General features: G+C 60.9%; 48 protein-coding genes and 2 pseudogenes (2 of these 50 only partly in view). 24 read left to right on the top strand and 26 right to left on the bottom strand.

The annotated features are described in order from the left end of the window. The 16 genes from nqrF to JZY08_RS20855 all read right to left on the bottom strand — a co-directional run. Window positions 1-8, bottom strand: the beginning of a protein-coding gene (gene nqrF / locus JZY08_RS20930) for an NADH:ubiquinone reductase (Na(+)-transporting) subunit F (RefSeq protein WP_112585291.1). Its footprint begins 1,213 nt before the window's first position; only the first 8 of its 1,221 coding nucleotides appear in the window; its start codon is at window positions 6-8; the stop codon falls past the left edge of the window. Next, the gene (gene nqrE, locus JZY08_RS20925) at window positions 5-607 is read right to left on the bottom strand and encodes an NADH:ubiquinone reductase (Na(+)-transporting) subunit E (protein WP_112585289.1); all 603 of its coding nucleotides are present in this window, start codon (window positions 605-607) and stop codon (window positions 5-7) included. The genes nqrF and nqrE overlap by 4 nt, the downstream gene beginning before the upstream one ends. After that, the gene (locus JZY08_RS20920; protein ID WP_112585287.1) at window positions 604-1,263 is read right to left on the bottom strand and encodes an NADH:ubiquinone reductase (Na(+)-transporting) subunit D; all 660 of its coding nucleotides are present in this window, start codon (window positions 1,261-1,263) and stop codon (window positions 604-606) included. Before JZY08_RS20920 ends, nqrE begins: the two co-directional genes overlap by 4 nt. Then, entirely contained in the window at window positions 1,260-2,078 is an 819-nt protein-coding gene (gene nqrC, locus JZY08_RS20915) for an NADH:ubiquinone reductase (Na(+)-transporting) subunit C (protein WP_112585285.1), read from the bottom strand. Before nqrC ends, JZY08_RS20920 begins: the two co-directional genes overlap by 4 nt. Then, window positions 2,071-2,877, bottom strand: coding sequence for an RnfABCDGE type electron transport complex subunit D (locus JZY08_RS20910; protein ID WP_112585283.1), 807 nt, complete (start codon window positions 2,875-2,877; stop codon window positions 2,071-2,073). The genes nqrC and JZY08_RS20910 overlap by 8 nt, the downstream gene beginning before the upstream one ends. After that, window positions 2,874-3,407 (bottom strand): hypothetical protein, encoded by a 534-nt coding sequence (locus tag JZY08_RS20905; RefSeq protein WP_112585281.1) that lies wholly within the window; start codon window positions 3,405-3,407, stop codon window positions 2,874-2,876. The genes JZY08_RS20910 and JZY08_RS20905 overlap by 4 nt, the downstream gene beginning before the upstream one ends. Window positions 3,408-3,410: 3 nt before the next feature. After that, entirely contained in the window at window positions 3,411-3,782 is a 372-nt protein-coding gene (locus JZY08_RS20900) for a hypothetical protein (RefSeq protein WP_216331582.1), read from the bottom strand. After that, on the bottom strand, window positions 3,767-4,114 hold the full coding sequence (locus JZY08_RS20895) for a hypothetical protein (RefSeq protein WP_253204171.1): 348 nt from the start codon (window positions 4,112-4,114) through the stop codon (window positions 3,767-3,769). Before JZY08_RS20895 ends, JZY08_RS20900 begins: the two co-directional genes overlap by 16 nt. Window positions 4,115-4,355: 241 nt before the next feature. Then, a complete protein-coding gene (locus JZY08_RS20890) occupies window positions 4,356-4,877 on the bottom strand; it encodes a DUF1269 domain-containing protein (protein ID WP_077548383.1) in 522 nt (173 codons plus the stop codon). Window positions 4,878-4,950: 73 nt separating this feature from the next. Next, the gene (locus JZY08_RS20885; RefSeq protein ID WP_112585277.1) at window positions 4,951-5,799 is read right to left on the bottom strand and encodes a universal stress protein; all 849 of its coding nucleotides are present in this window, start codon (window positions 5,797-5,799) and stop codon (window positions 4,951-4,953) included. 312 nt (window positions 5,800-6,111) lie between these two features. Further along, window positions 6,112-6,714, bottom strand: coding sequence for an HdeD family acid-resistance protein (locus JZY08_RS20880; protein WP_077548381.1), 603 nt, complete (start codon window positions 6,712-6,714; stop codon window positions 6,112-6,114). A 37-nt stretch (window positions 6,715-6,751) separates the two neighbouring features. Beyond that, a complete protein-coding gene (locus tag JZY08_RS20875) occupies window positions 6,752-7,870 on the bottom strand; it encodes an alpha/beta hydrolase (RefSeq protein ID WP_077548380.1) in 1,119 nt (372 codons plus the stop codon). 145 nt (window positions 7,871-8,015) lie between these two features. Then, window positions 8,016-8,195 carry a hypothetical protein gene (locus JZY08_RS20870; RefSeq protein WP_216333521.1) on the bottom strand — a complete coding sequence of 60 codons (180 nt, stop codon included), beginning with the start codon at window positions 8,193-8,195 and terminating at the stop codon, window positions 8,016-8,018. 3 nt (window positions 8,196-8,198) lie between these two features. Continuing rightward, window positions 8,199-9,374 carry an acetate/propionate family kinase gene (locus tag JZY08_RS20865; protein ID WP_077548378.1) on the bottom strand — a complete coding sequence of 392 codons (1,176 nt, stop codon included), beginning with the start codon at window positions 9,372-9,374 and terminating at the stop codon, window positions 8,199-8,201. Next, a complete protein-coding gene (locus JZY08_RS20860) occupies window positions 9,371-10,786 on the bottom strand; it encodes a bifunctional enoyl-CoA hydratase/phosphate acetyltransferase (RefSeq protein ID WP_112585275.1) in 1,416 nt (471 codons plus the stop codon). The genes JZY08_RS20865 and JZY08_RS20860 overlap by 4 nt, the downstream gene beginning before the upstream one ends. Window positions 10,787-10,961: 175 nt before the next feature. Continuing rightward, a complete protein-coding gene (locus JZY08_RS20855; protein WP_077548376.1) occupies window positions 10,962-11,576 on the bottom strand; it encodes a TetR/AcrR family transcriptional regulator in 615 nt (204 codons plus the stop codon). 231 nt (window positions 11,577-11,807) lie between these two features. Here JZY08_RS20855 and gltS point away from each other — a divergent pair, with 231 nt between their 5' ends. The 12 genes and pseudogenes from gltS (at window position 11,808) to JZY08_RS20795 (ending at window position 26,636) form a co-directional block, all read left to right on the top strand. After that, window positions 11,808-13,004 (top strand): sodium/glutamate symporter, encoded by a 1,197-nt coding sequence (gltS, locus tag JZY08_RS20850; protein ID WP_077548375.1) that lies wholly within the window; start codon window positions 11,808-11,810, stop codon window positions 13,002-13,004. A 552-nt stretch (window positions 13,005-13,556) separates the two neighbouring features. Beyond that, window positions 13,557-14,624: an HlyD family efflux transporter periplasmic adaptor subunit gene (locus tag JZY08_RS20845; protein ID WP_077548374.1), complete on the top strand. Its 1,068-nt coding sequence runs from the start codon at window positions 13,557-13,559 to the stop codon at window positions 14,622-14,624. Further along, window positions 14,621-17,407, top strand: coding sequence for a ribosome-associated ATPase/putative transporter RbbA (gene rbbA, locus JZY08_RS20840; protein ID WP_077548373.1), 2,787 nt, complete (start codon window positions 14,621-14,623; stop codon window positions 17,405-17,407). Before JZY08_RS20845 ends, rbbA (JZY08_RS20840) begins: the two co-directional genes overlap by 4 nt. A 3-nt stretch (window positions 17,408-17,410) precedes the next feature. Further along, window positions 17,411-18,523, top strand: coding sequence for an ABC transporter permease (locus tag JZY08_RS20835; RefSeq protein WP_077548372.1), 1,113 nt, complete (start codon window positions 17,411-17,413; stop codon window positions 18,521-18,523). Window positions 18,524-18,594: 71 nt separating this feature from the next. Then, a pseudogene (gene adhP / locus JZY08_RS20830) lies at window positions 18,595-19,640 on the top strand (alcohol dehydrogenase AdhP). Between the two features lie 33 nt (window positions 19,641-19,673). Beyond that, entirely contained in the window at window positions 19,674-20,315 is a 642-nt protein-coding gene (locus JZY08_RS20825) for a CBS domain-containing protein (RefSeq protein ID WP_216331580.1), read from the top strand. A 369-nt stretch (window positions 20,316-20,684) separates the two neighbouring features. Beyond that, window positions 20,685-22,115 (top strand): YfcC family protein, encoded by a 1,431-nt coding sequence (locus JZY08_RS20820; protein ID WP_077548370.1) that lies wholly within the window; start codon window positions 20,685-20,687, stop codon window positions 22,113-22,115. Window positions 22,116-22,127: 12 nt separating this feature from the next. After that, a complete protein-coding gene (gene arcA, locus JZY08_RS20815; protein ID WP_077548369.1) occupies window positions 22,128-23,354 on the top strand; it encodes an arginine deiminase in 1,227 nt (408 codons plus the stop codon). 12 nt (window positions 23,355-23,366) lie between these two features. Continuing rightward, window positions 23,367-24,368, top strand: coding sequence for an ornithine carbamoyltransferase (argF, locus tag JZY08_RS20810; RefSeq protein ID WP_077548368.1), 1,002 nt, complete (start codon window positions 23,367-23,369; stop codon window positions 24,366-24,368). A 1-nt stretch (window position 24,369) separates the two neighbouring features. Beyond that, window positions 24,370-25,275: a carbamate kinase gene (gene arcC, locus JZY08_RS20805; protein ID WP_112585273.1), complete on the top strand. Its 906-nt coding sequence runs from the start codon at window positions 24,370-24,372 to the stop codon at window positions 25,273-25,275. A 122-nt stretch (window positions 25,276-25,397) separates the two neighbouring features. Then, window positions 25,398-25,757 (top strand): hypothetical protein, encoded by a 360-nt coding sequence (locus tag JZY08_RS20800; protein WP_077548366.1) that lies wholly within the window; start codon window positions 25,398-25,400, stop codon window positions 25,755-25,757. Window positions 25,758-25,877: 120 nt separating this feature from the next. Next, window positions 25,878-26,636: a universal stress protein gene (locus JZY08_RS20795; protein WP_336620611.1), complete on the top strand. Its 759-nt coding sequence runs from the start codon at window positions 25,878-25,880 to the stop codon at window positions 26,634-26,636. An 18-nt stretch (window positions 26,637-26,654) separates the two neighbouring features. Here the strand turns inward: JZY08_RS20795 and JZY08_RS20790 are convergent, their stop codons facing one another. The 4 genes from JZY08_RS20790 to istA (JZY08_RS20775) all read right to left on the bottom strand — a co-directional run bounded on the left by JZY08_RS20790 (window position 26,655) and on the right by istA (JZY08_RS20775) (window position 34,627). Then, window positions 26,655-29,498 (bottom strand): cation-translocating P-type ATPase, encoded by a 2,844-nt coding sequence (locus tag JZY08_RS20790; RefSeq protein WP_112585269.1) that lies wholly within the window; start codon window positions 29,496-29,498, stop codon window positions 26,655-26,657. 165 nt (window positions 29,499-29,663) lie between these two features. Continuing rightward, complete coding sequence (locus JZY08_RS20785; protein ID WP_112585267.1) at window positions 29,664-32,015, bottom strand: phosphoketolase; 2,352 nt, start codon at window positions 32,013-32,015, stop codon at window positions 29,664-29,666. A 287-nt stretch (window positions 32,016-32,302) separates the two neighbouring features. Continuing rightward, window positions 32,303-33,055 (bottom strand): IS21-like element helper ATPase IstB, encoded by a 753-nt coding sequence (gene istB, locus JZY08_RS20780; protein WP_027677343.1) that lies wholly within the window; start codon window positions 33,053-33,055, stop codon window positions 32,303-32,305. Window positions 33,056-33,073: 18 nt separating this feature from the next. After that, window positions 33,074-34,627, bottom strand: a complete 1,554-nt coding sequence (gene istA, locus JZY08_RS20775) for an IS21 family transposase (RefSeq protein ID WP_111794918.1) — start codon at window positions 34,625-34,627, stop codon at window positions 33,074-33,076. A 740-nt stretch (window positions 34,628-35,367) separates the two neighbouring features. Here istA (JZY08_RS20775) and istA (JZY08_RS20770) point away from each other — a divergent pair. The 3 genes and pseudogenes from istA (JZY08_RS20770) (at window position 35,368) to JZY08_RS20760 (ending at window position 38,499) form a co-directional block, all read left to right on the top strand. Further along, window positions 35,368-36,899 (top strand): annotated as a pseudogene (gene istA, locus JZY08_RS20770) (IS21 family transposase). After that, a complete protein-coding gene (istB, locus tag JZY08_RS20765) occupies window positions 36,889-37,689 on the top strand; it encodes an IS21-like element helper ATPase IstB (protein WP_025590956.1) in 801 nt (266 codons plus the stop codon). Before istA (JZY08_RS20770) ends, istB (JZY08_RS20765) begins: the two are co-directional and overlap by 11 nt. A gap of 189 nt (window positions 37,690-37,878) precedes the next feature. Then, entirely contained in the window at window positions 37,879-38,499 is a 621-nt protein-coding gene (locus tag JZY08_RS20760) for a sigma factor-like helix-turn-helix DNA-binding protein (protein ID WP_216331579.1), read from the top strand. A 238-nt stretch (window positions 38,500-38,737) separates the two neighbouring features. Here JZY08_RS20760 and JZY08_RS20755 read toward each other — a convergent pair whose 3' ends face one another. Further along, window positions 38,738-39,502: a Crp/Fnr family transcriptional regulator gene (locus tag JZY08_RS20755; RefSeq protein ID WP_112585946.1), complete on the bottom strand. Its 765-nt coding sequence runs from the start codon at window positions 39,500-39,502 to the stop codon at window positions 38,738-38,740. 1,571 nt (window positions 39,503-41,073) lie between these two features. On the opposite strand from JZY08_RS20755, the gene JZY08_RS20750 reads away from it, so the two are divergent. From JZY08_RS20750 to JZY08_RS20740, 3 genes are all read left to right on the top strand, one after another. After that, a complete protein-coding gene (locus tag JZY08_RS20750; RefSeq protein WP_112585259.1) occupies window positions 41,074-41,346 on the top strand; it encodes a DUF2933 domain-containing protein in 273 nt (90 codons plus the stop codon). Between the two features lie 21 nt (window positions 41,347-41,367). After that, window positions 41,368-42,024: an isoprenylcysteine carboxylmethyltransferase family protein gene (locus JZY08_RS20745; RefSeq protein WP_077546200.1), complete on the top strand. Its 657-nt coding sequence runs from the start codon at window positions 41,368-41,370 to the stop codon at window positions 42,022-42,024. Window positions 42,025-42,161: 137 nt separating this feature from the next. Next, window positions 42,162-43,436 carry a cyclopropane-fatty-acyl-phospholipid synthase family protein gene (locus JZY08_RS20740; protein ID WP_112585257.1) on the top strand — a complete coding sequence of 425 codons (1,275 nt, stop codon included), beginning with the start codon at window positions 42,162-42,164 and terminating at the stop codon, window positions 43,434-43,436. Window positions 43,437-43,511: 75 nt separating this feature from the next. Here JZY08_RS20740 and JZY08_RS20735 read toward each other — a convergent pair whose 3' ends face one another. The 3 genes from JZY08_RS20735 to JZY08_RS20725 all read right to left on the bottom strand — a co-directional run bounded on the left by JZY08_RS20735 (window position 43,512) and on the right by JZY08_RS20725 (window position 45,408). Continuing rightward, entirely contained in the window at window positions 43,512-44,189 is a 678-nt protein-coding gene (locus tag JZY08_RS20735; RefSeq protein WP_112585255.1) for an NrsF family protein, read from the bottom strand. A 202-nt stretch (window positions 44,190-44,391) separates the two neighbouring features. Next, entirely contained in the window at window positions 44,392-44,859 is a 468-nt protein-coding gene (locus tag JZY08_RS20730; protein WP_112585253.1) for a hypothetical protein, read from the bottom strand. An 81-nt stretch (window positions 44,860-44,940) separates the two neighbouring features. After that, on the bottom strand, window positions 44,941-45,408 hold the full coding sequence (locus tag JZY08_RS20725; protein WP_216331578.1) for a DUF305 domain-containing protein: 468 nt from the start codon (window positions 45,406-45,408) through the stop codon (window positions 44,941-44,943). A gap of 340 nt (window positions 45,409-45,748) precedes the next feature. Here JZY08_RS20725 and JZY08_RS20720 point away from each other — a divergent pair, with 340 nt between their 5' ends. From JZY08_RS20720 to JZY08_RS20695, 6 genes are all read left to right on the top strand, one after another. Then, complete coding sequence (locus tag JZY08_RS20720) at window positions 45,749-47,185, top strand: YfcC family protein (protein WP_112585251.1); 1,437 nt, start codon at window positions 45,749-45,751, stop codon at window positions 47,183-47,185. A gap of 12 nt (window positions 47,186-47,197) precedes the next feature. Next, a complete protein-coding gene (locus JZY08_RS20715; RefSeq protein ID WP_112585249.1) occupies window positions 47,198-48,424 on the top strand; it encodes an arginine deiminase in 1,227 nt (408 codons plus the stop codon). A 10-nt stretch (window positions 48,425-48,434) separates the two neighbouring features. Next, on the top strand, window positions 48,435-49,436 hold the full coding sequence (argF, locus tag JZY08_RS20710) for an ornithine carbamoyltransferase (RefSeq protein ID WP_077546194.1): 1,002 nt from the start codon (window positions 48,435-48,437) through the stop codon (window positions 49,434-49,436). Window positions 49,437-49,438: 2 nt separating this feature from the next. After that, window positions 49,439-50,350 carry a carbamate kinase gene (gene arcC, locus JZY08_RS20705; RefSeq protein ID WP_112585244.1) on the top strand — a complete coding sequence of 304 codons (912 nt, stop codon included), beginning with the start codon at window positions 49,439-49,441 and terminating at the stop codon, window positions 50,348-50,350. A 195-nt stretch (window positions 50,351-50,545) separates the two neighbouring features. Next, a complete protein-coding gene (locus JZY08_RS20700) occupies window positions 50,546-52,663 on the top strand; it encodes a heavy metal translocating P-type ATPase (RefSeq protein WP_216331577.1) in 2,118 nt (705 codons plus the stop codon). 276 nt (window positions 52,664-52,939) lie between these two features. Continuing rightward, the gene (locus JZY08_RS20695; RefSeq protein ID WP_112585240.1) at window positions 52,940-54,178 is read left to right on the top strand and encodes an MFS transporter; all 1,239 of its coding nucleotides are present in this window, start codon (window positions 52,940-52,942) and stop codon (window positions 54,176-54,178) included. 60 nt (window positions 54,179-54,238) lie between these two features. Here JZY08_RS20695 and JZY08_RS20690 read toward each other — a convergent pair whose 3' ends face one another. Beyond that, window positions 54,239-55,366, bottom strand: coding sequence for an ABC transporter permease (locus JZY08_RS20690; RefSeq protein WP_112585238.1), 1,128 nt, complete (start codon window positions 55,364-55,366; stop codon window positions 54,239-54,241). 2 nt (window positions 55,367-55,368) lie between these two features. Further along, window positions 55,369-57,671, bottom strand: the 3' portion of a protein-coding gene (gene rbbA / locus JZY08_RS20685) for a ribosome-associated ATPase/putative transporter RbbA (RefSeq protein WP_112585236.1). 466 nt of this gene lie beyond the right edge of the window; the window shows 2,303 of its 2,769 coding nt (coding positions 467-2,769); the start codon falls outside the window, past its right edge; the stop codon is at window positions 55,369-55,371.

Here is a 57,671-nt window from a genome sequence, read left to right as displayed (position 1 = left end):
TCCGTCATAGCACGCGCACTCCCACGAAAGCGGAGAACGCCATCGACAGAAGGCCCGTGACGATGAAGGCGATGCCGAGGCCCTGCAAGCCTTCGGGAACGTTGGCGTAGCGCAATCGCTCGCGGACCGCCGCCAGCGTGACGATCGCAAGCGCCCAGCCGATGCCTGTGCCGACGCCGTAAACCGTGCTTTCGGCAAGGTCATATTGCCGCTCGACCATGAACAGGCTGCCGCCGATGATGGCGCAGTTGATGGCGAGAAGCGGTAGGTAGATGCCAAGCGCGCTATAAAGAGCGGGCACGTAGCGATCGAGCAGCATTTCGATGATCTGCACCATCGCCGCGACGATGCCGATGAAGGTGATGAGCCGCATGAAGCCGAGATCGACATCCGGCAGGCCGGCCCAGCCGAGTGCACCTGCGCTGAGAACATGGGCATGCAGCAGATAGTTCAAGGGGACGCTGATCGACTGCACCACGATCAGCGCCACGCCCACGCCGAATGCCGTTTCCACGCGCTTGGAGACGGCGAGGAAGGTGCACATGCCGAGGAAGAAGGACAGCGCCAGATTCTCTTCGAAAATGGAGCGCTGGAACAGTTCGATCATGTCTCCGCCGCCCTTTCCTGCTCGCGCAGCTCGAACTCGGGCGCTTCCGTCTGGGCCGGTCGCAGGCTGCGAACGGCCCAGACGAGAAGCCCCAGAATGATGAAGGCGCTCGGTGCGAGCAGCATCAGGCGCAGCGGCTGATACCAGCCGCCGTCGGCGACCAGCGGCAGCACGCCGATGCCGAACAGGCTGCCCGAGCCGAACAGTTCGCGGATCGCCGCGACCGTCAGCAGGACGAGGCTGTAGCCCAGCCCGTTGCCGACGCCGTCCACCATGCTGGGTAACACTGGATTGTGCAGCGCATAGGCTTCGGTGCGGCCGAGCACGATACAGTTGGTCGCGATCAGCGACACGAACACCGTCAGCCGCTGGCTCATCTCATAGGCAAAGGCCTGCAGAAACTGGTCGGCGACGATGACCAGGGAGGCGATGATGGTGATCTGCAGGATGATGCGGACGGAGGACGGGATATGGCGGCGGATCGCGCTGATGATGCCGGCCGAAAGGCCGAGCACGACGGTCAGGGCGATCGACATGGTGAGAGCGGTCGACATCGATGTCGTGACCGCGAGCGCCGAGCAGATGCCGAGAATGTGCACGGTGACAGGGTTCTTGTCGACGAGAGGGTCGGTCAGGTTGCGGAAGGCGATCGTCACCGGATTTCTCCTTTCTTCAATTTGTCGAGGAAAGGTCCAAAGCCGTGCTCGCTCATCCAGAATTCGAGCATGTCGGAGATCGCATAGCCGGTGACGCTGGCCCCGGAGATGCCGTCGACCTCGTAGGGGCCGCTGGCATTTCCGCGCACCACGGAAATAGCGAAATCGCCATCGTCGAAGATGCGCTTGCCCGCCCATTGCGCCTGCCAGCCATCCTCGGCGATACGAGCGCCGAGGCCCGGCGTTTCTCCCTGTTCGTAGACAGTGAAGGCGGCGACCGTGTCGAGATCGGCTTCCAGCGCCAGATAGGCGCGGATGGTCGACTGATATCCCGCGCCGCGAACCGGAAGCACGACGAGCGCCAGATCGTCGCCGCGGCGCAGAAGGTAGACGAGCGCGTGATTCTCACGGCGGCCGAGACCCGCGAGGTCGTCCGCGCGTGGTACGGTCGTGCTTCTTTCAGTATCCGCCGCCGCGGCGCGCTGATCGAAGCTCGCCGGGTCGATATCGGCGGCGACCGTTCCGCTGGCGAGGTCGATGACGAGTGTTTCGACGCCGCTCGCGCCGGATTCCTTTAATATCTCGCCGATCCCGGGCAGGTTCTCCAGCATTGCGACCATGCGGCCCTGTTGCTGGGCGGCGATATTGGCCTGCTGGATCGGACGCAGGGTGACAGTCGCGACCGAGACGGTCACGCCGCAGCCGATGGCCACCAGCAGCGACATGCCGATCGTCTTGACGCGATCGGTGTTCGGCCGGTCCAGAAAGCCGCGCCAGAGACCTGATCGACGGCTGCCGGGAGGGGTATCAGCCATATCGCCTCGCCCTCCGTTTCACATGGACGGTCACGACCAGGAAGTCGATCAACGGCGCAAAGATGCTGCTCATCAGGATGGCGAAGATCGCGGCTCCGAAAGCCGAGCCGGCCTGCGAGAAAAGGCCGATGAGCAGGCCGGTCAAGATCCCCTGTGCCCAGCGGCCGGGATTGGTGGCGGCGGAGCAGACCGGATCTGCCGCCAGGAAAAGGATAGCGCAGCCGATGGCGCCCGAGAGCAGGAGAGACGCGACGTCCTGACCCTGCATCCAGCTGGACAAGACCATTGCACCGACAATGGCAAGCAGCAGACGCCATGACGCCTGCCCGCTGAGGAGCAGGAGAAGCGCTGCCGGCGCCAGGGCGGCGACAGGAATGTCGGGACCAGTCCGATAATCGAAATCGGTGAAGGAGAACATCAGGAAAGCCAGTGCCGCGACTGCCGGATGCACGAAATTGCGTCCGCGTCCGCCAAACACCTGTTCGGCGATCACCACGCCGAAGCTGATCCCCAGAGCCAGTTGCCAAAGCGGCGCGTCGACAGGAACGAGGAGCGCGATCAGGGTGGCGGTGATTATGCCGTCGAGCCCGATCCCGATGCCTCGCACGCGGGCGAAAACAAACTGCCAGCCGACCGTCACGACGAGAGCCAGCAATAGCCGTATGGCGAAGGCTGAACCGGCGAAGGAAAGTATGAGCGCAACCGGCGCAATCAGGCCCAGAAGCGCGGGCATAACCGCGCTGGCCAATGGGATATGTGCGAAGCGCCCGGCGCGCAAATCCTGCAGAAAAGCGGTCATATCGCCTTCTCCAGCTCATCGAGCGTCGCCCTCAGCAAGGCTCCGTAATCCGTGCCGGAACCGTCGACATGGCCGAGCAGGGCGAGGTCTTCCTCGACGATCTCCAGCGCCCCGAGTTTCGCGGCCGCTTCCACATCGCCGGTGCTGATAGCGCGCAGAAACGGCGCAGGCAGGATCCCGCAGGGTGCGGCCCGCTCATGGACGGCGTTGGGGATAAGCGGCGCAGGAAACCGCTCACCGGATGAGGTAAGGTAACGGGCGACGAAGGAGCGGCGGGCTGGATGTCCGTGCGGCATGGCAGTGGCCTGCACGTCATAGCGCCGCAGGAAGTGCTCGACCATGCCGCAGAGTGGGGAGCCTGACAACAACTGGACTGCGGGGCTCACGAGCGTGCCCTCGAACAGATCGCGCAGATTGGCTCCTGGAGGCACAAGAGCCAGACGCGGCGTGCGGGTTCCCGGGCCCGTCAGTGCGACGACGCGCTGCGTCCAGATCCGGCCCGTATCCAGAAGACAGCCGATCGCGATCACATCCTAATAGCCGATATGCCAGACCATCCGGGTGGCATCGACAGGGTGAATGTGATGGATATGCGTTCCTGCAAGTCCTGCCGGATGCCTGCCGGAGAAGGCGACCGATTTGGTGCCGTCCACCACAGGTAGCGACGCATCATTGCCATGACAGATGTAAACCGGGCCGTCGGTGAGGTGGCACAGCGCCGCGGCACCCAAACGGAACCATGTTTCGAAGCGTTTTATGACCGGCGCCGGATCGCCCGCCAGCGGCGCCGTGTCCATGGCGGTGAGGAAGATCGCGTCGGGGATTTTTGCGGGATCGGCGATCCGCCCGAACGGGCGAGTGCGAAAGGACTGCCAGCAACCGCTCGTCATCAGAAGCGACTGCATTGCTTCTCGATCCGGCTGCGCGGGCCGGTCGATCGGATGCCATCATCCCCATCAATATCGATGACGATCGAATCGAGGCTTCTGCGCCGGCCATGTGAGATTGCCCGGACCGTTCCGGAAAGGGGGGCAGTGTAGCTAAGGTCGGGGCGTCGACGGTCCGTAAAAAGCCGCTGCCCCGCTAGCACGCATTGCCCTTCCGCGACGTCGAAGATGGGGCGCAGGTCAGGATAGTCATCGCCAAGAAGCGCAGCCGAGCGAACCGCAACTTCTTCGTCGATCGTCTCTGCCGGTTTGCCTTCCCACCGAAGATCGATGCCGCCTTTTACCCTCACCTGCAATACTGACGCCCCTCCGATTATGTTCAACTCAACCCGGTTTCGCCCGAAACATTGACGGCCTCCGATAAGATTATGGAGGTCGACGGCAGTGCCATTGATTATGATCAATTTGCAAAGCGATCTGGGTAACTGTGATATGCGCTATAGGTCGTATCGCTGCAGGTACCTTTATCCTGCGATCAACCGAGCGGCGCGGGCTCGGTTGATCGTTCACGACAGGGCCGTTCAATATCCGTCAGGAGCCTGTAACCGTTTGCGAAAGTGCGGCTCGCAATTTCTCTTCCTGTTCCGGCGAAAGCGACGTCTTGAGTACACGACCGCGCAACCCCTCGAACTCCGCCAGCACCTTTTCCGGCTGCACCTTTCGGACAAGCACGAACAATGCCGAGGAGTTGTTCGGGATCGTTTCGCCAAGAGATTTGATGAACGTGTCGTCGATGCCATAGTCAGCGAGCGAGCCGGACAAGGCGCCAACACCAGCCCCCGTCAGGCCACCGATGGCGATGCCGGCAAGCGGATTGAGGAACAAAAGCCCCACCAGACCGCCCCACAACGTGCCCGACAGCAGGCCTGACGCCGCCCCAAGGGTTGTCAGATTAAGGCTCTGCTTGAGATGAACCTTGCCTTCGCCGTCACGAACGACGACGACGGCATCCTCCAGATCGACCAGATACTCTTTTCTCAGGGCGGCGAGTTTGAGAAGCACCTTGTCGGCTTCATCAACCGTATCGAAACCGACGACTATCAGATCGGACATGCTTTGTTCTCCTGTGTTGTCATCACTTTTTCCGTAGCTTCCCGGGCCACCTGCCCTGCCCAGCGATAAGTCTTTATCGCGAGAGAAAGATCGGGACTGTCGGGTTGGCCAGAATGGTACGAGTTGCGCTACCGAAAACGAATTCGGTGATCCGGGACTGCCCGTAGGCGCCCATGACCATCATATCGGCACCAAGCTCTTCTGCCCGGGATAGAATAAGATCACCGGCATTGTCGCCTTCCAGTCGGTCAAGCGTCACCCTGATCCCGTGGCGTGCGAGGTGGAGAGCGATATCGCTTCCGGGATCTTCCCCCAGAAGCCTTGCAACCTTGGGCTCGGGAACAACAACAACGTGAACGGCGCGAGCAGTTGTAAGGAATGCCATTGAATCCGCTATGGCGCGGGCCGCTTCCCGGCTGGCATTCCATCCGATCACGATGGTTTCGGGGATGGCGCTGTCACCTGGCCAGGTGGCAGGCAAAAGGATCGAGGGTCGACCGGAGGCAAAGATGATATCCTCCGAAACCGTAAGAGCTGTCTCCGCACGAGCCGGATCTCGCCCCGTTCCGACGATGGCCAGAGAGGCATGCCGGGCGTGCAACATGAGCGCTTCGCCCGTTTCATGAGAACATATCCGCAGTTCGCAGTTTACACCGCTGGCGGAGGCAATCTCCGAAAGGATCTTCCGAAGCTGCTCTTCGGCGTCGTGTCGGCGCTTCTCGAAAGCGGTTATCATGCTGTCGATCGCAGCCCCCCGGGCGAAGCCATGCGAGGGAGTTGCGATCAAATCTTCCGGCACAAAAGCAACAACGACGTGTGCATCCCATACACGTGCAAGTGAAACAGCATAATCGATATAGACCCGGCAGACAGAAGCTTCCGCTGTGTCGATATAAACGACAATATCTTTTGGCGTATTCATTCCATCTCCCCGTCGCCCGCCTGCTTGACCAACTTAACGATCGATTATCATTAGTCAACAGCTGATGATAAGACCGATGGAGATATGTCCCCTGGCTCAGTTCCAGCCTGCATTCAATTCCTGCGCGATCGCGACAGGTGACCGGATGAGGTCTCCTCGGGCTTGATGCCTTCTGGCGCCTCAATCTCGTTCGTCGGGTGAGGCTCTGCGACTGTGCTCGGAGCAGGCCACTCACAATTCGTCTGATGTTTCTGCACCCGGCGCTTCTTCCGCACCGCCACAGTGAACGACTTTACTTGTTTCATGACGACCTCAGGCTCTGTGTCGTTTATCGATGATCTCGCTTGAAGTCGGCGATCGCCGCAGTGCAAGCGCCAATGCACTCAGGCCGCAACCGGTGATCAGCAGATCGATCGCCAGCAGCGCGCCGATGATCCAGAGGCTGTTGACGGGCCAGCCCATCAGAATGACCATTGAAACGAGGACGGTGGTGGCGCCTGCCGCAACCAGCCAGCCCCAACCCGAAACAGGTCGAACCGCCAGACCTGCGGCAAATCTGACAATGCCTGCGACCAGCAGGCTGAGCGCCATGAGCAGCGTGAGGACGCTGGATGCCAATACCGGATTCCAGAATGTGACAAGGCCCGCCGACACATACAACGCGCCGATTGCGATCAACCCGAGCAAATGGCTCCGACGCTTCATCTGAACGGCGAAGACGATATGCGCCGCACCGGCCAGCAGCATCGTAACGCCCACAAAAAGCACCGAAACGACTGTCGCCAGCAGAAGATTGGACAGGGCGGCAAACGCAATCAAGAGAAGTGCTATGCCTGCGGCCAACAGCCACTGCCATCGCGACCGTAACAGTCGCAGATCGGTGGAATCGAGCATTCTGAAGTTCATGGTCGTCATGGGTTTTTCCTCCTGGAACTGCGGGTGTTCACGCGTGTCAGTTGCCGCCGACGATCTTGCCAGCCAGTATGAACGGGCTTGAAAGAACCGCACCGGCGGAATTGAACACGAAAGCTCCGGCTTGCCTGATGTTTTGCGGGTCGCCAGCGCCATTGCGAGCCGAGAGTTTCGGATAAAGCGCGGCGAGACCGACAAAACGATTGTGTCTGAAGCTATCGGAGGCCTCGACGTCCGATATATCGATCACCTGTACATTCGCCTTGCGCGTTGCCTCCTCGATTTTAGGATCCGTCACGTCGATCCTGCCCAGACGCTGACGTTCGGTAGATAGAAGTTCCGACACCTGCAGTGCCCTGTCGTCCCTGGACACAAGGATGGTCATGGGCGGGTTGAGTGGCCCTATCGCCGCCAATTGCGCTTCAAACACGTCAACGTCGATGTCTGGCGCCGCGAGCACCACCTGCAGTCGGCGGATGACCGCATCCTTGCCTGTAAGCCGAAGCTGGCGCACCGCTTCCGTCGTCAGCCATCCTCCCATGCTGTGGCCGACGAGCGTGATCGGTCCCTGCGTCTGCTTGGCTGCAAGCGTGGTGAGCAGATCCGCCAACTGGTCGCGCGAAAACGTCACCGCATCCTTATCCGCGACGTAGCCGCTCAGAGCCCCTTCGGACGGCCAGGCAAACAGAATCGGAGCGGCGCCAGTGCCGGCATCCGCTGCCATTTGTGCGACGCGATAGACGGCCTCGGTGAAATTGGTGTTGTAGCCATGCACAAACACGCCAACGCTTGGCGGTTTGTCATTGCGTTTGCGCGTGACTTCGGCCTCGAATGTCACCGCGTCGAGGAGCTGCTGGTCTACGGTGACGAAGTCCGTCTTCGGGTTCGGCTTCGATTTCGGCCACTCGACATTGCCGGCCTTGTGACCCGGCGGGATAGATATCCTGTAGCGGATGTAGCTGACCTCACGGCTGCGCCCGGTCGTGTAGACACCGGCCGCGTCGCGCTTTCGCGTGGTTGCGACATAGACGGTAGTCAGCTTCGCCCCCTGGACGGTTTCAGCCGTTTGGGCAAGCAGTTCCGGGCCCGGACGCCCGGCACAGGCTGAAAGCAGGCTTGTCAGGAGAAGAAATACAAGTCGAAGACTGAATTCACGCATTTACTGAAACCAAACAATGTCTAGTGCTGTGGAACCATCGCGCCTTTCGGAACAACAGCGTTCAGGCCTGCCGCCGCTAAAGGCGGCGTCAGTATTTTCGGGGCACCAGATTGTCCCATCCGGCCAGGCCGTGATGTGGAACCCGTTATCGGCGTAGACAACCGAACCGGGGAGCTGCGAGCCGCGCCGTCCGGATGAAGGAATGGCAGGACACATCCATGGCCAATGCAAAGCCCTCGGCCGCGCAGCCGGCAGCAATCGACGCTTCGTTGGCGATGCCGACCACAAGGCCACGTATTCCGGACAGACCGATAGTCGCAGTCATTAATCAGCCTCCCAGAACGCTTGAGGCTTCGGCAGCGATCACCTGTTCCTCGTCGGTTGGGATCACGAGCACGGCGAGGCGGCTTGCCGGGCTGCTGATGACTGTCCGGTTCTCAGCGTTCGCGGCCGGGTCGAGATCGATGCCGAGCCACATCAGGCGGGTGCAGATATCGGCCCTGATCGCCGGCTGGTGCTCGCCGATACCGGCCGTGAACACCAACGCGTCGAGCCCGCCGAGCGTCGAGGCAAGTCGCGAGACTTCACCTGCGACACTGAAGCAGAACAGTTCGATCGCTTCCTTCGCTTCCGGCTCTTCACTTTCCAGAAGCGCGCGGCTGTCAGCACTGATGCCGGAGACCCCCAGTAGACCCGACTGGTGATAGAGGAGGTCCTCGATGTCGCTGAGATCGCGACCGGATCTTGCCAGATGCAGCACCACTCCGGCGTCGAGCGCTCCGCAGCGTGTTGCCATCGGCACACCGTCGAGCGTCGAAAACCCCATGCTGGTGTCGCGGCTGGCACCGTTGCACATGGCGCAGAGGCTGGCACCGGACCCCAGATGGGCGACGACGACCTTGCCCGCCGCATGCTCCGGCCAGTTGCGGGCCAGTTCCCCCGCTATCGATCGATAGGAAAGCCCGTGAAAGCCATAACGTTTGATGCCTTCCTCGTGGAGCGCCCTTGGCAATGCGAAGCGTCGCGCGACCTCGGACATGGTGCGATGGAAGGCAGTGTCGAAAGAGGCGGTCTGCCTGAGCTCCGGTCGGAGGCGCGTGATCGCACGGATGAGGCGCAGCGCCTGGGGCTGATGCAGCGGTGCAAGCGGTACGAGCGCCTCCATCTGCGCCATCAGCCGATCATCGATCAGGACGGCACCATCGAACAGATCGCCGCCGTGCACGATACGGTGGCCGATCGCCATGACGCCGGACATGTCGTAATGCCACGAGAGGCGGCCGAAGGCCTCGCTCAAGACATCGTCCAATTCCTCCGCGGCTTCGGCTTCCAGTTCGATGTCGAAGCGATCCGGCCCCTCGGAAAGCTCGAAGCGCAACGGCGTCTTGCGAAAGTCGATCATACCCTTGCCGATGCGTGTGAGCGCACCTTCGGAACGGGTAAAGAGGCCGATCTTGACCGTGGACGAGCCGGCGTTGAAGGTGACAAGCAGTTGCTCGCTCATGGCGTTGCTCCGGTTTGCGGCGCCTGGTTGCGAGCGACGAGGAGCCTTGCGAGCGTTGCCGAGGCGATGCGCGCCGAAAGCGGATCCGAGCGGCTGGTCAGCACGATCGGCACGCGAGCGCCGAGCACGATCCCGGCCGCCGTCGCCCCCGCGAAATAGATCAGTTGCTTGGCAAGCATATTGCCCGCCTCCAGGTCCGGCACGAGCAGAACATCGGCCTCGCCCGCAACCGGCGAGACGATCCCTTTTGTCCTCGCCGCCTCGATATTGATCGCATTGTCGAATGCAAGTGGGCCATCGACGCGCCCGCCGGTGATCTGGCCACGCGCCGCCATTACCGTCAGCGCCGCGGCATCCAAGGTCGACGGCATCTTCGCATTGACGGTCTCGACGGCTGCGAGCACGGCAACGCGCGGCTCCTCGACGCCAAGCGCCCGGAGAAGATCGATGGCGTTCTGGCAGATATCGCGTTTCTGATCGAGCGTCGGCTGGATGTTGATCGCCGCATCGGTAACGATCAGCGGCTTGTCGTAAGCCGGGACATCGAGCGCGAAGACATGGCTGATGCGCCGTTCGGTTCTCAACCCGGAACCGGTCGCGATGACAGCGCCCAGAAGTTCATCGGTATGCAGGCTGCCCTTGACAAGAACCGCGACCTCACCAGCGACAGCAAGCTCCACCGCGCGTGCGGCCGCCGCGTGGCTATGGGCAACATCTTCGATTGCCATATCACCAAGATCGACCTTCGCAGCATCAGCAGCAGCACGGATCTTCGCGACCGGTCCGACCAGCAGCGGCTCGAACAGGCCCTGCTGGCGAACCTCGACTGCGGCCAGGATCGCGCCGGCAGAACAGGGGTGAACGACAGCGGCCCGCACCGGGGGCAGGCTGCGCGCTTCCGCGACGAAGGATTCGTACCGGCTCGCAGATGCCGAGGCCGTGGAGCCAGAGATGGAAGCAGCCTCGGTCCATTCGATGGATTGTTCGGGTGCAAGAACTGTCGCCGTCCCGGTCAAAACAAGCTCACCTTTTTGATTGAAGCAAGTCGTTTCCAGCGCGACCATGCGCGTTTCGGTGTTCTTCTGCCTCACCTTCACGCTTGCCGTGATCGTGTCGCCTGCGGCGACGGGTTTCACGAAGCGGAAGTCCTGCCCGAGATAGATCGTCCCGGGCCCCGGGAATCTTGTGCCGAGGACGAGCGAAACGAGCGCTCCGGTCCAGAGGCCGTTGGCGACGATCTCGTTGAAGAGCGTCGTCGCTTCTGGCGCCGCATCGCAAGAAGCCGGCCAACTCCCGCCAGCCATGGCAGTCAGCAGATCGATATCGTTACGCCCAGCAACACGGGTGAGGCTCGCGGTATCGCCGACCTTGAGATCGGCGAAGGTATGGTTTCTCAGCAAATTGTCCGCCATCGCGCCCTCACTTCTGGAACACATAGGTGCCGGGCGAAGCCGCGATGGGAGGGAGACCCTCCAGTCATCCGTGCCCTCAGCGCCTCGCGCGTCCGATCGATGGTGCGATAGACCTCTGTGCCCAAAGTTTTGTCAGAGATTTGCGTTGCCTCAACGTCCAACCTGCTCAAATCATTCATTGTCGCTCCCGACTGATCGGTAGGGTTGCTGTTGTCTGGCATTCCTTGTCATCGTTCATAAGAAACTCGACGACCTGGGATATCAGGATCGCGAGTTCGTGATCCTTGCCGCTCTTCTGGAGGGCTGACGTGCCGATAACGTCACGAAGGATGCTGACACCGGCCAGGAGAGCGGCGATCATTGACGCGCGCGGCTCGGACACGAGCTGACATTTGGACGCGAACGGCTTGACGAAGCCTTCGTCGATGAGCTCACGAAAGACCCGCGCAGCTTCGGGGCTGGAAAAGGATCGAGCGAGGATGTCGAATGGCCGGATCTCGTTGGCGCCCTTGTCGGCGAGGACGTCCTTTGCCAGTGTCATATGCAACTCGCTCGCCTCTCCGACCAGCCAGACCTCCGGGCGAAGCATCGCCCTGACGGCCTCCCGGAAAAGCTTCTCCTTCGACCCGAAGGATCGATGCACGTAAGCCATGTCGACGCCGACATCGGAGGCAATGTCACGAAGCCCTGTCTCTTCGTAGGAATGTGAGGAGAAGCGCAGGATCGCGGCCTTGAGGATGCGGTCACGCGTTGTGTCTTCCACGACCGGGCGGATAAGTCTGTTGGGCATAATCTCTCCAGATTGACGGTTGAAAGGTTTATCGGCATAAGTGTGGTTAGTCAACAGCGGATGACTTCCCTTTGGCTAACGCTGGAATGGTCTGTTCGTTCCATTCCTGCAAACTCGGAGTACTCACGCCGAATTACTTGGCGGGGATCCGATTCATAGCAATCCTGTTCGGCAGTAACGATCCAAGCGTCGCAACGCCGTCTATCACTTCGCGTCCAATGTCAGGTCAAGATGGAAATCGATGCTTTCTACACATTCACCATTGCTATCACGCTTTTGTTGGTGGGCAAGATCGTCACCGTGAAGACGCCGCTCCTGCGAAAATACTCCATTCCGGAACCCGTGGTTGGAGGACTTCTCTGCACGGTCGTCGTCGCTCTCTTCTATGCGGCGTTCGATAGACGGATCACTTTCGATCTCCAGATGCGTGACTTCCTTTTACTGCTATTCTTTGCCGGTGTCGGATTGAAGGCGGATGTCAAGACATTGCTTGCAGGCGGTCGCCCGCTAGCCATTCTGCTCTCGCTCGCAATCGCCTTCATCCTCATTCAAAATCTCACCGGCGTGGGCATGGCCACGGTCTTCGGCCTTGAAGCGAGGGCCGGACTGATGGTGGGATCAATTTCGCTGACGGGCGGGATCGGTACGACGCTCGCCTGGGCGCCAATTTTCATCGAAAGGCTTGGCATCCCGAATGCTATGGAACTTGGCGTCGCGGCCAACACCATCGGATTGATCGCAGCTTGCATGATCGGCGGCCCGGTCGCTGCTTACCTGATCAAGCGCCATAGCGTCGTCCCTACCCATTCCGCGGAACTCGACATAGGCGCTTCCAATGATGGCCGGCAATCCGGGCTGGATTATTTCTGTGTCCTTTGGGCGCTCCTCGCCCTGAACCTGGCTCTGATTCTCGGTCTCGGCATCAGTCACATTCTCGCTCTCACCGGTCTCAATCTTCCAGGCTTCGTAAGCTGCCTCATGGCCGGGATCGTCATCCGGAACCTCATGCCGATTGCTGTCAGTTCCAGGGTGCTCAGACTATGGCCCGGCGTGGATGACGGCCTTGCTCTGATATCAGACCTTGCGCTCGGCCTTTTTCTGACGATGGCATTGATGGGCCTTCAGCTCTGGCAGCTCAACGGCGTCTTCATATTCGTTGCCTGCGCCCTGGCCGTTCAAATCGCACTCGCGATCATCTTCACGATCGTCGTCGTATTCCGTCTTATGGGACGCGACTACGAGGCCGTGGTGATATCAGCCGGCTTCGGCGGGATAGCTCTCGGGTCGACGGCGACCGCGATCGCCAACATGACTGCGGTCACCCAGCAACATGGCGCGTCGCATCGCGCCTTTGTCGTTGTGCCTCTGGTATGCGGCTTCTTCATTGATATCGTCAATGCCTTAATCATCTCGGCTTTCGTCGGCTGATGAAACCGTTTCGTTTCGTCATGGCTGCAGCGACGACATGGTTCACGGTGTCGTCACCCGACGAGATACGAAGCCGGCAACCGGCACGCCGTGGTATTACAGCCTTGACCATTGACATGCCTGTCATCAGGTGATGATATGTTCTGAATTTCAAATCACGCGCTGATGATACTGGGGCAAATAGCAGTTCTTCACGCAAACACTCAGGTGGGCAATGAAGAACGCTCCAACAAAACCGCCTTTCGCGGCGGCTTTCCAAAGTATACGCCTCGCTTACACGAGAAAAATCAGGTTCAAGACCTGCTTTGACGACGGATGGCGGTCACGCTTCGCTTCTGCCGGATTTCCAGAATTTTCAAGTGACCGCATCAGATCGAACTTTCATCAGCAAGCCGGTTGGGCAGCCGTGACGTCTCGCGTCCGCCCAACGGCGGGTTTGCGCCACCAAGGCAGGCTCCTCACCATGACAATGACCCTCTGCACCCTGACATCAGATCGTTTCCGCGTCCAAGCCCAGCTCGCTTATGCAACCGCGAAAGGGGAAGTCCGCTCATGAAATCGCTGAAGAACTGGATCATTGGCGTCGTCGTCATTGCTGTCGTTGCCGGTGGTTATTACGCATTGCGCATTTACGACCCATCCGGTCTGCCGGCCGGGATTGCCGGCGGAAACGGCCGCATCGAAGCGACCGAAATCGACATTTCCACCAAGACCGCGGGACGCATCAAGGAGATCCTGGTCGATGAAGGCGCGTTCGTGACGGCCGGCCAGGTCCTCGCCGTCATGGATACGCAACAGCTTGAAGCGCAGCGAAAGCAGGCCGAAGCGTCACTGCAGCGCGCCGCCATCAGCGTCGATACCGCCCGAAGCCTTCTGTCCCAGCGTGAAGCGGAACGTGAGGCTGCCGCCGCGGTGATCGGCCAGCGGGAAGCCGAACAGGATGCCGCGGAACGCAAACTTGCGCGCACCGAGCAATTGATCCGCACCAACACGACATCGCAGCAGACGTTTGACGACGACCGCGCATCCGCACAGAGAGCCCGCGCCGCCGTCGCGGCCTCAAAGGCGTCCCTTTCCGCTTCAGAGGCAGCAATCGGCGCCGCCAAGGCCCAGATCGTCGATGCCGAGGCGTCCGTCGTGGCCGCCCAGGCTGCTATTGAAAGCATTGTTGCTGATATCAACGACAGCACGCTGAGATCACCCCGCGAAGGACGCGTGCAATACCGCGTAGCCCAGCCGGGTGAAGTGCTGTCGGCTGGAGGTCGGGTCCTCAACATCGTCGATCTGAGCGATGTCTATATGACCTTCTTCCTGCCCACAGAGCAGGCGGGCCGCATTCCGTTAGGATCGGATGTGCGTCTGGTTCTCGATGCCGCGCCCCAATATGTCATCCCAGCCAAAGCGAGCTTCGTGGCGGACGTCGCGCAGTTCACGCCAAAAACCGTCGAGACCGAGGAAGAGCGCCAGAAGCTGATGTTCCGCATCAGGGCGAAGATCGCGCCTGAACTGCTCCGCGAGCATATCCAATACGTCAAGACAGGGCTTCCCGGCATGGCCTATGTCCGCATCGCGCAGGATGCCGAATGGCCTGCTCATCTTAACGAGGCGCTGGTGAAATGAGCGGTTCGTTGCCAGGAGAGCAAAATGCGCGAGAGCCCGCTCCTGCGGTTGTGAAGATCGCGGATGTTAGTCTGTCCTATGGCAAGACGCGCGCGCTCGACGCGATCTCTCTCGATATTCCCGCCGGGATAATGGTCGGATTGATCGGTCCCGACGGTGTGGGAAAATCCAGCCTGCTCAGCCTGGTTGCCGGCGCTCATAAGATTCAGGACGGCCATATCGAAGTCCTGGGCGGCGACATCGCTGACAAGAAGCACCGAGACCGGATCTGCCCGCAGATCGCTTACATGCCGCAGGGGCTGGGCAAGAATCTCTACCCGACGTTATCGGTGTTCGAGAACATCGAGTTTTTTGCGCGCCTTTTCGGTCAGGACAAACGCGAGCGAGAAATGCGCATCGACGATTTGCTAAAGCGCACGGGCCTCGCCCCCTTTCCTGATCGACCGGCCGGCAAACTGTCCGGCGGCATGAAGCAGAAGGTCGGGCTTTGCTGCGCTCTGATCCATGACCCCGATCTGCTCATCCTCGACGAGCCGACCACCGGTGTCGACCCGTTGTCGCGCCGCCAGTTCTGGGAATTGATCGACGATATCCGCCGCGACCGCCCGTCGATGAGCGTGGTCGTCGCCACCGCCTATATGGAGGAAGCCCAGCGCTTCGACTGGCTGGTCGCGATGGATGACGCCAAGATACTCGCAACAGGCACACCTGATGAACTGCTCGCGCGCACCGGAGCCGCGAACCTCGACGCAGCCTTCGTCGCCCTGCTCCCGGAAGAACGTCGCCGCGGCCATCGCGAGGTCGTCATACCGCCACGATCCGATGAATCCCAGACGGACTTCGCTATCGAGGCCGAACATCTGACCATGCGGTTCGGCGACTTCACCGCAGTCGATAACGTTAGTTTCCAGATCCCGCGCGGAGAGATATTCGGCTTTCTCGGCTCGAATGGTTGCGGCAAGACCACGACGATGAAGATGCTGACCGGCCTGCTGGCGGCAACAGAGGGAACGGCGAAGCTGTTCGGCCAAGAGGTCGATCCGAAGGATATCGAGGTCAGGCGCAAGGTCGGCTATATGAGCCAGGCCTTCTCGCTCTACACCGAGCTTACGGTCCGCCAGAACCTCGACTTGCACGCCAGGCTGTTCAACCTGCCGGCTGAGAAAATTCCAGCGCGCATTGCGGAGATGGCGGAACGCTTCGATCTTACCGAAATCATGGATGCCTTGCCGGATGCGCTGCCACTCGGGATACGGCAGCGATTGTCGCTCGCGGTCGCCATGATCCATGCGCCTGACATTCTGATCCTTGACGAACCCACCTCGGGCGTCGATCCGGTGGCGCGCGACGGGTTCTGGCAGATCCTCTCCGACCTGTCGCGCAAAGATGGCGTGACCATCTTCGTTTCGACCCATTTCATGAACGAAGCCGAGCTTTGCGACCGTATCTCGCTCATGCATGCCGGCAAGGTGCTCGTCAGCGACACACCGCGCGGCATCATCGAGACACGTTCAGCCAAGACGCTGGAGGAAGCCTTCATTTCCTATCTGGAGGAGGCCATCGGCGAACAGGCTTCACCTGCGTCCGCCCCACTCACGCAGCGTGAAGAGGCGGATGAAGCCGCTGCGCCCCCGCCGGCCTCATCCGCCAGCTCCAGTTTCAATCTGCGCCGTATGCTGGCCTATACACGACGCGAGTCGCTCGAACTCCGCAGGGATCCGATCCGCGCGACGCTGGCTATCCTCGGCAGCGTCATTTTGATGTTCGTCATCGGTTTCGGCATCAACATGGATATCGAGAACCTGTCCTTTGCTGTGCTCGATCGGGACGACACGACGATCAGCCGCGATTACACGCTTCAGATCGCCGGATCGCGCTATTTCACGGAAAAGGCGCCGATTGTCGATTACAACGATCTGGACCGTCGCATGCGTAACGGCGAACTCAGCCTCGCATTGGAAATCCCTCCAGGCTTCGGGCGCGATGTCGCACGTGGCACCAATGTCGAGATTGGTGCCTGGATCGACGGCGCCATGCCTTCGAGAGCCGAGACCGTACGAGGCTACGTGCAGGGCATGCATCAGACATGGCTCACCCAAAAGGCGCGTGAACTCTATGGTGACGCAGCAACGATCGGCAATTTCCAGATCGCCCTTCGATACCGCTACAATCCGAGTGTCGAGAGCCTCAAGGCGATGGTGCCGGCGGTCATACCGCTGTTGCTGATGATGATCCCGGCTATGCTCGCGGTTCTGAGCGTGGTGCGCGAGAAGGAGCTCGGCTCCATCATCAATTTCTATGTGACGCCGGTGACGAGGATCGAATTCCTGCTCGGCAAGCAGATCCCTTACATCGCGCTTGCCATGCTCAACTTCTTCATGCTGACGGCATTCGCAATCTTCGTCTTCCAGGTGCCGCTGACTGGCAGCTTCCTGACGCTGACGGGTGCCGCGCTGCTCTACGTCACGGCTGCAACCGGGCTCGGACTGCTGATTTCCACCTTCATGAACAGCCAGATCGCGGCAATTTTTGGCACAGCGCTGCTAACCCTCATTCCGGCCGTGCAGTATTCGGGGATGATCGATCCGGTCTCCTCGCTTCAAGGTGCGGGCGCCTATATCGGCCAGATTTATCCGACGACCTATTTTGTCACCATCGTGCGTGGCACGTTCTCGAAGGCTCTCGAGTTCAAGGATCTCGCCGCCTCCTTCATTCCACTTTTAATCGCCGTCCCGGTTCTTCTTTGCTGCGGGGCGGCACTTCTCAAGAAACAGGCGGGGTGATCCATGCGCTTGGCCAACATCGCCCAACTCGGCGTCAAGGAGCTGCGCGGTCTCGCCCGTGACCCCATGCTCGTCGTCCTGATCCTCTATGCCTTCACCCTGTCGATCTACACGGCATCGACTTCAATGCCCGAGACACTCAACAAGGCGGCTATCGCCGTCGTCGATGAGGACCAGTCGCCGGTTTCCTTCCGCATCCTGACCGCGTTCTACCCGCCGTATTTTTCGATCCCGAAGCTCATATCGCAACATGAGATGGACAGTCGCATGGACGCCGGTATCGATACTTTCGCCCTCAACATTCCACCCAATTTCCAGCGCGATCTGCTCGCCGGCAGAGCGCCTACCATCCAGCTTAACGTTGACGCCACCCGCATGTCGCAGGCCTTCAGCGGCGGCGGATACATCCAGTCCATCGTCTCCAGTGAAGTCAGCGAATATCTCAACCGGTACAGGGGTGGCACAGAGGTTCCTGTCGATCTGGCGCTGCGGTCCCGCTTCAACCAGGAACTCAACAAGGGCTGGTTCGGCGCCATTACCAACGTGATCTCGTCCATCACCATGCTGTCGATCGTCCTCACCGGCGCGGCCCTCATCCGCGAGCGCGAGCACGGGACGATCGAGCATCTGCTGGTGATGCCGGTGACGCCGACCGAGATCATGCTCAGCAAGATCTGGTCGATGGGGCTTGTCGTTCTCGTTGCTTCCGCTGTCTCGATCGTGTTCGTCGTGCAGGGCGTCCTTCAGGTTCCCATTCAAGGCTCTGTCGGCCTTTTTCTGGCAGGGGCGGCGCTACAGCTCATCGCCACGACATGCATGGGGATCTTCCTTGCGACGATCGCCGGGTCCATGCCGCAGTTCGGCCTGTTGCTGATGCTCGTCCTGCTGCCGTTGCAGGTCCTGTCAGGCGGCGTCACGCCCCGCGAGAGCATGCCTCAGGTCATCCAGGACATCATGATGGCCGCGCCGAACACACATTTCGTCATCCTCGCCCAGTCGATCCTGTTTCGCGGGGCGGGCCTCGATGTGGTGTGGCCGCAGTTGCTGACGCTCGTTTTGATCGGGGCGGCACTGTTCGTATTCGCGCTGCGCCGCTTCCGAAGCTTCCTACGATAGGAGCGGGTACCGTGCAACGGACCAAACCGCTCGATCGAAGGGTAACAACTATAAATCCGGATCAGGAGATAATGACCATGCAAGAACTGATGAAAGCTGCGGTCGTTCATGAATTTGGGAAACCGACGACCATCGTAAGCGTCCCGATTCCAGTGCCGGGCCCCGGGGAACTGCTGGTTAAGGTCATGGCGTGCGGCGTCTGCCATACGGACCTGCATGCTGCTTCCGGCGACTGGCCGGTCAAGCCATCGCCGCCCTTCATTCCCGGCCACGAAGTCGCCGGCACGGTTGCTGCCATCGGCCCGGGCGTCACGGATTTTGAGATCGGCGATGCCGTCGGCATCGCCTGGCTCCACGATGCGTGTATGCGTTGCGAACACTGCGAAACGGGCTGGGAGACGCTTTGCGAGCATCAGCACAATACCGGCTACAGCTGCGATGGAGGCTTCGCGGAATACGCGATCGCCAACGCCGCGTTCGCAGCAAGACTGCCTGACAACGTTGATTTTAAAGCGGTCGCGCCCATTCTGTGCGCCGGGGTCACGACATACAAGGGCCTCAAGGAAACCGAAGTGCGCCCCGGCCAGTGGGTGGCGATCTCGGGCATCGGCGGACTGGGACAGGTTGCGATCCAGTATGCGAAAGCCATGGGGTTGAAGGTCGTTGCGCTCGACGTGTCGCCTGGAAAGCTCGCTTTGGCCAAGCAAACGGGTGCTGATCTGGCTCTCGACGCGCGGTCATCCGACGCGGTCGCCGAAGCCCTTGAAACAACAGGCGGCGGAGCGCATGGCGTGCTCGTCACAGCCGTATCGCCGCCAGCGTTCTCGCAGGCACCCCAACTCGTTCGGCGAAAAGGTACGGTCGCCCTGGTGGGATTGCCCCCCGGTGAATTCGCGACCCCTATCTTCGACGTCGTCTTGAAGCGGATAACGGTGCGTGGCTCAATCGTCGGCACGCGCCAGGATCTCGACGAGGCCATCGCCTTTTTTGCCGAGGGCAAGGTCAAGGCGCATGTCACCGCTGCGCCCTCGACGACATCAACCGGATATTCGATGACCTGAAGGCCGGCCGGATCGAGGGCAGGATGGTTCTTGACATGGCGGCGATGACGGCCTGACCGCACTCGGTGCCGGGCCTAAAGGAGGTGAGTATGATTACGTCTGACATCATGACGCGCGATGTTGCCACGATCAGTGTTGATGCTCACGTGCGTCATGCCATTTCCCGGATGCTGGAGCGAGGTGTCAGCGGTCTGCCGGTGACGGACAGTGATGGCAACCTTGTCGGGATCATTACCGAGGGCGATCTGATGTCCCGCAGGGAGATCGGAACGGCCTTGCTCGACCGGCAGGACCAACCGATGACCGATGAGCAGGATCTCGCAAACTACATTCATTCCAACAGCTGGCGCGTCGGCGACGTCATGACAGCCAAGGTCAGGACCGTGGAACCCGGCACGCCGTTGATCAAGGTGGCGCAAGCGATGCTCACCTTCAACGTCAAACGGCTTCCCGTGATCTCGGATGGTGCGGTTGTGGGTATCGTCAGCCGCCGCGATCTCCTCAAGGCGACATCCTTTTCCGGAATCGAACAGATTGCGCGGGGAGATGAAGGCATCAGGGTTGCAGCGTCGGCGCGCATCCGCAACGACCTCGGCTTCGGCCCTGATCTACTTCAGGTCGATGTCAGTGAGGGAACGGTGACGGTTGTGAGAGCGGACTTGACGGAGCTTCAACTGCGCGCTGTGCAATGCGTCGTGGAGGGAATTCCGGGTGCGAGTTTTTCCCAGTAAGCGGCCTGAGGTGCCGAGGTCGTTGTTTACCCACACCTGGAAACCGGCGCGCGGTAATCCGCACCGACTAAGAAATATCTCAAGAAAACGAGGCGTGCCCGAACACACCCGCAGGGTCTGTTCTACTGGATTGGCCGGCGAAAGCTTTCACTAAACGCACCAGGGGCTCCCAGCAGAAAGGCAAGATCGCACCAAATCGATGTTGATGGTCATCAGCTGTTGACTCCCTGCGATCAATCAGCCTAATAATTGGCCAATTGTCTCATCGCCAGCCGTCAAAGCGCGATGATGCCTCTCGTTGCATGACGATACTTGCAGCGGAGCGCGCGAAATTCATTGCAGATTTCGGTATTTCCCTGGAGGGGGTAAATGAGCATTGATACAGACGCATCCAAGGAAGGCAGCTTCCGGTTTCCGACAGCCTTCACCATCCTGTTCGGCCTGATCATTCTGGTCGCGGCGCTGACATGGATCGTTCCAGCCGGTCAGTATACGCGCGTCCAGAACGCTGCCTTGAACAAAGAGGTTCCCGTTGCGGGAACATATGCTATCACAGATTCGGCGCCCCAGGGAATCGTTGAGGTCTTCATGGCGCCGATCCGCGGGTTCTACGATCCCGCGGCCGGCACGGCAAACGCCATCGACGTCGCTCTGTTCGTCTTGGTGATCGGCGGGTTCATCGGGGTCGTGACCGCCACCGGCGCGATCAATGCGGGCATCGAGCGGGCCATGAGAGGTCTGAAGGGCCGTGAGAAATGGATGATCCCATTCCTGATGGCATTGTTCGCCTTCGGCGGCACCACCTACGGCATGGCCGAGGAAACGCTCGCCTTCTATATGCTTCTGATCCCGATCATGATCGCGGCGCGCTATGACGCAGTAACTGCCGTTGCCATCATCCTGCTGGGTGCGGGCGTCGGCGTTCTCGGCTCGACCGTCAATGCGTTCGCCACTGTCATCGCTTCGGATGCTGCCGGCGTGCCGTTCACCCAAGGGCTCGTGCTGCGTATCGTCATCCTTGGCCTCAGCTGGCTCGCCTGCGTTGCTTATGTGATGCGCTATGCGGAAAGGGTTCGGCTCGATCCCACCAGATCGCTGGTCTACGACATGAAGGCTGACAACGAGAGACATTTCCTCAGCACGCATCATGATGGAGCCGAGTTCACCACGACCCACAAGCTGGTGCTTGCCCTCTTCGCTCTCACCTTTGTCGTGATGGTGTGGGGAGTGCTCAAGGGCGGCTGGTGGATGGGCGAAATGAGTGGCCTGTTCCTCGCGTCCGCCATTGTGGTCGGCCTCATAGCCCGAACGGGTGAGAAGAATTTCACGGATGCTTTCGTCAATGGAGCTCGTGACCTTCTCGGTGTCGCCCTGATCATCGGCCTGGCGCGCGGCATCGTCGTCATCATGGATGCCGGCAAGATCACCGATACGATCCTGCACTGGGCAGAAGGGGCGGTCGCGGGCCTGGGCAAGGTCGCCTTCATCAACGTGATGTACTGGCTTCAGGTGCTGATGTCGTTCTTCGTGCCGTCGTCATCCGGTCTTGCGGTTCTGTCCATGCCGATCATGGCGCCGGTCGCAGATTTTGCCGGTGTCGGCCGTGACCACGTCGTGACCGCCTATCAGTCGGCAAACGGCGTGGTGAATCTCATCAACCCCACCTTCGCGGTCGTCATGGGAGCGCTCGCCATCGGCCGCGTGCCCTACGAGCGGTGGTTGCGCTTCATGTGGCCCCTGCTGGTGATCCTCACCGTCATCATCATGGCGAGCCTCAGCGTCGCCACCGTCATTGCATAAAGGAGATTTCCAATGACCCTCACCTATGGCGTTCACTCGGAGGTCGGAAAGCTTCGACGTGTTCTGGTCCACCGGCCTGGCGCAGCACTGGCCCGCCTGACCCCTTCCAATTGCCATGAATTGCTTTTTGACGACGTCATCTGGGTCAAGCAGGCCCGGGTCGAGCACCTGACCTTTGTCGACGCCATGCGTCATCGCGGTGTCGAAGTGGTGTTCCTTCGGGAGATGCTGGCGGAGACGCTGCAGATCCCGGAGGCGCGCCGATGGCTCCTTGAACGACGCGTCACGGACGACACCGTAGGCGTTGGTTTCGCCGACGATCTGAGGGCGCATCTGATGGCGATCGAGGCTGACGCTCTTTCCCTGATCCTGATGGGCGGCCTGAGTAAGGCGGAGTTGCCGATCAAGAGCGGCGGCCTGCTCTCGGAGACCTTGCGTCCGGAGGACTTCATCCTGCCGCCGCTGCCCAATCACCTGTTCACGCGCGACACGACCTGCTGGATTTATGGTGGCGTCACGCTCAATCCGATGCGCTGGAACGCGCGCAAGCTCGAAACCGTCAACATCGCTGCCATCTACCGCTACCATCCGGATTTCTGCGATGCCGGCTTCCCGGTATGGTGGGGGGATCCCGACAAGGACCACGGCCTCGCCACGCTGGAAGGCGGCGACGTCATGCCAGTCGGCAAGGGAACCGTTCTCGTCGGCATGGGCGAGCGCACCACACCGCAGGCGGTCGGTCAGCTTGCGCGCTCCCTGTTCGCGCAGGGTGGGGCGGAAAGAGTGATCGCCTGCAAACTGCCGATCGAGCGAGCGTCCATGCACCTCGATACTGTTTTCAGCTTCTGCGACCGGGATCTCGTGACGCTCTTTGCAGACGTGGCGCACAAGATTGAGCCCTACTCCATTCGCCCGGGAGAGAGCGAAGGCAAGATCGATGTGCGCAAGGAGGAGCGACCACTCGTCGAGGTCGCCGCCGAGGTGCTGGGACTGAAACAGTTGCGCGTGGTCGAGACGGGTGGCGACGCTTATGTGGCCGAGCGCGAGCAATGGGATGACGGCAACAACGTCGTAGCACTCGAACCCGGCGTCGTCGTCGCCTACGACCGCAACACCTATACCAACACGCAACTACGCAAGGCGGGCGTCGAAGTGATCACCGTACCGGGTGCCGAGCTCGGCCGGGGGCGTGGCGGCGGTCATTGCATGACTTGCCCGCTCGTCCGCGATCCAGTTTGAAGGAGGTTTGTCATGCCCGTTAACCTGAAAGGTCGCAGCGTCCTGAAACTGCTCGACTTCACGCCCGATGAAATCCGGTTCCTGCTCAAGCTGTCAGCCTCGCTCAAGCAGGCGAAATATGGCGGTTACGAGGAGCAGCGCCTAAAAGGCAAGAACATCGCGTTGATCTTCGAGAAGGATTCGACGCGTACCCGAACAGGCTTCGAGGTGGCCGCTTATGACCAGGGCGCCCATGTCACCTATCTTGGCCCGACCGGCACTCAGATCGGCAAGAAGGAATCGATGAAGGACACTGCACGGGTCCTCGGCCGCATGTATGACGGCATCGAGTATCGCGGCTTCGGGCAGGAACAGGCCGAAACGCTGGCGGCCTATGCCGGCGTACCGGTTTATAATGGACTGACCGACGAGTTTCACCCAACGCAGATTCTCGCTGATTTCCTGACCATGCGGGAATATACACGCAAACACCTGTCGCAGATCAGTTTTGCCTTCCTTGGTGATGCAGGAAACAACATGGGCAACTCGCTGCTGGCGGGTGCGGCGCAGATCGGCATGGATGTGCGCCTTGGCGCGCCAAAGGCCTGCTGGCCCGAGGACGATCTGGTGCTGTCGTGCCGGGAGATCGCAGCCAGGACAGGTGCGAAGATCACCCTCACCGAAGACCCTGCCGAAGCCGTCAACGGCTGCGATTTCGTCTATACCGATGTCTGGGTGTCCATGGGCGAACCGGATTCGGTCTGGAAAGAGCGCATCGAACTGCTCACGCCCTATCGCGTCACCGCCGAGATCATGGCGACGACTGGCAATCCGCATGCGAAGTTCATGCACTGCCTGCCCGCCTTCCACAATCGCGAGACCGAGATCGGCGAGAAGATCTTCCGGCAATATGGCATCGACAGCATGGAAGTGACCGAAGAGGTCTTTGAATCGGAAGCCTCCATCGTCTTCGACCAGGCCGAAAACCGGATGCACACGATCAAGGCCTTGCTTGTCGCCACGCTGGGGTCCTGACATGAGGATAGTGGTAGCACTGGGAGGCAACGCGCTGCTCAAGCGCGGCGAGCCGATGACCGCCGACGTCCAACGCGCAAATGTTCACAAGGCGGCGATCGCGCTCGCGGATCTGGCGCGAGATCACGATATTATCGTCGCGCACGGAAACGGGCCACAGGTCGGACTTCTGGCGCTCCAGGCGGCGGCATTTGCGGATGTCGATCCTTATCCTCTCGATATTCTCGGGGCGGAAAGCGTCGGCATGATAGGCTATCTCGTCGAGCAGGAGTTGACCAATGCCATGCCTGCGGGATCGAGGATCGCGACACTGCTGACCCAGATCGAGGTGAACCGGGACGATCCAGCCTTCGCAGGGCCGGAAAAACCGATAGGGCCGGTCTATAATCAGGAAGAGGCGGCCAAGGCGAAGAAGGCGCATGGCTGGCCGATGGTGGAGGAAGCGCAAGGACGATGGCGGCGGGTCGTGCCCTCCCCGCTACCCGCGCGCATCACTCAGATCGAGACGATCCGGCTGCTCGTGGACGCCGGCGTCACGGTCATCTGCGCCGGCGGCGGCGGCATCCCCGTGGCGCGTGACGAGAATGGCATGCTTCATGGCCTTGAGGCCGTCATAGACAAGGACAGAGCGGCCGGGTTGCTCGCCAATGCGCTCGGCGCTGACGCTTTCCTGATGCTCACCGACGTTGATGCCGTCTACCAGGGCTGGGGCACAGCGGTGTCGCGACCGATCAGGAAAGCTGCGCCCGCCGAATTGGACAGCGGTGTTTTTGCTGCCGGATCCATGCGGCCAAAAGTGGAGGCGGCGTGCGCCTTTGCAAACACGGGCGGGCTCGCGGGTATTGGCCGGCTTGAAGATGCGCGTGGGATTCTCGAGGGGCGCCAGGGCACATTGGTCAAGCTGTAGACGAGGGGTTTTTCAGACAAGCGCCCAACCAATTTTCAGGGGAGGTTTTGGCAGGTTCTCCGTCGCTCATAAAAAGGTGTTTGAACTCAGGTGCTGACGCATAGGTCGCGAGGAGAAGTAAGGTGTCGAACACTGGACAAACGGTAATCGGATTGGACCAGGCGGTTGCGCTGGTGGTGCCGCGGGAAATGCGGGACGCTTTGTTCATTGCCGCCGCTCATGCCTGGAACACCGGCGAAGTCACGTTCGATCATGAGCTCGCCAAGGCTGTCGATGCCGTGGCGGACGTTCTTGCCCTCTCGCGCGACGAAGTTGTCGAACTGATGATAGAGGAATGGCTGCACGCCTCGGAGGGTTTCGTTTTGATCGAGGACAGGCCGAGCAAGACTTTCCGGCCTTCGCGCATTCGTGCTGGTGCGCAGGCTCCCATTCCTGCACACCAGCCGATTGATGGTGAAGGGCGAGCTGTTCGCGGACTGTAGCTGAGGAAGATTATGAAGCACCGCCATCCGAAGCATATCATTTTCGCAACGGATTTCTCGGCCCAATGTGATCGGGCACAGGTTCGCGCCATTCAGTTGGCTCTTCAGTGACAGGCCCGGCTGACTGTGATCCATGTCATCGAAAGCGACGATGGGGCTCTCGAACAGCCGGAAACGCAGTCCCTTCCCCGCGCCGTTGCGCACAGCTCCACCCTCCTGCGTGAGGAGCTTTCGGCTATTGAGGGGCTCAACAGTGCGGTCGTCGTGAGACGAGGTCGTCCCATTGTCGAGATTAACGAAATAGCTTTATGGGACAAGACTGATCTGATTGTCACGGGTATATCGCGAAACGAAGTTGACGGTCGGTCGTTGCTGGGGAGCACGACGACGTCACTTCTACGGGAGAGCGGACTGCCTGTGCTTGTGGTGAAAAAGAAGCCAGACGACACACGCGACCGTATTGTCGCCGCAATCGACCTGTCGCCTGCAGCGTCGGGAGTGTTCGAAACGGCTGTCAGGTTCTTTCAACCCGAAAGCCTCGTTGTTTTCCATGCGTTTGAGCCCCCATTCAAAAACTGGGTTGGCGACAAGGAAGCCTACAGTAGGCAATTATCGAAAGATGCCGTCAAGCAGATCAGAAACTTATCAGAGCAATTCAAGCACGACCATGGAGTTCACAACATTCAAATCGTCACGTTCGAGGGCGATCCTGCGCGCCAGCTGGCCGTCTACGTCGATGAGAACGACATTGGTCTGGTCGTGGCCGGGACAGATGGGAGGCATGCCATCATGAACTTGTTTGTGGAGAGTGTCGCAGGGCAAATTCTTCATGAAGTTCAGTGCGATATCCTGATAGTTCCAAGTCATGCGCAAAACTGAAACCAGAAGCCATATCAATCAGGCGGTAACGGCATTCGGGCCAGACGGATGGTACCGGCGGCTGATCCACTTGCGGATTTCGCTGAACCAAAGAACGCTGCTGCTCATCGCCACACAGAACAACCATTGATCCAGCGACAGTGGCAGCGTTCCGAAGGCGGTGTTGAGGAAGCTCAGATTGACGACGGCGATCTGTAGGACCACAGACAGGCCGACGGCCGCCCAAAGCCATTTGTTGGAAAACAGATGGCTGAACGCGCTCTTGAATTCCGATCGGGCGTTGAAGCAGTTGAACAGCTGAGCGAACACCAGCACCGTGAACCCCGCTGTGCGCGCCCGCTCCAGGTTCTGCAAGCCTTCTATCAGTCCGCCGGGCAGATAGAGGTCGATCGTCAGCAGCGTCGCCAGCGCCATCACCAGGCCGGTTCCGGCAACGCTTCGCCACATCCGGGCATCGATCGCATGCTCGTCGGGTCTGCGGGGCGGACGCGCCATGACACCGTCGTCCTGCGGGTCGATCCCCATTGCAAGAGCAGGACCGGAATCGGTTATCAGATTGATCCAGAGGATCTGGGTCGCCAGCAAAGGCAGCACCAGTCCCCCGCCCCCGACGTCGGTCAATCCAATCACGCCGGCTCCGACGACGCCGAGAAAGACGGTCAGCACCTCTCCGATGTTGGACGATAGCAAGTAGCGCAGGAATTTCCGGATATTGTCGAAGATCCCGCGTCCTTCACGCACAGCCTCGACGATGGTTGCGAAATTGTCGTCGGCCAGGATCATCCTCGCCGCCTCCTTCGTCACCTCGGTTCCGGTGATCCCCATGGCGACGCCGATATCGGCGGCCTTCAGCGCGGGCGCGTCGTTGACGCCGTCCCCCGTCATCGCCACCACATTGCCGTCGGCCTGAAGGGTATCGACGATACGCAGCTTGTGCACGGGCGCCACGCGGGCATAGACGGAAGTCGTGCGGACTGCAGCAGCGAAGGCGGCCTCGTCCATGGCGTCGAGCTCGGCACCCGTCAGTGCCCGCGCGCCATGATCGACGATTCCCAGCAGCCCGGCTATGCGCGATGCGGTGCGCGGATGGTCGCCGGTGATCATGATGACGCGGATCCCGGCGCGCCGGGCCTGCGATATGGCGACCGCCGCCTCCTTCCGGGGCGGATCGATGATCCCGACGGTCCCCACGAAGATCAGATCATGCTCCAGACCCTCGCCGTGCTCGATGCCTTCGGTGTCGGCCATCGGACGATAAGCGACTGCGAGAGTTCGCAGGGCCTCGTCGGACAACCGGTCGACGTCAGCGGTGGCGCGCGCACGCTGCACGGCGTCGAAGGGGACCACGTCCATGCCGACCCGCACATGCGTGCAACGGGTCATCAGAACATCCGGCGCGCCTTTCGCAATCAGGACACGCGCGCCGCCATGTTCATGGTCGCGCTCGACCGTCGACATCATCTTGCGGTCCGAGCTGAAGGGGATCTCGGCGATGCGTTCGAAGCGGCGCTTGCGGCGCTCGTCGATGCCGAGCTTGCGCTCGGCGACAAGGAACGCGGCTTCGGTCGGGTCGCCCTGGATCTCCCAAACTCCCGCCTGCCCTTGATTCAGAGCGGCATTGCCTGCCAGGCTGCCACCGCTCAGGACGACGATCTGCTCGGCGCGCATGGCCGCGCTAGGAGCCTTACCGTCGTCAACCTTCAGATCGCCGAAAGGCGCATAGCCCACACCGCTGACACGGGTGCCACCCGATGCTGTCATAATGCGCTCGATCGTCATCTCCGACCGCGTCAGCGTTCCGGTTTTGTCGGAGCAGATGATCGAAGCCGAACCGAGTGTCTCCACGGACGAGAGCGCCTTGACCACCGCCTTGCGGGTCGCCATGCGTTGGACGCCAAGTGCAAGCACCAGCGACAGGATGGCGGGAAATCCTTCGGGGACCGCTGCTACCGCCAGCGAGACCCCCATCAGCAGAACGGAAATGACGTCCGATGGGCCATCGATGTCGGAGACGAGCAGCACAGTCGCAACGACAATGAGAGCGATCGCGATCACCGCAGCGCCGAGCGCGCGGCCAACTCTCGCGACTTCCTTCTGCAAGGGGCTGATATCTTCCTTACTGGCGTCGAGCATTTGAGCGATCGCGCCGATCTCGGTCCGCATCCCTGTCGCCGTGACGATGGCGCGTGCGGTTCCCTGTACGACCGCCGTGCCTTTGAACACCATGCAGAACCGCTCGGCCAGCGGCGCAGGCTTACGCAGCATGGCCGCATCCTTGAGGACAGCCTCGCTTTCGCCGGTCAGCGAGGCTTCCTGAATTCTAAGGCTTGCGGCGCTGATTAACCGACCATCGGCGCCGACGGCGTCTCCTTCCTCGAGCAGCATGATGTCGCCTGGCACGAGATCCGCGCTGGGAATGCGGATTCGCTCGCCGTCGCGCAGAACGGAGGTGTTCGCGGCTGTCATCCGCGCCAGCGCGGCGACGGCATTAGCCGCCTTGGCGTCCTGCACAAAGCCGAGGATGGCATTGGCCAGAACCACCATGGCGATGACGACCGCATCGATCGGCCAGCCGTGGCGGCCTTCTATGACCCAGGCCGCCAACGCTATGATAATCGCTCCGAGCAGCAGATAGACCAGTGGATCCTGAAATTGCGCGAGCACGCGTCGCCAGACCGGGATCGCCTTGGCTGCCCGCAATCGGTTGTGGCCATATTCCGCAAGCCGCCGCGCGGCTTCCGCTTTCGTCAGACCGCGCTCGGCATGGCTGGCAAGAACGTCTACGACATGCGCAGCAGCATTTTGCGAATAGTCGGTCGGCGCCGGGATTACGGCTCCAACTGGATTTGCATCGCCCTTCATCCGGCATTCCTTTCCAGCGATCTGTGAGCATCCCACGAATGGCCGAGGATAAGCCCGGCGGCGATTGGGAGAGCAGCCAAAGGCGCGTGAAAAGTCAGGCGGAATACCGCTCCGCAAGTTTTTCGAAGTCCACTTGCCCGAACATTCCCCGGCGTCCTGAGGGATTCAGGGATGAGGCCACGTCCAATCTCGAATCTCGGGCATGTCCTCGCCATGCTCGCGGACAAAGGCCTTGTGGAGGACGAGCTTTTCGTACAGTGCCGCGGTGATCTCCGCGCCCTTGTCCTTCAGGACCGGCAGGCGCTCGACGGCCTCGATGGCGAGATGGAAACGGTCCAGTTCGTTGAGAACGGCCATGTCGAAGGGCGTCGTCGTCGTGCCCTCCTCGATGAAGCCGCGTACGTGGAAATTCGGATGGTTGGCGCGTTTGTAGACCAGCCGATGGATGAGGTAGGGATAGCCGTGATAGGCGAAGACGACGGGCCGGTCGCGCGTGAAGATGCGGTCGAACGCCTCGTCCGACAGTCCGTGCGGGTGATGCTGCGGCGATTGCAGGGCCATCAGGTCCACGACATTGACGACGCGGATGCGCAGATGCGGCAGGGACTGCCGCAAAAGGTCGACGGCGGCCAGCGTCTCCATGGTCGGCACGTCGCCGGCGCAGGCCATCACGATATCCGGCTCCAGTCCGTCCTCGGTGCCGGCCCAGTCCCAGATGCCGAGGCCCGCCTCGCAGTGCTTCTCGGCCTCCGCCATGCTCAGCCATTGCGGCGCCAGCTGCTTGCCGGCGACGATGACGTTCACGCGGTCCCAGGTCTTCAGGCAGTGGTCGCCGACCCACAGCAGCGTGTTGGCGTCCGGGGGCAGGTAGACGCGCACGATGTCCGCGCTCTTGTTGGCGACGAGGTCGACGAAGCCGGGGTCCTGATGGGAAAAGCCGTTATGGTCCTGCCGCCAGACATGGGAGGTGAGCAAATAATTCAACGAGGAGATCGGCTTGCGCCATTCCAGCTCCCGCGAGGTCTTCAGCCATTTGGCGTGCTGGTTGAACATGGAATCGACGATGTGGATGAAGGCTTCGTAGCAGGAGAAGAAGCCGTGCCGACCGGTGAGCAGATAGCCTTCGAGCCAGCCCTGGCAGAGATGCTCGGACAGCACCTCCATCACCCGCCCGTCGGGTGACAGATGATCGTCGCTTTCGAGCGTTTGCGCCATCCAGACCCGGTCCGTCGCCTCGAACACGCTACCCAAGCGGTTGGACGCCGTCTCGTCAGGCCCGAACACGCGGAAATTCCGTTCGGCCTCGTTCAGCCGCAGCACGTCGCGCAGATAGTCGCCGAGAACCTTCGTCGCCTGCGCCTCCGTCGCGCCGGGGCGCTCCACCGCGACGGCATAGCTGCGGAAATCGGGTGTGTGCAATTCCTTGCGCAGGAGGCCGCCATTGGCGTGCGGGTTGGCGCCCATGCGGCGCGTGCCTGTCGGCGCCAGCGCCTTCAGCTCGGGCTTCAGCGCACCGTCGGCATCAAAAAGGTCGCCGGGATCGTAGCTGCGCAGCCACTCTTCGAGGATCGCGCGGTGGCCGTCATCCTCGCGGCAGTTCGCGACCGGCACCTGGTGGGAGCGCCAGTGGTTCTCGACCATCTTGCCGTCCACCACCTTCGGACCGGTCCAGCCCTTCGGGCTCCGGAGCACGATCATGGGCCAGCGCGGCCGCTCAGTGGACGACGCGGCCTTCTCGCGGATCGCCGCCAGCCGGTCGAAGACCGTGTTGAGGGTCGCCGCCATCTGCCGGTGCATGTCGGCCGGCTCGCTGCCCTCGACGAAGAACGGCTCGTAGCCGTAGCCGACGAAGAGATGCCGCAGTTCCTCGTCGGACAGGCGGGCCAGCACGGTGGGGTTGGCGATCTTGTAGCCGTTGAGATGCAGGATCGGCAGAACCGCGCCGTCGCGGGCGGGGTTGATGAACTTGTTCGAATGCCACGCGGCCGCGAGCGGCCCGGTCTCCGCCTCGCCGTCGCCGACCACGCAAGCCACGACCAAGCCCGGATTGTCGAAGGCGGCGCCGAAAGCGTGCACCAGCGCGTAGCCCAGCTCGCCGCCCTCATGGATCGAGCCCGGCGTCTCGGGCGCGACATGGCTGGGGACGCCGCCCGGAAATGAGAACTGCTTGAACAGCCGCTTCATCCCGGCTTCGTCCTCGCCGATCTCGGGATAGGTCTCTGAATAGACGCCTTCCAGCCAGGTGTTGGCGACCATGCCGGGGCCGCCATGGCCGGGTCCGCAGATATAGAGGATATCGGCATCGCGATCGGTAATGATCCTGTTCAAGTGCGCATAGATGAAGTTCAGGCCCGGCGTCGTGCCCCAATGGCCAAGCAGGCGCGGTTTGACGTGCTCCGGCTTCAGGGGTTCGCGGAGCAATGGATTGTCCATCAGATAGATCTGGCCAACGGATAAATAGTTTGCCGCACGCCAGTAGCGATCGACCAGCAACAAATTCCCGGCATCGAATGCCATAAGTTTCTCCTCGCCTTAATCATAGGTTAGGGGTCACGAAAGGACACGCCCCCAAGAAAAACCGAGGGGCAATTTGTGCAAACGCGACGACCAATGCGGCGGCGGCGGCCCCGATTCTGCAAGCTACATTTCCCAGTCATGACAGTCAACGATTGATTGCGGATTTCGGATTAACGGGACATCGATTCCGGTAAATCCCGGACAGTCGTTTCACTAAATCGCGGACAGTCTCGCGGGATCGACTTTCGTTCGCCTGGTTGATGTCATTGGTTATTGATTTCGGCGTTTTACGCTTCGGTCAAGAGCGGTCTTGGTTTTTGCTTCCTCATGCTGTCTCCTTCGAGCGCAATTCGATGGGCGTTATGGACGATACGATCGAGGATGGCGTCAGCGATCGTTGGTTCGCCGATCATCTCGTGCCACTGCGCGACGGGAAGCTGGGCGGTGATCAGAGTGGATTTCCGGCGGTAGCGCTCTTCGAAGATTTCCAGGAGATCGAGCCGCTGCTGATCGCTGAGCGCGTGGGTTCCCCAGTCATCAAGGATGAGTAATTGAACACGCGCGAGCTTGTCGACCAATCGGGGAAACCGCCCGTCGAGGCGCGCTAGCGCCAAATCCTCGAAGAGACGGGGCATGCGGACATAGAGAACGGAATAATCGAGGCGGGCCGCTTGCCGTCCGATGGCGCAGGCGAGCCATGTTTTGCCCGTTCCCGTTTGTCCGGTCAGGATCAAGTGCTCATGGGCCTTGAGCCATTCGCCTTGGGCAAGCGAGAGGAGCTGTCGGCGGTCGAGGCCGCGAGGGGCGGCGAAGTCGATGTTCTCGATGCAAGCATCGGGGAAACGCAGTTTGGCGATTGCAAGCCGGTTGGTCAGTCGCTTGTCGCCGCGCACGGCCATCTCCCGATCAAGCATCAGGCCGAGCCATTCATCGCGGTTGAGATCGCTGCCCTCAGGTTGATTGGCCAGGTCGCGATATGCTGCCGCCATGCCGGATAGGCCGAGCGCATGCATCTGGTCGAGGGTTGGATGTGTGAGCATGTGAGTATCTTCCTTTCTTCACTGGTAATAGGAGCTGCCGCGGATGTTGCCATGCACCGGGGTGGGCTTGACTGGCTCAGCACCAGGCGGGGCCTGATCGAGACCGGATTTGAGGATGGTGCTGACGGAGGAATAGCTGAGCGCATTGATCGTCAGTGCCCGATCGCACGCCGCTTCCAGACGCTCGGGGCCGTACCGGCGCGCGAGCGATAGAACGCCTTGAGCGGCGCGGTATCCCTGCTGAGGATGAGGTCTATCGCGCATCAGCCGCTCGATCAGGATTGCAGCGTTGCGGCCAATCTTTGCAGCTTGCTTGATGAGGCTCGCAGGCGTCGTGTTGGCATAATGCTGATGTGTCTTCGGCATATGCTCGTTGACGGTGACATGACCGCCCCGCTGCGACGTCCGGCGGTGGCTGGCGACACGTTGGTGATCATGGAGGATCTCGACGATCCGGCTTGTAAGCCGGACATCGACCTGGCGGCCGATCAGGCGGTGCGGCACGGAATAGAAGGCCTTGTCGACCTCGACATGGTAGTCGGGATGAACCTTTGCCGACTTCCATTCGGAATATTCGAATGGCGTTGCCGGCAAGGGCGCAAGCGCGTCTTGCTCGATCTCCTCGAAGAGCTGCCGGCGGGATTTGCCAACCCGGCGCATCGGCCGGCTATTGAGATCGTCGAGAAGCTGGCTGATCCGCACGTTGAGATCGACAAGGCTGAAGAAACGGTCGTTTCTCAGCCGCGCCAGGATCCAGCGCTCGACGATGAGAACGCTGCCTTCGACCTTGGCCTTGTCCTTCGGCCGTTTCGGACGGGTCGGCAGGATCGTCGTGTCGTAATGCTCGGCGAATGCCGCAAAAGTGGCGTTGATGGTCGGCTCGAACCACAAGGGCTTGGCAACGCCGGCCTTGAGGTTGTCGCAGACGATGGCTTTCGTCACGCCACCGAAGAAACCCAGCGCCCGCTGCTGACCCTCGATCCAGTCCGGCAACCGTTGAGTGAAGCTTGCATAGGCGAAGGTGTACAAGGAGGCTGGCAGAACCGCGACGAAGATCTGCGCCAGCCGGATTTCGCCTGTCGCCGGATCGATCACCGGGACGGTTTGGCCGGCGTAGTCGGTCTGCATCGCCGCGCCGGCAGTGTGGCGATTGCGGAAGGTGGCGCTGGCGCGCTGCTCGAAAGCGGCAAACCGCTCGCAGAACCACGTGTATCCGTAACCGTTGGGGTGCCGTTCGCGATATTCCTGCCACAACAGCGTCAGTGTCACGCCCTTCCGCTTCAATTCACTGGCGATCTTGCCCCAGTCGGGTTCGTGCATGTCCTGGGGCGGACGGCCGCGACGATGGAACAGGCGGCGCTGCAGAATGCCATCATCGTCCAGCCCAGGCGGTAACGGCCAGCCCGTCAGCCCGGCCTCACGCGCCCGCAGCAGGTAGGTCGAAATGGTCGTTTTGCTGATCTTCAGCCGTTCCGATATCGCACGAACCGAAAGCCCCTGTTCGTGCGTCAGTCGCAATATCGATCGAATGTCCTTCACGTCAGTAAGTCTCACCTGCTTCCGTCTCGCCATTCATCAGCCCCTCGTTCAAATCGAGGTCCAGAATGGCAAAACGGCGCGTGCGAAAGTCGATCTTTATGCCGAAAGACTGTCCGGGATTTACCGGAATCGCTGTCCGGGAATTAGCGGAAATGCTGTCCCGGATTTAGTGAAATCGCTGTCCGGGATTTAATGGAATCCCTGTCCGCGAATTACCGAAACCCGCAGATTGATGACAACCGGCAAGTTAACGAGGCGCGCGTGAAACGATGAAGGTAGTCTACTCGCGTTCGTTCGCGAACAGCCACTCCTCCTGCGCGGAGCTTCCAGGACACCAACGACGCTAGCGTGTCCGAATGCGAGAGACGCGAGTCTCCCGGAACCGCACCGATGGAGTCAGCGCGGTCGCCGTAAGAGATCCAACCAGATCTGAGCCCAGGCACGGGACCTTAATCTTCTCCTATGGACCCAAGAACTATCGCGGTGAACTGCCTCTGAGCGCCTTGCCATATGCTTTTGGCTCTTTGCTTTTGACAAAAATTCGTTGACACGCTCCGGCCGATGGAGTTGTCATCGACTGATGACAGAATCGTCAACGGTTGATGACTAGTTTTAGGTACTAGTCAAATCCCGACACTACGTAGTTTTTTGTCTTTTGGAGTGTTGGTTTCCACGCGGAACTGAGCCGGTTAGGCAGATAATTTCCATTGAGAACTGAGCCATGTGAACCTTCCCCCAACGCTGCGAGCGACGGGGGCAACGGAGTGATCCACATGGGACTTTTAAACATCATCCGTCGGATGGCGCTGCGCGAGAAGCAGTCGATCCGGGAGATCAGCCGGCGTACGGGGCTGTCGCGCAACACAATTGCGAAGTACTTGAGCGCGGCACGATCGAACCGACGTTCACGGTGCCGGAACGACCGAGCAAGCTTGATCCTTTTGCCGACAAGCTGGCGGGCTGGCTAAAGACCGAGGCCGGGAGGTCACGCAAGCAGCGCCGAACGGTGAAACAGCTTCATGCCGATCTGGTATCTGTGGGCTTTACCGGTTCCTATGGCCGGGTTGCGGCCTTCGCCCGTGATTGGCGGGCGGATCGACAACGTGAGCAGCAGACGACGGGCCGAGGCATATTCGTTCCGCTGTCTTTCCGCCCAGGCGAAGCATTCCAATTCGATTGGAGTGAGGACTATGCCGTCATCGGCGGCGAGCGCGTTAAGCTGCAGGTTGCGCATATCAAACTGTCGCACAGCCGGGCGTTTCTCTTGCGGGCGTATCTGCTCCAGACACACGAGATGTTGTTCGATGCCCATTGGCACGGCTTCCGGGTCTTCGGTGGTATGCCTGCGCGAGGGATCTACGACAATATGCGCACCGCAGTCGATCGCGTTGGTCGCGGCAAGGAGCGGCAGGTCAATATCCGCTTTCTCGCTATGACGAACCACTACGTGTTTGCGCCTGAGTTCTGCAATCCCGCTGCGGGTTGGGAAAAGGGTCAGGTCGAGAAGAACGTCCGGGATTCTCGTCCCCGCCTATGGCAACAGATGCCCGACTTCCCGGATTTGGCAACGTTGAACCTCTGGCTGGAACAGCATTGCCAAGACCTGTGGCAGGAGACACCGCACGGGAGCCTGCCCGGTTCGATTGCGGATGTCTGGGCTGATGAGCGAGCAGCATTGATGGAATTGCCTACCATGTTTGACGGATTCGTCGAGCAAGGCAAACGAGTCTCACCAACGTGCCTGGTCACCTTCGAGCGTAATCGTTACAGCGTGCCTGCATCGTTTGCGAACCGGCCCGTCAGCCTGCGGATCTATCCCGATCGACTGGTCGTTGCAGCCGAGGGCAACGTTCTTTGCGAACATGCGCGGGTCATCGAGCGCAGTCACGACAAGCCACCGAGGACGATTTACGACTGGCGGCACTACCTTGCCGTCATCCAGCGCAAGCCCGGTGCTCTGCGCAATGGCGCACCCTTCGTGGAATTGCCGCTGCCCTTTCGACAACTGCAGGACCAGATGCTTCGCCGCCCCGGCGGCGATCGGGAAATGGCGGACATCCTCGCTCTTGTCCTTCATCACGACGAACAGGTTGTCGTCAGGGCCGTGGAACTGGCTCTGGATCAAGGCGTAGCAACCAAGACGCATGTGCTGAACCTGTTGCATATGCTGATCGACGGCAAGACGACCGACGGTCCCGACGTCGATACGCCACAAGCACTGACCTTGGTGCGTGAACCCAAGGCCAATGTAGAACGCTACGATGGCTTGCGCGTCCGGATTGTGGGAGGTCGCCATGCGTCATGATCCTGCCAGCGCCGCCGTCGTCATCATGCTGCGTAGCCTGAAGATGTATGGCATGGCGCAAGCCGTCACAGACTTGATCGAGCAAGGTGCTCCAGCTTTTGATGCAGCCGTACCGATCCTGTCCCAGTTGCTGAAAGCCGAAATGGCTGAGCGCGAGGTCCGCTCGATTGCCTATCATATGAAGGCTGCGCGCTTCCCGGCCTACAAGGATATCTCTGGATACGACTTTGCCGCCAGCGAAATCAACGAAGCGACGGTGCGCCAGTTGCACAGATGCGAGTTCATTGACGGAGCGCAGAATATCGTGCTCGTCGGCGGACCGGGCACAGGCAAAACCCACGTGGCGACGGCCCTTGGCATCCAGGCTATCGAACATCACCGTCGAAAAGTCCGCTTCTTCTCAACCATCGAATTGGTCAACGCACTTGAGCAGGAGAAGGCCAAAGGCAAGGCAGGCCAGATCGCTGAGACCTTGGTCCGCCTCGATCTGCTGATCCTTGATGAGCTCGGATACCTTCCATTCAGCGCTTCAGGCGGAGCGCTGCTCTTCCACCTGTTGAGCAAGCTCTATGAGCGGACCAGCGTGGTGATAACCACCAACCTCAGCTTTAGCGAATGGGCAACAGTCTTCGGCGACGCCAAGATGACGACGGCATTGCTCGATCGTTTGACCCATCGCTGCCATATCCTGGAAACAGGTAATGACAGCTTCCGCTTCAAGGCCAGTTCTGCAGCCGCAGCAAACAAGAGAGGAGAAAAAGCCAATCCCTTGACCAAAACCCAATCATAAAACCATAGTCAGAGGTGGCTCACTTCTCGGTGGAAAAACCGGCTCAGTTCCGCGTGGAAACCAACAGCCATGACACTTGATTAGAGTTAAAGACTTATCAGCCGCGCCTGTCCAACATCAGGCGAATTTTGGGAGCTGCCCCCGTGCAGCAGGAAAATGCGGAGGATGACCGAAGCTGGAGGCAAGAGAATGGATACGCAACGTTCCGATAAGTCTGACGATGCCGCGAAACCTCTTGATGCTGCCGTCCAGCGGGCGCTTGTCGAGGCGAGAGAGGAAATGCTGGTCTTCCTCCAGCGCCGCCTGAGGAATCGCGACGATGCGGAGGAGGTGCTGCAGCGCCTCTCCCTTCGGGCGCTGGAGCGCGCATCTCAACTCAGAGATATCCGCACCGTTCGGGGCTGGCTGGGCCGCATCCTCGCCACCACCCTGGTTGACCATCAGCGGAACTTGAGCAGGCGACGGCGTCGGGAAACCCCTGTCGACGACGCCGAGATCGAGAGTGAACCTGTTGACGCCGAACTCGATGCAGCGGTCTGCAATTGTCTGTATCGTCTGCTTCCAACCTTGAAACCCGAGTATTCGGACATCGTCTGGCGGGCTGATATCCTGGGCGAGCCTCGCGACAGATTGGCAGCAAGCCTTGGCACCTCGCTCAACAATGTCACGGTGCGACTCCACCGCGGGCGGCAAGCGCTACGCAAGCGTTTGGAGGAGATGTGCCGCACCTGTCCGATCCATGGTTTTCTCGACTGTCATTGCGAGAAAGCCGAGAAGATCCGCAAAGCTCACGAAGATGTATCTCGCTGAGGATACTCGACTGGCTCGATTTCAGAATCGCGCCGTTGCTGGATACGCATTTGCACGGCTGCCGAACCACGCCTGATAGGCGAGCGGCGGAAACTCGATCAGAGCCTTGGTTCGCACTTCGGTTGGAATCTCATCCGGGAGTCCATCGATGAACGCCACCGTGGCGGACAAGACAGCCTACGGCCGGCGAGTGCTCCTGAAAGAAGTATATGCCGCGCCAAATCCCTTTGGCGAAGCGCTACCCCCAGGGTTGTCGTTCAAGCCAGGCCATTGCGATTTCCGGATCGACGCCTGCGACTTCGATGAGACGATCCGGATCGATTATTCGCAGACGCCGGTAGTGGAACTGGACGATTCCTTCCTTGCGCAGCGCGCTGAGAACACGGTTCACGTGAACGAAGGTCAAGCCGGTGGCGTCGCCGATTTGCTCCTGGGTAAGCGGCAGCACCATTTCCTCGCTGCGATGTCCTGGCCATTGTGCACGGTAACGTGTGAACAATTCAAGGAGCAGATGAGCGACCCGTTCGCGCGCTGAACGCCGACCTATGCTGGTGAGATGATCGAAAGCCAGATTGCAGTCGTGTGCAAGTGAGCGCGCCAGGCGCATGGTAATGTCGGGGTCTGCACGCGAATGCGACGTCAGGACAGGGGTCGGAATGACCGATACCACGACGTCGGTCAGGGCTTGAGCACCGACGGTTGCGGGCGCGCTCCTCGATGAACGGACACCCAGAACCGCGCCAGGCAGGGCGAATTGGACAATCTGCCGTCTGCCGTCCTCCAGCAATGTGTAGATGGCTACCCATCCGTCGAGAAGGTTGAAGATGGCCTTTCCGTCGAATCCTATGCTGAACAAATCCCGGCCGGCTTCGACGCGTCGGTCGCCATTGCGGTAGTTGGGAATCAGTCTGTGTGCGTCGACTGGCAAGGCAACGGTGCGCGCCTCACTGTCATTGTCCTGTTTGTGACGTCCTCGTCGTTTGGTCACCTCGTCGGCCTGCATGGCCGCCTTCTGGAGGGACACGGTAATGGGGAAATTTGGTAAGGGTGGTACATTCCGTGCCTTCTCAGCGGTTTCCCAATGGTCGCAACGGAGCGACCGGGATGTCTCTCCTGATAAAGACGCTTGATGCCAGCTCACATTACACCTCCCGGGCTCCTGGCCCGTTGCGGCGGCCACGCTTGCGCAGCCAATCAATAGATCATTGATGGACCGAGCCTTCGGCGCGATAAGCGCGAAGCGATCGGCAAGCCACATTATGGTCGTGTTGCCGTTCACGCCGGACTGACGGGCGTGGCTGACGATCGACCTGGATGGCCTCAGATGAGCTGATTTCGGGGGATAGGCGGATCGCGGCCGAGGATGATCGAGCGCAAGCAATTCTGGCGCGAAACCCAAGTCCGCGAAGACGTGGGTAGGAAGCGCGAGAAACCGTGGGACTGCGCTGATAGGGATACAACACAGGGTGAGCATATGGCGCTACAACAACCTGAACCCGAGACGCAATCGTCGTCGTCCGACATGGCGACCTTTAGCAATGAGGTAGCCTGATGCCTCTCCGAGACGCTCGGTGTCGATTGACCGACTTGCGCCATCGACGGTCCGGCTTGTGCGAGGACAGCGATCACACTAACAATCAGCAGTGCCAGATACCGAAGCATAAAATCGAATTCTCGGCGGTTTACAGGTCGCGCACCCTCGCTCCGCATGCACCTGGACTGGTTTTCTGCACACGAGACGAGAAAGCTACTTTTGCATCTCACTACATTGTTTGCAAGACCGCTTTGATCCAGATCAACACGCCAACTGGAATCCGTCGCTATAGCGTGCCTCGTTAGCCCTACCGCGAATACATGACGGGCTGGCCGCCAATGCTACCCGCGATGCTTGATCGAGATTAAAGAGCGAGCGGCAAAATGATGCTTCTCTCATCGTCACAGAATCCTCCCGCGGGATGGAAATGTCATCGATAGCCTCCGTGCCGGCAGATCGAAAACGCATCATCGGCGTGCTCATCGTGCGCACGCGCAGGAGAACCATGCTCAGCCCCTTCTTCGCGAAATCCGAGGGACTGCTGCTGATCGACCCCGCCACTCGCGCGCGTGATTTTCGGCGGAACCCGCAACGCACCACCGAGGCCACCTACGACCTCATCGTCGGAAGCGGGGTTACTCATCTCGTATGCGGCTTTATCGCGGACTCAGAGCGGAATCGCCTTCGAATGCAGGGTATTGATGTTCGGATCGGATCATGCGCTCGATCGATTGGTACGTTGGTCCGCGGGTTCGAAGACTTGCCTCCAGCTTAATTTGAGTTTCAGCGTCGCATATGGCCTGAATGCTGCTCCAAGGCGGCAGACCAATGGTCAGAACATCGAATACCTGACTTGCTTTCGGAAGCGAGGCATCGCCTGGTTCGCCGGGGAGCAATCTGAAACTTAACTCACATCAAAGATTCCAGACATCTGTCACAGCATCATCCGGGCCAAGAAGAGCACCTTCCTGCGGACTGGCCTCAACATTCGACCGGCATCGCGGAGCAATCGACGTGTTCAAACTGTCGGATGAAGCACCATGGAAACAAACCGAGACCAATTGCATAAAGACGAGAACCCGGGGGGGCGTTTCAGCGCCGCCAACATCGCCCTTTACGGCTTCCTCGCGATCGCGGGATTTTATCTCCTCACGGAACACCGCGCGCACTTGCTCGGCTGGCTGCCCTGGCTGCTGATCCTTGCCTGCCCCCTCCTGCATGTCTTCATGCACGGCAAGCATGGCGGACATAGTGGGCATGGCGGCGGCAACGACCGCTCGTCCGCGCGACAGCAGTCGCCGCATCAGCACTGAAATTCCATCCAGGAGAGCGCCATGCAAGACGACATTCCCGCGTACGGCCTGTGGTCCCTCGTCATCCTCAACTCGATCGTCTTCATCTTCTTCGCGTTCAGCTTCTTCAAGCCATCCACGCCGCGGGACTGGCGATCCTTCGGCGCCTTCAGTGCTTTCATCGTGGCGCTGTTCACGGAAATGTACGGTTTCCCCCTGACGATCTACCTGCTCTCCGGCTGGTTGCAGTCCCGCTATCCGGGCGTCAACTGGCTCTCCCACGACGCGGGTCACCTGCTCGAGGAGCTGTTCGGCTGGCGCTCAAATCCCCATTTCGGTCCGTTCCACCTGCTGAGTTTTGTCTTCATCGGCGGCGGCTTTGTCCTCATCTCGGCCGGGTGGAAGATGCTCTACGAAGCGCAACGCAAGCGCACGCTCGCCACCTCGGGGGTGTATTCCTGGGTTCGGCATCCACAATATGTCGGCTTCGTTCTGGTCATGTTCGGCTTCCTGCTGCAGTGGCCAACCCTGCTCACACTTGCGATGTTCCCCGTCCTGGTCTTCATGTATTGGCGCCTTTCCAAACACGAAGAACGCGAGTCGCTTGCCGAATTCGGCGACGCCTATGCGCGCTATATGCGGGAAGTGCCGGCATTCATTCCCCGCCTGTCGGCGCGACGCGCCAAAGCGAGCGGGTGATCAAGATGGCGGGCGACTGTTCGTCTTTCTATCGATCATGGCTTTATCGCTCACCCTTTTCAACCCACGTTAAAGTCTGCGGCGGGATCGCACGCTTTCTAGTCGGGATATACCAACGTTGACTAGAAAGCCCCGTCATGGATACCCTTGTTTTCAAAACCCTTCGTCGCCTCGTCAAAACCGGAACTCTCACGATAACAACCGCCAACGGGGTCACCAGGAGCTTCGGTGACGGGGCCGGTCCGGCGGTGGCAGTGCGGTTCAGAACCGCCGCGGCGCAGCGTCGGGTTCTGCTCGATCCCGAGTTGCGGCTTGGCGAAGCCTTCGTCGACGGCGACCTTATCATCGAACAGGGTACCATCACGGAGGTGCTCGAGCTGCTTCTGTCCCAGGACCAGAACGACGCGGCGACGATCACGACAAAGATACTCTCCCGCTTGCGTTTTGCTCTCCGGCGGCGGGTGCAGAAAAACGTCCGTCAGAAATCCAGGCGAAACGTTGCTCATCACTACGATCTCAGCAGCAAGCTCTACGAACTCTTCCTCGATAAGGACATGCAGTACAGCTGCGCCTATTTCGAAAGAGCAGACATGTCTTTGGATGAGGCGCAGCAGGCCAAGAAGCGCCACATTGCTGCTAAGCTCCTGCCTGGTCGTCATGCGCGCGTGCTCGACATCGGCTGCGGCTGGGGCGGTCTGGCGCTCTACCTGGCTGAGGCTTTCGACGCCCATGTCACCGGGATCACGCTTTCGAGCGAACAACTCGAATTTGCTAGGGGGCGGGCAGCGGCGGCTTCAGATCCGGCGCGTCTGGAATTCCGATCGCAGGACTACAGGGACGTGAACGAACGTTTCGACCGGATCGTGTCAGTGGGTATGTTCGAACATGTCGGCGTCAATCACTACGATGAGTTCTTCCGAAAATGCCGCGATCTGCTCGATGATGAAGGCGTTTTCGTGCTGCATTCGATCGGCCGCTCCGATCCGCCGGGTTTCACCAACCCGTGGATCGCCAGATACATTTTCCCGGGCGGATACATACCGGCTCTTTCCGAGGTCCTGCCGGCGATCGAGCGGGCGGGGCTCGTGGTCACCGATGTCGAGATCCTGCGCCTTCACTATGCCGAAACGCTCAGACATTGGCGCGAGCGATTTCTCGCCCGCCGCACTGAGGCGGTCGATCTCTTCGATGAGCGCTTTGCGCGCTTGTGGGAGTATTATCTCGGCGTCTCGGAACTCGCTTTCCGCTATCAGGGGATGATGGTGTTCCAGATCCAGATCGCCAGGCGACAGGACGCCGTCCCGCTGACGCGGGGTTATATCGAGCGGGAAGAGCGTCGCTTGCAGGCGGTCAGTACCACACAGCCGGAATGTGAGTCGGCACAGGAACACTCATGCGTGGCGGTCGGCTGAAAAGCCATTGCCTCGCCGTAAACGGCTGCTTGTGCCCCCTTGATCCAGTTCATCTTTTGTCGCGCGCTTCGCTGATCATACCGCGAGCCAGTCGCACACGATGCGAGGAATACGCCGATTGAGCAAAAAGGCCGCCGTCATGGAGAAGATTGCGATCGCGCCGAAATGCCAAAGCAGGACCATCGCGCCGGTGTCCAGGCCATGAAACAGATTGAACATGGTTGCAGGCAGGGAAAAGGCTGACAGAGCGGCGACCGCGATTGTCGGCCCCCTCCACAGGATCAGGCCGATCCGGCCGAGGCCAAGCATCGCGAAGAAGATCGGAATTCCGACGATCCCGATAACGAGCGGGCATTGTGGACTCGTCTCGAAGGCGAAAGCACGCCAACCCTCCCGGGAGACGTCGAGGGCGATGCTGGTAAATTCCGACACGAGCCAGAGTCCCAGGGCGATCAGGGGCAGGAGGAGCCAGGACCGGGATAGCGGTGAGATGCGCACGATCAAAAGCGCCAGCACACCAGTGACAAAGATCATCGCCGAGGTCGCAACTGAGGTGACAAACATACCGTCCGCCAATCGAGAGGGAAGATCGGCACGAAGCGGCCGCGCCAAGAGGAGCGCCGGCACCATGATCGCAAGGATGGCGGCGGCGCAGAGCCGGCGGGTTCGGATTCGGCTTTCAACGTGTCGCGGCCTTATATCCGCCGCAAGCCTGTCGATCAGATCTTCCGTTCGTAGTCGCCGCCGCGTCATCGTCAGTTTCCACTGAAAGCCGCGCCCATCGCCGGCTGATACTCCAGGGCGGGTGGTTCAGATGAAGGGCCGCCGCACGAGGGTTCGATGTGTCATTCGCAGGAGAACGGCAAATTGTTACCTTTGCCACACCTTCCGATCCGAATTCCAACAGATTGGAATGGGCTTTGCTGCAGCAAAGGCCTGGCGCCTGTTTTTCGCTTTATTGAACATGATCACTGGAGAATGTCACCGAGATCGGCCGCGAACGTCCCGGAACGGTGATCTCGACGGCGATGTCGTAGCGATCGTTTCCCGAGAGAGTGACAAAACCACCGTAGGTGATCGTGTTCTCGATTTTCATCGGCTCGAGCTGGATGGTTTGCTGGCCAACGTGACCCAGGCCGCTGATGGTTGCGGACACGCTCGCGTTCTCCACGCGTGCGCCTGTCTGGTCGTCGAAAACGGCGACGACGAGGTGTTGCTGATGCCGCGCGGTTCCAGGCCCGCCGTGCATTGTGCTTTCCGGGTGACCGGTCGGATGACCCCGGACGACAGGGGCCGGGACGATGCCAAGGTAAACGGCAAGGCCGCCCGCTTTCTGATAGCCATCGTTTGCCATTGCGGTGCCGAGCGCGAGCATCATCGCGATCAGCACACCAGAACTCCGCAGCCATGCCCTTACCGCCATGTGATCTACTCCGACAGCGAACTTCCGTGAGGCTCCGCGATCCTTGTGGGGGTTTGACGCCATGACAAGTTCGTTCCGCATCTATTCGCCGCGCTGCCGCAGCCACTGACGCATGTCATCGATTTCGGTCTGCTGCGCGGCGATAATCTGCTGCGCCCAGGCTTTGGTCTGATGGTCGGTCCCAAGCTCAAGAACGGCCCGGGCCATATCGATGGCTGCCTGATGGTGCGGGATCATCCCTTTGACGAATGCGACATCCGGATCCGTCGACTGCATCGCTTCCATCATCGGTGCGTGCATGCCCATCATGGCACGCATGTAGGCCTGCGAGGCGTGCGGCAGCGATGCCAGGCAGGCCGACATGTGGTCGCCCATCATGCTTTCCATCATCTCCATCATCGGTGCGCATTGTTGCGGCATGCTCATGGTTGCTGACGGGGGCTGTTCGCCTGCCGGTCGGGTGTCATGGTGCGCATCATTCTGCGCGAACGCCGTTGCCGGTGCGAACACCAGCGCAAGTGCCAGCATCGTTCTCATTCTGGGCTGCATGTCGAGCCTCCTTGCTGTTGCGATGGGCCGCGCATCTGCATTCCATGCATATGTGTCGACCGGATCCGTTGTGCCGCTGCCGTGTAGATCCACGATTGCGTCCAATCGATATGTGGTTCGACATAGGCCGATGCGCGGCAGGCGAACTTAACTTCGATCAAGGAATGGCGGGCGCTTCGACCAGAAGATCACCGATATGGTCTTCGAGCGACCGCGTTTGCCTTCTCTGCGCACGACGTGGGTGGCCATCCGCGGGTTCCCGACACGCTCAGGTTCAAATGCGATCGCCTCACAGGTTAGCCAGGGTGACGGTGACAACACACAAGAAGGGGGGCGTACCATGAGCATCGCATCGTCGGCGACCGAAGCAAGGAAATGGTGGTTTCCAACCGCCTACACCATTCTGTTCGGACTTATCGTGCTCGTCGCAGCGCTGACCTGGATCATTCCGGCCGGCCAGTACCAACGGGTGCAAAACCCCGCACTGGACCGCGAAGTTCCAGTCGCCGGTACATATACCGTGAGCGAACCGGATCCGCAGGGCGTATTCGACGTCATCATGGCCCCAATCGGCGGGCTTTATAACCCCGTGACCAATGCGGCCAACGCCATCGACGTTGCGCTCTTCGTGCTCATTATCGGCGGGTTCATCGGTGTCGTCGCCTCCACCGGAGCAATCAACTCCGGTATCAGCAGTGCCATGAGGTCACTCAAGGGCCGCGAGAAGTGGATGATCCCGGTGCTTATGGCGCTGTTCGCCTTCGGCGGCACGACGTACGGCATGGCTGAGGAGACGCTTGCCTTCTATGTGCTCCTGATCCCGATCATGATCGCGGCGCGGTACGATGCCGTGACCGCGGTGGCGATCATCCTGCTTGGTGCAGGCGTCGGCGTGTTGGGCTCCACGGTCAACGCCTTTGCCACAGTCATTGCGTCCGACGCCGCGGGTATCCCTTTCACCCAGGGAATCGTGCTGCGCTTCGTCATTTTGGGGCTCTCCTGGCTCGCCTGCGTCATCTATGTCATGCGCTATGCAGAGCGCGTCCGGATCGACCCCAGCCGCTCCCTCGTCTATGATCGCAAGGCGGACAACGAGGCGCATTTTCTTGCCGCACATGGCGGCGAGGCACTTGAATTTACCGGCCTGCACAAGGTCGTGCTTGTGGTGTTCGCACTCACCTTCGTGGTCATGATCTGGGGCGTGCTGCGGGCCGGATGGTGGATGGGCCAGATGAGCGGCCTTTTCCTGGCCTCGGCAATCCTCATTGGCCTGATCGCGCGTCCTGGCGAGGAGAAATTCGTCGACGCCTTCGTCAACGGGGCGCGCGACCTTCTGGGTGTGGCGCTGATCATCGGCCTCGCGCGCGGCATCGTCGTGATCATGGATGCAGGAAAGATAACCGATACGATCCTGCACTGGGCTGAACTCTCGGTTGCGGGACTGGGAGAGGTCGCGTTCATCAACGTGATCTACTGGATCAATGTCCTACTCTCCTTCTTCGTGCCGTCTTCCTCCGGGCTGGCCGTTCTGTCGATGCCGATCATGGCACCCGTCGCGGACTTCGCAGGGGTCGGTCGCAACCTCGTCGTCACCGCCTATCAATCGGCCAACGGCCTGGTGAACCTGATCAACCCGACATTTGCCGTGGTGATGGGCGCGCTCGCCATCGGCCGCGTCCCCTATGAGCGCTGGCTCCGATTCATGGCGCCGCTGCTCCTCATACTCACCGTCATCATCATGGCCAGCCTCAGCGCAGCCGTGCTGCTCGCTGCCTGAAGGAGAACCAGGATGACCATTACCTACGGCGTTCATTCCGAGGTCGGCAAGCTCAGACGCGTTCTGGTCGACCGGCCGGGCGCAGCCCTTACCCGCCTAACCCCTGGCAATTGTCATGAACTGCTCTTCGACGACGTTATCTGGGTCAAGCAGGCCCGTGTCGAGCACATGACGTTCGTCGATGCGATCCGCCATCGCGGCAGCGAAGTCGTCTTCCTGCGCGAGGCGTTGGCGCAGACGATGCAGGATATGGAGGCGCGCCGCTGGTTGTTGGAGCGGCGGGTCAACGTGAACACTGTGGGTGTCGGGCTTGCCGACGATCTCTGCGCCCACCTGATGGAAATCAATTCCGACGATCTGTCGCTCATCCTCATGGGCGGCATGAGCAGGGCGGAACTGCCGGTCGCGCCAACCGGCGTGCTGGCGCCGGTCCTGCGGCCGCAGGATTTCTTGCTTCCCCCGCTCCCGAACCATTTGTTTACGCGCGACACGACGTGCTGGATCTATGGCGGTGTCACGCTCAACCCCATGCGCTGGAATGCCCGCAAGCTCGAGACGGTGAACATTGCCGCCGTCTATCGTTTTCATCCGGACTTTCGCAACGCCGGCTTTCCTGTCTGGTGGGGCGACCCGGATGAGGACTACGGACTGGCTACCGCAGAGGGCGGAGATGTCATGCCGCTTGGAAACGGCCTCGTGCTGATAGGTATGGGAGAGCGCACCACGCCGCAGGCCGTGGGGCAGATCGCGCGCGCCCTGTTCGCCAAAGGGGCCGCTGAACGCGTCATCGCGTGCAAACTGCCCGTCGAGCGCGCCTCCATGCATCTCGATACCGTGTTTACCTTTTGCGATCGCGACCTGGTGACGTTGTTTTCGGACGTTGTGGACGGCATCACCGCCTACTCGCTGCGGCCGGGTGCGAAGGCCGGGGAAATCGACGTGCGGCAGGAGACGGGCCATCTTACGGAGGTTGTGGCGCGGGCGCTCAGCCTCAAGAAGCTGCGGGTGGTGCAGACTGGCGGTGATGCCTATGTGGCCGAGCGCGAGCAATGGGACGACGGAAACAATGTCGTCGCCCTCGAGCCTGGCGTGGTCGTTGCCTATGACCGCAACACCTATACCAACACGCAACTGCGCAAGGCTGGCGTGGAGGTCATCACGGTGCCCGGCGCCGAGCTCGGCCGCGGCCGAGGCGGCGGCCATTGCATGACTTGTCCGCTGATCCGCGATCCGATCTAGGGAGGAAAGAATGCCCGTCAATCTTGTCGGCCGCAGCGTGCTCAAGCTATTCGATTTTTCACCGGACGAAATCCGTTTTCTGCTGCGGCTCTCCGCATCGCTCAAACAGGCCAAGTATGGCGGTTACGAACAGCAACGGCTCAAAGGAAAGAACATCGCGCTGATCTTCGAGAAGGATTCAACGCGTACCAGGACCGGCTTCGAGGTCGCCGCCTACGATCAGGGTGCGCATGTCACCTATCTCGGCCCGTCAGGAACGCAGATCGGCAAGAAGGAGTCGATGAAGGATACCGCCCGGGTGCTTGGACGCATGTATGATGGTATCGAGTATCGCGGCTTTGGCCAGGTACAGGCCGAGACACTCGCCGCTCATGCCGGCGTGCCTGTCTATAATGGCCTGACGGACGAGTTCCATCCGACGCAGATTCTCGCCGATTTTCTGACCATGCGCGAGTACACGCGCAAGCACCTGTCGCAACTCTCCTTCTGCTTCCTCGGCGATGCCGGCAACAATATGGGCAATTCGCTCCTCACCGGAGCGACGTTGATCGGCATGGACGTGCGGCTTGGTGCGCCGAAGACGTGTTGGCCGGACGAGGCGTTGGTCGATCAATGCCGGGCCGTGGCGGAGAAGACCGGAGCACGGATTACGCTCACGGAGGATCCTCAGGAAGCGTCGAAAGGGTGCGACTTCGTCTATACCGATGTCTGGGTCTCGATGGGCGAACCTGATTCGGTCTGGGACGAGCGCATCAGGCTTTTGACACCCTACCGCGTCACCGCCGATCTGATGCGCGCCACGGGCAATCCCCACGCCAAGTTCATGCACTGTCTTCCGGCCTTTCACAACCGCGAGACCGAGATCGGTGAGAAGATTTATGAGCAATACGGCATCGACTGCATGGAAGTGACGGAAGAAGTCTTCGAGTCGCATGCTTCCATCGTCTTTGACCAGGCGGAAAACCGCATGCATACAATCAAGGCGATTCTCGTCGCCACATTGGGAGTGTGATCATGCGGGTCGTTGTTGCGCTGGGCGGCAACGCCCTTCTCAAGCGAGGCGAGCCTATGACGGCGGAGGTGCAGCGCGCCAATGTGCGCAAGGCTGCGGCGGCGCTTGCCGACCTTGCCGCGCATCACGACATCGTCGTGGCGCATGGAAGCGGACCGCAGGTCGGTCTGCTTGCCCTTCAGGCGGCGGCGCTGAAGGATATTGCTCCCTACCCCCTCGACGTCATCAGTGCCGAGAGCATCGGCATGATCGGCTATCTGGTCGAGCAGGAACTGGCCAATGCGCTTCCGCAAGCCGCAAGGCTGGCGACATTGCTGACCCATATCGAGGTTGACCCGGACGATCCCGCCTTCGGCCGGCCGGAAAAACCTATCGGTCAGATCTACGATTGGTCAGAAGCCGAGAGCGCACGCATTGCGCATGGCTGGCCGATGACAGAAGAGGCGCCCGGGCGGTGGCGGCGGGTGGTGCCGTCACCCCTGCCGAAACGCATCGTCCAGATGGAGGTAATCCGCCTGCTGGTCGATGCTGGTGTGGTGACGATCTGCGTCGGTGGTGGTGGTATTCCCGTCATTCGGGACATCTCGGGCGGCCTTCAGGGCGTGGAGGCCGTTATCGACAAGGATCGTGCTGCCGGCCTGCTCGCCGCGGACCTCGCCGCCGATGCATTCCTGATGCTGACCGACGTCGATGCCGTCTATCTCGACTGGGGCACGCCACAACAGCGTCCGGTTCGAGCGGCGCAACCGGCCGAGTTGGCGGCTTTTGCGTTTCCGCCCGGGTCCATGGGGCCAAAAGTGGAAGCCGCTTGCCAGTTCGCCGGGACACCCGGCCGGATCGCGGGCATCGGACGCCTGGAAGATGCCCGCGCGATTCTGGAGGGCAAAGCCGGCACGATCGTCAAGTCGGCATAGTGGTTGGCCGACCGCTTCCCACGCTACGCTGATGCCGCGCGAAGCCAGAACTTGATCTGGATTAAAGATTCACGCGCGTTTGGCGGCGAGGTTGCACATCTAAACATTGTCTCTTCCAAAGCCTTGATCAGTGCGGCAGAACCCCTGTAGCCCGCTGTGATGGACGTCTGGACGGGCTCATACGGACGAGGAAAAATGAGTTCACCGCACTCCCATCACGATCACCGGAATCATAACCATCATGCAACCGGCGAAGCAGCGCAGGAAGCCGGGCAAGGTGCTTCCAGCATCGTTTCTGCGGCAGGGTCCAGCCATTCGGATCACGCCGGCCACGATCACGGCGCCATGGTCGCGGACTTTCGCCGCCGGTTTTGGGTGACCCTCGTGCTTACCCCTCCGGTGCTACTGCTCTCTCCGATGATAAGAGACTGGCTCGGGCTCTCGGACGTGCTCTCCTTCCCAGGCGACGGATGGGTCCTGTTCGCATTGTCGACCATCGCCTACTTCTATGGTGGCTGGCCCTTTCTGACCGGTTTCTTCTCCGAGCTGCGCAAGGGGCAGCCCGGCATGATGACACTCATCGCGCTGGCGATCTCGGCTGCGTACTTTTTCTCCGCCGCTGTCACGTTCGGTTTTCCGGGCGAAGCGTTCTACTGGGAGCTCGTCACCCTCATCGCCATCATGCTGCTCGGTCACTGGATCGAAATGCGCTCCGTGATGGGCGCGTCGCGTGCCCTGGAAGAGCTCGTTCGCCTCTTGCCCGATAGCGCGACCCGCATCGACGACGACGGCAAGATGCACGAGGTACCGATCTCCGATCTCAAGCCCGGTGATCGCGTCATCGTCCGCCCGGGCGCCAAGGTTCCGGTCGACGGCGAAATCGTCGAGGGCTCGTCCGGCTTCAACGAGGCGATGCTGACGGGCGAATCGCGTCCCGTCACCAAGACGGTCGGCGCAACGGCGATCGGCGGTGCGATCAACGGCGCCAACGCCGTGACCATCAAAGTGACGAAGACAGGCGATGCGACCTATCTCGCTCAGGTCATCGATCTGGTGAAGAAAGCCCAGGCAACGCGTTCGCGGACACAGGATATCGCCAACAGGGCGGCCGCCTGGCTGACCTACATCGCCCTGGTCGTCGGCTTCGGAACGCTGTTCGTCTGGTGGCTTTGGCTTGGCGCGCCGCTTGAGTTCGCACTGGAACGCATGGTCACCGTGATGGTCGTGGCTTGCCCGCATGCCCTTGGGCTTGCCGTGCCGCTGGTGGTCGCCGTCAGCACATCGCTGAGCGCCAGCAATGGTCTTCTGATCCGTGACCGGGCGGCGTTCGAACGTGCCCGCAATCTCCAGGCAGTCGTTTTGGACAAGACCGGCACACTGACCGAGGGGCGCTTCGGCGTCAGCGACGTCGTGCTGCTCGCGGGTGGCGACGAGAACGCCGAGCTTGCCTTTGCCGCGGCAGCTGAGAGTCAGTCCGAGCACCCGATCGCTCACGGCATCGTGGCTGAAGCGAAACGCAGGAATATCAACATTGAGAAAGCCAGCGAGGTGAGCAATATCACGGGCGAAGGCATTGTCGCGAAGGTCGACGGGCAGGACATTCGCATCGTCAGCCCCGGCCATCTTGCACGACAGGGCAAACCCATCACACATGAAAGGCTGAAGCAGCTCGAAGCGCAGGGCAAAACGGTGGTGGCGCTGGTGCGCAACGGCGAAGCGCGTGCGCTCTTCGCGCTCGCCGACATCGTCCGACCGGAATCGAAAGACGCCATCGCGGAACTCACCCAGCTCGGCATCAAATCAGTCATGTTGACGGGCGACGCAAAGGGTGTAGCCGAGAGCGTGTCGAAGGAACTAGGGATCGCCGAGTACTTCGCGGAGGTTCTGCCCGATCAGAAGTCCGACAAGATCAAGGAGCTTCAGGCTCGGGGCCTCTCGGTGGCAATGGTCGGTGACGGCGTCAACGATGCACCGGCGCTCGTCCAGGCGGACCTCGGCGTGGCCATTGGAGCCGGCACGGATGTGGCCGTGGAGTCGGCGGATGTCGTGCTCGTCAAGAGCGATCCGCGCGATGTCGCGGCAATCCTCGGTCTGTCACGTGCGACCTACCGAAAGATGGTGCAGAACCTCATCTGGGCAACCGGCTACAATACCATAGCCATCCCGATGGCCGCCGGCATCACGTTCGGCACGGGCTTTCTGATGACGCCGGCCATAGCCGCGGTGTTCATGTCAGCCAGCACCATCATCGTTGCCATCAATGCGCAGTTCCTGCGTTTTTACAGGCGCCAAGGCATGAAGGCCGCTTCATGACAAGTGTCCGCTCTTTGAGCCGCTCGCCAGACCAGCCAGGCCTCAGCCTGTTCCTGGCCGTCACCGTTCCTGACATCTCAAATGGCACGGGGGATCGGATTCTTGTTGACGAGGCTTACCCTCGCGCATCCTCACCATTGACCTCGCCAGCGATGGCTGGTGCAGGGTGGCCTCGAATGCCCGAAAGATTCGGCCAGCTCTTCGTTTCGCCCAATCTGCGGATGTCGACGATGCCCGATCGCTCGGGCTGCGGGTTGGGCAGCAGGTCGCATCGGCATGGATCTGGCTGAACCAACCCGACTGAGCTGGAGCGCGCTCTCAGCGGTACTCGTCGCGATGTTCGCGATCACCGTCGGCTATGGTGTCGCGTTGCCGATCCTGCCCTTCCTGATCGAGCAGATCGCCGGCAGGAGCACGCCGCAGGCTCTTTCATGGCACACGGGGCTGCTGACGGGCGTCTACATCATCGCGATCTTCGTCGGCGCGCCGGTCTGGGGACGCATTTCCGATCGCTGCGGCCGCAAGCCGATCATCCTCATGGGCCTTCTGGGTTTTGCCGCGACCACCGGATTGTTCGCCGTCACCGCAAGCCTGCCTCTTCTCTATCTCGGCCGCTTTCTTGCCGGGTTCTTCGCCGCCGCCATCACCCCGGTCGCGTATGCGCTGATCGGCGACTATGCCCCGTCGAAAGAATGGCGCGCCCATCGCTTCGCGCTGATCAACATCGCGGGCACCGCCGGCTTCTTCATCGGGCCTTTGCTCGGAGGGCTGGCGGTGCGTGTCGCTGGAAGCCTCTGGGCACTCCCTCCCGACAGCTCGCTGGCAATGCCATTGCTCACGGCGACAGGCCTGGCCGTGATCGCGGCCGTGTTGGTGCTTTTCCTCCTTCCCTCCGGAACGCGGCGCGAGAGCGGCGATGCATCAACGGACGCCACACAGCTCGAACGGCGGGCGATGCTGCGGCTCCTGGTGATTGCGCTGGTGACGGCGCTCGCGATCGGCGTTTTCGAAGTCGGACTTGCGCTCCGCGGAAAGGTCCTCGGCCTAGATGCCGCACATATCGGCATCATGTTCGCCGAATGCAGCCTCGTGATGGCGGTCGTCCAGGCTCTGGTGTTCTCGCCTCTCATCAAGCCGGAGCTCACGCGCTGGTTCATCGCGCCTGGTTTGGCGACGCTTGCCATCGGGCTGGTCGTCGTTTCGGTCGTTAGCACCTCGGTATTGATGTCGGTCGCCGTCGCGCTGGTGGCCGCGAGTGCCGGCATGCTGTCTCCGGTCGCAACCTACTGGGCGTCGTTCGGCATCCCGACCAGCCAGGGAGCGCAACTCGGCCGCATGACCGCCGCCGCGAGTTTTGGTCAGGCTCTGGGATCGGTCGCAGGCGGCGCGCTGTTCAATCTGCCGATCCTGCCCGATGCGAGCTTCGTCCTCGCCGCGCTGATTGTTCTGGGCACACTGCTGGCCAGTATCCGGCTGCCCCGGCTCCTGATGCCGGAACCGGCAGCGAGCCGATAACTGCCGAAACAGGAATACGCGCAATTGCGCGTGTCTTGCGATACGCTTAGACGGCGACCGTCACGATTGGCGGGCGAGCATGGCTTTGAAACGATAAAGGGCAATCGCGACGAAGCCCGCGCCAAGGCCCGCCATGATCAGAAGATCGCGCCAGACCACATCGAGACCGGCGCCGCGGTAGAGTACAGCTTGTGCGAAACGCACGAAATGCGTGGACGGCGAAAGGTCCAAAATCAGCTGCAGGGCTCGGGGCATGCTCTCGAACGGTGTGAACGAGCCGGACAACAGGAACATCAGCACGAAGACCGGGATGGAGAGCAGCGCAAATTGCGGCATGGAGTTTGCGACCGTGGCGAGCAGGATGCCGAGCGACGTCACGGCGAACAGATAAATGGCCGTTCCGGCAAGAAAAAGCTCGATCGAACCGACGATCTGTGTGCGCAGGACAACCTCGACCACGACGTGAAGGGAAAACGCCGCGGCCAGCAATATGACCAGCCCGTTTGCCCAGATCTTGCCCGCGATGATCTCGCTGGCGCTCACCGGCATAACCAGAAGATGCTCGATCGTGCCATGCTCCCGTTCCCGCATCACCGCGGCACCGACCAGAATGATGGCAAGGATGGTGACGTTGTTGATGACGCCCATGCTTGCCGTGAAGCTGATGGCTTCGAGGTTCGGGTTGAACATCGCGCGGATCACCGCGGTGACCGGGGCGAGCGTCTCGACGGAGGCCTGCTTGAGGAAGCGTGTTGTCTCCTGCGCGACGATCTCCTGGATATAGGCGGTGCCGACGCCGGCCTGTGAGATGCTGGTGGCATCGACATTGACCTGAATGGCCGGGTTGCGGCCGGCGAGAAAATCGGCTTCCAGACCATGCGGAATGTCGAGAACGAACGTGAAGGCGCCCTTGTCCATCAAGCCGTCGAGGCTCGAGCGGTCGATTTCGACCGCCGGCCGGAAATAGGGAGGCCGGAGCGCGTCCTTGATCCGGCCCGAGAGGGTCGAGCGATCGCCGTCGATGACGGCCACCTTGGCGTCGTTGACGTCGGTTCGCATCGCTGTCGCTTCGGAATAGACAGCGAAGGTGAAGACGTAGGCGATGAGCACCACCATCACGACGTCGCGCGACAGACTGGCGAATTCCTTGACGCCGAGACGGAAGGCGTTTTCGATCCAGCGCCGCATCGCTACGCCCCCTGCTTGCGGATCAAGAGCCGCGCCAGCAGCAGGAATCCAAGCGCGAACGCCGCCAGCACCAGAAGCTCGCGGGCGAACGCTGGCGTGTCGAGACCTTTGGCGAACACGCCGAGGCTGATGGTCTGGAACCAAAGCGGCGGGAATGACAGGCCCATGATGCGGCCCGGCCCCTCGAGCGAGGAGGCCGGGATCAGGAAGCCCGAATAATGCGCTGCGGTCATCGCCGTCAGAATGGCGGTGCCGAATATCGCGGCGACCTGGGTCGAGACGAAGGCGGAAACGAGAAGCCCGAATGCCGTCGCGGCGTAGACATAGACCAGGGCTGCGAGCGAGAGCGCCAGCAGCGAGCCCTTCGGCACGACGCCCAGCACGCCACCGGCGAAAGCCAGCAGGCTGAGATAGCTCAGGACGCCGATCACAACATAAGGGAGCTGCTTGCCGAGTAGATACTCGCCGACCGTCGCCGGCGACGCATAGACATTCGCGATCGACCCCATCTCCTTTTCCCGCACAACCCCGAGGGCGGTCAGCATCGCCGGGAAGATGATCAGCAGCAGCATGATCGATCCCGGCGTGATCGCGAAGACGGAACGGAAATCCTGATTGTAACGAAAGCGCGGCTCGACCCGCAGCGTCTCGGCCGGCAGTCCGTTGGCGCCACGAGGGGCGCGCGCCAGCTCGCCGGCATAGGTCTGAAGCGTGCCAAGAATGTAGGCGCGCGCGGTCTCGGCGGGAAAGGTATTGCCGCCGTCGAGCCAGAAGCCGACCTCGGGCCGGCGGCCTTGCAAGAGGTCGCGGCCGAAGCCGGGCGGGACGTCGATGGCGAATTTCAGCTCGCCGGCGCGCAGGCGCCGGTCGATCTCGACATCGTCGTTCAGACGTGCCTGCTCGACGAAGTACCGCGAGTTCGAGAACTGGTCGAGAAACGCGCGGCTTTCCAGAGATTGGTCGCGGTCGAGCGCCGCGTAGCGCAAACGTTCGATATCAAACGATATCCCGTAGCCGAACGCCGCCATCAGCAGCAGCGGACCGATCAGCGCGAAGGCCAGCCGGATGCGATCCCGGCTGAGCTCGAGCGCCTCCCGGCGTGCAAACGTCCAGATCCGCTTCATCGAAGCAAGGCGCGGCGTTTGCGCCACCTCGGCATTGTTGTTCAGCCTCACTGAGGTCGGCTCGACCACGCCAACCGCTTCATCAGTCACGGACGGCTCGCCGGCACCCGTGCCCGCCGCATCTTCCAAATAGGCGACGAAGGCATCCTCGAGGCTTGCGGCCTTACGTGCGGCCTGGAGCTCGCGTGGCGCGCCGACCGCCAGCACGCGGCCCGCATGCATGAGAGAGACGCGGTCGCAGCGCTCGGCCTCGTTCATGAAATGCGTCGAGATGAAGATCGTCACCCCGTCGCGGCGCGACATTTCGAGCAGGAGGCTCCAGAAGCGGTCGCGGGCCGCCGGATCGACGCCCGATGTGGGCTCGTCCAGGATCAGGACGTCCGGCCGATGCAGGCACGCCGCCGCCAGTTGAAGACGCTGGCGCATGCCCAAGGGCAAGGCGTCCGGCAGCATCTCGGCGACATTACCGAGCTCGAAGCGCGACAAGGCCTCATCGACCCGCTCACCCAGCCCCTTGCCGCCGATGCCGCAGAGTCGTCCGTGCAGTTCGAGATTGCCGCGCACGGTCAGCTCTTCGTAAAGCGAAAAAGATTGCGAGACATAGCCGATCCGCGTCCTCGCCGAGATGTCGCGCGCATCGACCGGCTTGCCCAGGAGCTCGGCACGGCCTTCGGTCGCGGGAAGCAGCCCGGTCAGCATCTTCATCGTCGTCGTCTTGCCGCAGCCATTGGAGCCGAGGAAGCCGAAGATCTCGCCGCGCTCGATGCGAAAGCTGACATGGTCGACCGCGGTGAAATCGCCAAAGCGCATGGTCAGGCCTTCGGCCACGATGGCCGGCGGTCCGCCGTCGGGTTTGAGACGCGGCACGGACGGCGCCGCGCGCGCCCCGCGCCGTTCCGGACGCTGTAGCTCGATATAGGCCTGTTCGAGAGTGGTGGCGCCGGCGCGCGCAAGCAGGTCCGTCTGACTTCCTTCAGCGATGATCGCGCCATCGTCGATCGCCACGATACGATCGAAGGCGCCAGCCTCCTCCATGTAGGCGGTCGCCACGATCACCGTCATGGTCGGCCGCTCGGCCTGGATACGTCCGATCAACGTCCAGAACTGGCGGCGCGACAACGGATCGATCCCGGTCGTCGGTTCGTCCAGAATGAGGAGATCGGGATCATGAACCAGCGCGC

Origin of the sequence: Rhizobium sp. X9, from assembly GCF_018873185.1 — a bacterium.
Taxonomy (GTDB): Bacteria; Pseudomonadota; Alphaproteobacteria; order Rhizobiales; family Rhizobiaceae; genus Agrobacterium; species Agrobacterium oryzihabitans.
Note: the sequence above shows the minus strand (reverse complement) of the source record. Positions and strands in the feature narration are given on the sequence as shown.

Coding starts and splice junctions, on each gene's coding strand:
- arcC (WP_112585273.1), top strand. CDS start 24,370: ATGAGGATAGTGGTAGCACTGGGAGGCAACGCGCTGCTCAAGCGCGGC.
- JZY08_RS20875 (WP_077548380.1), bottom strand. CDS start 7,870: ATGCGTGAATTCAGTCTTCGACTTGTATTTCTTCTCCTGACAAGCCTG.
- nqrC (WP_112585285.1), bottom strand. CDS start 2,078: ATGGCTGATACCCCTCCCGGCAGCCGTCGATCAGGTCTCTGGCGCGGC.
- JZY08_RS20750 (WP_112585259.1), top strand. CDS start 41,074: ATGGAAACAAACCGAGACCAATTGCATAAAGACGAGAACCCGGGGGGG.
- JZY08_RS20790 (WP_112585269.1), bottom strand. CDS start 29,498: ATGAAGGGCGATGCAAATCCAGTTGGAGCCGTAATCCCGGCGCCGACC.
- JZY08_RS20740 (WP_112585257.1), top strand. CDS start 42,162: ATGGATACCCTTGTTTTCAAAACCCTTCGTCGCCTCGTCAAAACCGGA.
- argF (WP_077548368.1), top strand. CDS start 23,367: ATGCCCGTTAACCTGAAAGGTCGCAGCGTCCTGAAACTGCTCGACTTC.
- JZY08_RS20760 (WP_216331579.1), top strand. CDS start 37,879: ATGGATACGCAACGTTCCGATAAGTCTGACGATGCCGCGAAACCTCTT.
- JZY08_RS20755 (WP_112585946.1), bottom strand. CDS start 39,502: ATGCAGGCCGACGAGGTGACCAAACGACGAGGACGTCACAAACAGGAC.
- JZY08_RS20720 (WP_112585251.1), top strand. CDS start 45,749: ATGAGCATCGCATCGTCGGCGACCGAAGCAAGGAAATGGTGGTTTCCA.
- JZY08_RS20910 (WP_112585283.1), bottom strand. CDS start 2,877: ATGACCGCTTTTCTGCAGGATTTGCGCGCCGGGCGCTTCGCACATATC.
- JZY08_RS20700 (WP_216331577.1), top strand. CDS start 50,546: ATGAGTTCACCGCACTCCCATCACGATCACCGGAATCATAACCATCAT.
- JZY08_RS20695 (WP_112585240.1), top strand. CDS start 52,940: ATGGATCTGGCTGAACCAACCCGACTGAGCTGGAGCGCGCTCTCAGCG.
- JZY08_RS20825 (WP_216331580.1), top strand. CDS start 19,674: ATGATTACGTCTGACATCATGACGCGCGATGTTGCCACGATCAGTGTT.
- JZY08_RS20880 (WP_077548381.1), bottom strand. CDS start 6,714: ATGACGACCATGAACTTCAGAATGCTCGATTCCACCGATCTGCGACTG.
- nqrE (WP_112585289.1), bottom strand. CDS start 607: ATGATCGAACTGTTCCAGCGCTCCATTTTCGAAGAGAATCTGGCGCTG.
- rbbA (WP_077548373.1), top strand. CDS start 14,621: ATGAGCGGTTCGTTGCCAGGAGAGCAAAATGCGCGAGAGCCCGCTCCT.
- arcC (WP_112585244.1), top strand. CDS start 49,439: ATGCGGGTCGTTGTTGCGCTGGGCGGCAACGCCCTTCTCAAGCGAGGC.
- JZY08_RS20900 (WP_216331582.1), bottom strand. CDS start 3,782: ATGCAGTCGCTTCTGATGACGAGCGGTTGCTGGCAGTCCTTTCGCACT.
- argF (WP_077546194.1), top strand. CDS start 48,435: ATGCCCGTCAATCTTGTCGGCCGCAGCGTGCTCAAGCTATTCGATTTT.
- JZY08_RS20855 (WP_077548376.1), bottom strand. CDS start 11,576: ATGCCCAACAGACTTATCCGCCCGGTCGTGGAAGACACAACGCGTGAC.
- JZY08_RS20715 (WP_112585249.1), top strand. CDS start 47,198: ATGACCATTACCTACGGCGTTCATTCCGAGGTCGGCAAGCTCAGACGC.
- istB (WP_025590956.1), top strand. CDS start 36,889: ATGCGTCATGATCCTGCCAGCGCCGCCGTCGTCATCATGCTGCGTAGC.
- JZY08_RS20845 (WP_077548374.1), top strand. CDS start 13,557: ATGAAATCGCTGAAGAACTGGATCATTGGCGTCGTCGTCATTGCTGTC.
- JZY08_RS20885 (WP_112585277.1), bottom strand. CDS start 5,799: ATGAATACGCCAAAAGATATTGTCGTTTATATCGACACAGCGGAAGCT.
- JZY08_RS20735 (WP_112585255.1), bottom strand. CDS start 44,189: ATGACGCGGCGGCGACTACGAACGGAAGATCTGATCGACAGGCTTGCG.
- JZY08_RS20730 (WP_112585253.1), bottom strand. CDS start 44,859: ATGGCGGTAAGGGCATGGCTGCGGAGTTCTGGTGTGCTGATCGCGATG.
- JZY08_RS20820 (WP_077548370.1), top strand. CDS start 20,685: ATGAGCATTGATACAGACGCATCCAAGGAAGGCAGCTTCCGGTTTCCG.
- istB (WP_027677343.1), bottom strand. CDS start 33,055: ATGCTCACACATCCAACCCTCGACCAGATGCATGCGCTCGGCCTATCC.
- JZY08_RS20835 (WP_077548372.1), top strand. CDS start 17,411: ATGCGCTTGGCCAACATCGCCCAACTCGGCGTCAAGGAGCTGCGCGGT.
- JZY08_RS20865 (WP_077548378.1), bottom strand. CDS start 9,374: ATGAGCGAGCAACTGCTTGTCACCTTCAACGCCGGCTCGTCCACGGTC.
- istA (WP_111794918.1), bottom strand. CDS start 34,627: ATGGCGAGACGGAAGCAGGTGAGACTTACTGACGTGAAGGACATTCGA.
- JZY08_RS20690 (WP_112585238.1), bottom strand. CDS start 55,366: ATGCGGCGCTGGATCGAAAACGCCTTCCGTCTCGGCGTCAAGGAATTC.
- JZY08_RS20785 (WP_112585267.1), bottom strand. CDS start 32,015: ATGGCATTCGATGCCGGGAATTTGTTGCTGGTCGATCGCTACTGGCGT.
- JZY08_RS20870 (WP_216333521.1), bottom strand. CDS start 8,195: ATGACTGCGACTATCGGTCTGTCCGGAATACGTGGCCTTGTGGTCGGC.
- gltS (WP_077548375.1), top strand. CDS start 11,808: ATGGAAATCGATGCTTTCTACACATTCACCATTGCTATCACGCTTTTG.
- JZY08_RS20860 (WP_112585275.1), bottom strand. CDS start 10,786: ATGGCGGACAATTTGCTGAGAAACCATACCTTCGCCGATCTCAAGGTC.
- JZY08_RS20725 (WP_216331578.1), bottom strand. CDS start 45,408: ATGCAGCCCAGAATGAGAACGATGCTGGCACTTGCGCTGGTGTTCGCA.
- JZY08_RS20745 (WP_077546200.1), top strand. CDS start 41,368: ATGCAAGACGACATTCCCGCGTACGGCCTGTGGTCCCTCGTCATCCTC.
- JZY08_RS20890 (WP_077548383.1), bottom strand. CDS start 4,877: ATGTCCGATCTGATAGTCGTCGGTTTCGATACGGTTGATGAAGCCGAC.
- arcA (WP_077548369.1), top strand. CDS start 22,128: ATGACCCTCACCTATGGCGTTCACTCGGAGGTCGGAAAGCTTCGACGT.